General features: G+C 69.1%; 53 protein-coding genes, 1 tRNA gene and 1 pseudogene. 32 read left to right on the top strand and 23 right to left on the bottom strand.

The window, feature by feature from the left end:
• The first annotated feature begins 174 nt into the window (after positions 1 to 174).
• Together ggt and DDF67_RS06925 are read left to right on the top strand one after the other, a co-directional pair.
• On the top strand, positions 175 to 1,947 hold the full coding sequence (gene ggt, locus DDF67_RS06920; protein WP_109100175.1) for a gamma-glutamyltransferase: 1,773 nt from the start codon (positions 175 to 177) through the stop codon (positions 1,945 to 1,947).
• Positions 1,948 to 3,100: 1,153 nt separating this feature from the next.
• Entirely contained in the window at positions 3,101 to 3,703 is a 603-nt protein-coding gene (locus DDF67_RS06925) for a hypothetical protein (RefSeq protein ID WP_109100176.1), read from the top strand.
• Between the two features lie 85 nt (positions 3,704 to 3,788).
• Here DDF67_RS06925 and gatA read toward each other — a convergent pair whose 3' ends face one another.
• Both gatA and gatC read right to left on the bottom strand, forming a co-directional pair.
• Positions 3,789 to 5,261 carry an Asp-tRNA(Asn)/Glu-tRNA(Gln) amidotransferase subunit GatA gene (gene gatA / locus DDF67_RS06930; RefSeq protein ID WP_109100177.1) on the bottom strand — a complete coding sequence of 491 codons (1,473 nt, stop codon included), beginning with the start codon at positions 5,259 to 5,261 and terminating at the stop codon, positions 3,789 to 3,791.
• Positions 5,261 to 5,548, bottom strand: coding sequence for an Asp-tRNA(Asn)/Glu-tRNA(Gln) amidotransferase subunit GatC (gene gatC, locus DDF67_RS06935; RefSeq protein WP_109100178.1), 288 nt, complete (start codon positions 5,546 to 5,548; stop codon positions 5,261 to 5,263). The genes gatA and gatC overlap by 1 nt, the downstream gene beginning before the upstream one ends.
• Before the next feature lie 151 nt (positions 5,549 to 5,699).
• Here gatC and ruvX point away from each other — a divergent pair, with 151 nt between their 5' ends.
• The 4 genes from ruvX to DDF67_RS06955 all read left to right on the top strand — a co-directional run bounded on the left by ruvX (position 5,700) and on the right by DDF67_RS06955 (position 9,464).
• A complete protein-coding gene (gene ruvX / locus DDF67_RS06940; protein WP_109100179.1) occupies positions 5,700 to 6,182 on the top strand; it encodes a Holliday junction resolvase RuvX in 483 nt (160 codons plus the stop codon).
• Between the two features lie 45 nt (positions 6,183 to 6,227).
• Positions 6,228 to 7,223 (top strand): aspartate carbamoyltransferase catalytic subunit, encoded by a 996-nt coding sequence (locus tag DDF67_RS06945; protein ID WP_109100180.1) that lies wholly within the window; start codon positions 6,228 to 6,230, stop codon positions 7,221 to 7,223.
• Positions 7,220 to 8,521: a dihydroorotase gene (gene pyrC, locus DDF67_RS06950; protein ID WP_109100181.1), complete on the top strand. Its 1,302-nt coding sequence runs from the start codon at positions 7,220 to 7,222 to the stop codon at positions 8,519 to 8,521. The genes DDF67_RS06945 and pyrC overlap by 4 nt, the downstream gene beginning before the upstream one ends.
• 61 nt (positions 8,522 to 8,582) lie before the next feature.
• The gene (locus DDF67_RS06955; protein WP_109100182.1) at positions 8,583 to 9,464 is read left to right on the top strand and encodes a hypothetical protein; all 882 of its coding nucleotides are present in this window, start codon (positions 8,583 to 8,585) and stop codon (positions 9,462 to 9,464) included.
• A gap of 34 nt (positions 9,465 to 9,498) precedes the next feature.
• On the opposite strand, the gene DDF67_RS06960 is transcribed toward DDF67_RS06955, so the two are convergent.
• Positions 9,499 to 10,056 carry a hypothetical protein gene (locus DDF67_RS06960; protein WP_146197971.1) on the bottom strand — a complete coding sequence of 186 codons (558 nt, stop codon included), beginning with the start codon at positions 10,054 to 10,056 and terminating at the stop codon, positions 9,499 to 9,501.
• 154 nt (positions 10,057 to 10,210) lie between these two features.
• Here DDF67_RS06960 and plsY point away from each other — a divergent pair, with 154 nt between their 5' ends.
• The 8 genes from plsY to rnr all read left to right on the top strand — a co-directional run bounded on the left by plsY (position 10,211) and on the right by rnr (position 18,642).
• Complete coding sequence (gene plsY / locus DDF67_RS06965; RefSeq protein ID WP_109100184.1) at positions 10,211 to 10,858, top strand: glycerol-3-phosphate 1-O-acyltransferase PlsY; 648 nt, start codon at positions 10,211 to 10,213, stop codon at positions 10,856 to 10,858.
• Positions 10,858 to 11,961, top strand: coding sequence for a DNA-processing protein DprA (gene dprA / locus DDF67_RS06970; RefSeq protein WP_109100185.1), 1,104 nt, complete (start codon positions 10,858 to 10,860; stop codon positions 11,959 to 11,961). Before plsY ends, dprA begins: the two co-directional genes overlap by 1 nt.
• 18 nt (positions 11,962 to 11,979) lie before the next feature.
• Complete coding sequence (locus DDF67_RS06975; RefSeq protein WP_199229178.1) at positions 11,980 to 12,264, top strand: BrnT family toxin; 285 nt, start codon at positions 11,980 to 11,982, stop codon at positions 12,262 to 12,264.
• Positions 12,265 to 12,304: 40 nt separating this feature from the next.
• Positions 12,305 to 12,592, top strand: a complete 288-nt coding sequence (locus DDF67_RS06980; RefSeq protein WP_109100187.1) for a helix-turn-helix domain-containing protein — start codon at positions 12,305 to 12,307, stop codon at positions 12,590 to 12,592.
• 160 nt (positions 12,593 to 12,752) lie between these two features.
• Entirely contained in the window at positions 12,753 to 15,428 is a 2,676-nt protein-coding gene (topA, locus tag DDF67_RS06985; protein WP_109100188.1) for a type I DNA topoisomerase, read from the top strand.
• A 32-nt stretch (positions 15,429 to 15,460) separates the two neighbouring features.
• Complete coding sequence (locus tag DDF67_RS06990; RefSeq protein ID WP_109100189.1) at positions 15,461 to 15,835, top strand: hypothetical protein; 375 nt, start codon at positions 15,461 to 15,463, stop codon at positions 15,833 to 15,835.
• A 12-nt stretch (positions 15,836 to 15,847) separates the two neighbouring features.
• On the top strand, positions 15,848 to 16,246 hold the full coding sequence (locus tag DDF67_RS06995) for a hypothetical protein (protein WP_109100190.1): 399 nt from the start codon (positions 15,848 to 15,850) through the stop codon (positions 16,244 to 16,246).
• A 107-nt stretch (positions 16,247 to 16,353) separates the two neighbouring features.
• The gene (gene rnr / locus DDF67_RS07000) at positions 16,354 to 18,642 is read left to right on the top strand and encodes a ribonuclease R (protein ID WP_408608594.1); all 2,289 of its coding nucleotides are present in this window, start codon (positions 16,354 to 16,356) and stop codon (positions 18,640 to 18,642) included.
• Positions 18,643 to 18,780: 138 nt separating this feature from the next.
• Here the strand turns inward: rnr and DDF67_RS07005 are convergent, their stop codons facing one another.
• From DDF67_RS07005 to DDF67_RS07015, 3 genes are all read right to left on the bottom strand, one after another.
• Entirely contained in the window at positions 18,781 to 19,041 is a 261-nt protein-coding gene (locus DDF67_RS07005) for a DUF2164 domain-containing protein (RefSeq protein ID WP_233247567.1), read from the bottom strand.
• The gene (argF, locus tag DDF67_RS07010) at positions 19,020 to 19,955 is read right to left on the bottom strand and encodes an ornithine carbamoyltransferase (RefSeq protein ID WP_109100192.1); all 936 of its coding nucleotides are present in this window, start codon (positions 19,953 to 19,955) and stop codon (positions 19,020 to 19,022) included. The genes DDF67_RS07005 and argF overlap by 22 nt, the downstream gene beginning before the upstream one ends.
• A 76-nt stretch (positions 19,956 to 20,031) precedes the next feature.
• Positions 20,032 to 21,246 (bottom strand): aspartate aminotransferase family protein, encoded by a 1,215-nt coding sequence (locus DDF67_RS07015; protein ID WP_109100193.1) that lies wholly within the window; start codon positions 21,244 to 21,246, stop codon positions 20,032 to 20,034.
• A gap of 220 nt (positions 21,247 to 21,466) precedes the next feature.
• Here DDF67_RS07015 and DDF67_RS07020 point away from each other — a divergent pair, with 220 nt between their 5' ends.
• On the top strand, positions 21,467 to 21,886 hold the full coding sequence (locus DDF67_RS07020) for a YbaY family lipoprotein (protein WP_109100194.1): 420 nt from the start codon (positions 21,467 to 21,469) through the stop codon (positions 21,884 to 21,886).
• Positions 21,887 to 21,893: 7 nt separating this feature from the next.
• Here the strand turns inward: DDF67_RS07020 and DDF67_RS07025 are convergent, their stop codons facing one another.
• Positions 21,894 to 22,715, bottom strand: a complete 822-nt coding sequence (locus DDF67_RS07025) for an ABC transporter permease (RefSeq protein WP_109100195.1) — start codon at positions 22,713 to 22,715, stop codon at positions 21,894 to 21,896.
• Between the two features lie 242 nt (positions 22,716 to 22,957).
• On the opposite strand from DDF67_RS07025, the gene gcrA reads away from it, so the two are divergent.
• From gcrA to DDF67_RS07050, 5 genes are all read left to right on the top strand, one after another.
• Positions 22,958 to 23,491 (top strand): cell cycle sigma 70 cofactor GcrA, encoded by a 534-nt coding sequence (gene gcrA / locus DDF67_RS07030; protein ID WP_109100196.1) that lies wholly within the window; start codon positions 22,958 to 22,960, stop codon positions 23,489 to 23,491.
• A gap of 91 nt (positions 23,492 to 23,582) precedes the next feature.
• Positions 23,583 to 25,127, top strand: coding sequence for an exodeoxyribonuclease VII large subunit (xseA, locus tag DDF67_RS07035; protein WP_109100220.1), 1,545 nt, complete (start codon positions 23,583 to 23,585; stop codon positions 25,125 to 25,127).
• A 27-nt stretch (positions 25,128 to 25,154) separates the two neighbouring features.
• Positions 25,155 to 25,373, top strand: coding sequence for a DUF2093 domain-containing protein (locus tag DDF67_RS07040; protein WP_058347630.1), 219 nt, complete (start codon positions 25,155 to 25,157; stop codon positions 25,371 to 25,373).
• Positions 25,374 to 25,486: 113 nt separating this feature from the next.
• Positions 25,487 to 26,212: a M23 family metallopeptidase gene (locus DDF67_RS07045; protein WP_233247568.1), complete on the top strand. Its 726-nt coding sequence runs from the start codon at positions 25,487 to 25,489 to the stop codon at positions 26,210 to 26,212.
• A 106-nt stretch (positions 26,213 to 26,318) separates the two neighbouring features.
• On the top strand, positions 26,319 to 26,825 hold the full coding sequence (locus DDF67_RS07050; protein ID WP_109100197.1) for a response regulator: 507 nt from the start codon (positions 26,319 to 26,321) through the stop codon (positions 26,823 to 26,825).
• Here the strand turns inward: DDF67_RS07050 and DDF67_RS07055 are convergent.
• Positions 26,822 to 27,748 (bottom strand): lysophospholipid acyltransferase family protein, encoded by a 927-nt coding sequence (locus DDF67_RS07055; protein WP_109100198.1) that lies wholly within the window; start codon positions 27,746 to 27,748, stop codon positions 26,822 to 26,824. The two genes, DDF67_RS07050 and DDF67_RS07055, sit on opposite strands and share 4 nt — an antisense overlap.
• 163 nt (positions 27,749 to 27,911) lie before the next feature.
• Here DDF67_RS07055 and DDF67_RS07060 point away from each other — a divergent pair, with 163 nt between their 5' ends.
• Entirely contained in the window at positions 27,912 to 28,304 is a 393-nt protein-coding gene (locus DDF67_RS07060; protein WP_101719651.1) for a helix-turn-helix domain-containing protein, read from the top strand.
• A 52-nt stretch (positions 28,305 to 28,356) separates the two neighbouring features.
• On the top strand, positions 28,357 to 29,196 hold the full coding sequence (gene hisN, locus DDF67_RS07065) for a histidinol-phosphatase (protein WP_109100199.1): 840 nt from the start codon (positions 28,357 to 28,359) through the stop codon (positions 29,194 to 29,196).
• Positions 29,197 to 29,339: 143 nt separating this feature from the next.
• Here hisN and DDF67_RS07070 read toward each other — a convergent pair whose 3' ends face one another.
• From DDF67_RS07070 to DDF67_RS07090, 5 genes are all read right to left on the bottom strand, one after another.
• A complete protein-coding gene (locus DDF67_RS07070; protein WP_109100200.1) occupies positions 29,340 to 30,284 on the bottom strand; it encodes an alpha/beta fold hydrolase in 945 nt (314 codons plus the stop codon).
• Between the two features lie 3 nt (positions 30,285 to 30,287).
• Positions 30,288 to 30,596: an SCP2 sterol-binding domain-containing protein gene (locus DDF67_RS07075; RefSeq protein WP_058347624.1), complete on the bottom strand. Its 309-nt coding sequence runs from the start codon at positions 30,594 to 30,596 to the stop codon at positions 30,288 to 30,290.
• A 108-nt stretch (positions 30,597 to 30,704) separates the two neighbouring features.
• A complete protein-coding gene (locus DDF67_RS07080) occupies positions 30,705 to 31,373 on the bottom strand; it encodes a hypothetical protein (protein ID WP_109100201.1) in 669 nt (222 codons plus the stop codon).
• Positions 31,370 to 32,284 (bottom strand): class I SAM-dependent methyltransferase, encoded by a 915-nt coding sequence (locus DDF67_RS07085; RefSeq protein ID WP_109100202.1) that lies wholly within the window; start codon positions 32,282 to 32,284, stop codon positions 31,370 to 31,372. Before DDF67_RS07085 ends, DDF67_RS07080 begins: the two co-directional genes overlap by 4 nt.
• 63 nt (positions 32,285 to 32,347) lie before the next feature.
• Positions 32,348 to 33,190, bottom strand: a complete 843-nt coding sequence (locus tag DDF67_RS07090; RefSeq protein ID WP_109100203.1) for a class I SAM-dependent methyltransferase — start codon at positions 33,188 to 33,190, stop codon at positions 32,348 to 32,350.
• Between the two features lie 273 nt (positions 33,191 to 33,463).
• Here DDF67_RS07090 and DDF67_RS07095 point away from each other — a divergent pair, with 273 nt between their 5' ends.
• From DDF67_RS07095 to DDF67_RS07120, 6 genes are all read left to right on the top strand, one after another.
• On the top strand, positions 33,464 to 33,925 hold the full coding sequence (locus DDF67_RS07095; protein ID WP_109100204.1) for an Hsp20 family protein: 462 nt from the start codon (positions 33,464 to 33,466) through the stop codon (positions 33,923 to 33,925).
• Positions 33,926 to 34,100: 175 nt separating this feature from the next.
• Complete coding sequence (locus tag DDF67_RS07100) at positions 34,101 to 34,826, top strand: response regulator transcription factor (RefSeq protein WP_109100205.1); 726 nt, start codon at positions 34,101 to 34,103, stop codon at positions 34,824 to 34,826.
• Positions 34,823 to 36,415 carry a sensor histidine kinase gene (locus DDF67_RS07105; protein WP_233247569.1) on the top strand — a complete coding sequence of 531 codons (1,593 nt, stop codon included), beginning with the start codon at positions 34,823 to 34,825 and terminating at the stop codon, positions 36,413 to 36,415. The genes DDF67_RS07100 and DDF67_RS07105 overlap by 4 nt, the downstream gene beginning before the upstream one ends.
• A gap of 90 nt (positions 36,416 to 36,505) precedes the next feature.
• Positions 36,506 to 36,706: a hypothetical protein gene (locus DDF67_RS07110; RefSeq protein ID WP_058347617.1), complete on the top strand. Its 201-nt coding sequence runs from the start codon at positions 36,506 to 36,508 to the stop codon at positions 36,704 to 36,706.
• A gap of 74 nt (positions 36,707 to 36,780) precedes the next feature.
• A complete protein-coding gene (locus DDF67_RS07115) occupies positions 36,781 to 38,295 on the top strand; it encodes a dipeptidyl-peptidase 3 family protein (RefSeq protein ID WP_109100206.1) in 1,515 nt (504 codons plus the stop codon).
• 94 nt (positions 38,296 to 38,389) lie between these two features.
• Positions 38,390 to 39,328: an IS481 family transposase gene (locus tag DDF67_RS07120; RefSeq protein ID WP_109100207.1), complete on the top strand. Its 939-nt coding sequence runs from the start codon at positions 38,390 to 38,392 to the stop codon at positions 39,326 to 39,328.
• Positions 39,329 to 39,468: 140 nt separating this feature from the next.
• Here the strand turns inward: DDF67_RS07120 and DDF67_RS07125 are convergent, their stop codons facing one another.
• The 3 genes from DDF67_RS07125 to gpmA form a co-directional block, all read right to left on the bottom strand.
• Entirely contained in the window at positions 39,469 to 40,728 is a 1,260-nt protein-coding gene (locus DDF67_RS07125) for a pentapeptide repeat-containing protein (RefSeq protein ID WP_109100208.1), read from the bottom strand.
• 106 nt (positions 40,729 to 40,834) lie between these two features.
• Positions 40,835 to 42,094, bottom strand: a complete 1,260-nt coding sequence (locus DDF67_RS07130) for a pentapeptide repeat-containing protein (protein WP_109100209.1) — start codon at positions 42,092 to 42,094, stop codon at positions 40,835 to 40,837.
• 155 nt (positions 42,095 to 42,249) lie between these two features.
• Entirely contained in the window at positions 42,250 to 42,963 is a 714-nt protein-coding gene (gpmA, locus tag DDF67_RS07135) for a 2,3-diphosphoglycerate-dependent phosphoglycerate mutase (protein WP_109100210.1), read from the bottom strand.
• Between the two features lie 99 nt (positions 42,964 to 43,062).
• Between gpmA and DDF67_RS07140 the strand changes: the two genes are divergently transcribed.
• Both DDF67_RS07140 and DDF67_RS07145 read left to right on the top strand, forming a co-directional pair.
• A complete protein-coding gene (locus tag DDF67_RS07140; RefSeq protein WP_109100211.1) occupies positions 43,063 to 43,296 on the top strand; it encodes a hypothetical protein in 234 nt (77 codons plus the stop codon).
• Between the two features lie 123 nt (positions 43,297 to 43,419).
• A complete protein-coding gene (locus tag DDF67_RS07145) occupies positions 43,420 to 44,916 on the top strand; it encodes a phosphomannomutase/phosphoglucomutase (RefSeq protein ID WP_109100212.1) in 1,497 nt (498 codons plus the stop codon).
• A gap of 65 nt (positions 44,917 to 44,981) precedes the next feature.
• Here DDF67_RS07145 and DDF67_RS07150 read toward each other — a convergent pair whose 3' ends face one another.
• The 5 genes from DDF67_RS07150 to DDF67_RS07170 all read right to left on the bottom strand — a co-directional run bounded on the left by DDF67_RS07150 (position 44,982) and on the right by DDF67_RS07170 (position 48,928).
• The gene (locus DDF67_RS07150) at positions 44,982 to 45,944 is read right to left on the bottom strand and encodes a hypothetical protein (protein WP_109100213.1); all 963 of its coding nucleotides are present in this window, start codon (positions 45,942 to 45,944) and stop codon (positions 44,982 to 44,984) included.
• A 90-nt stretch (positions 45,945 to 46,034) separates the two neighbouring features.
• A complete protein-coding gene (locus tag DDF67_RS07155) occupies positions 46,035 to 46,418 on the bottom strand; it encodes a response regulator (RefSeq protein ID WP_109100214.1) in 384 nt (127 codons plus the stop codon).
• Between the two features lie 105 nt (positions 46,419 to 46,523).
• Positions 46,524 to 47,168: a uracil phosphoribosyltransferase gene (gene upp, locus DDF67_RS07160; RefSeq protein WP_109100215.1), complete on the bottom strand. Its 645-nt coding sequence runs from the start codon at positions 47,166 to 47,168 to the stop codon at positions 46,524 to 46,526.
• Positions 47,169 to 47,538: 370 nt separating this feature from the next.
• A complete protein-coding gene (wrbA, locus tag DDF67_RS07165; protein ID WP_109100216.1) occupies positions 47,539 to 48,138 on the bottom strand; it encodes an NAD(P)H:quinone oxidoreductase in 600 nt (199 codons plus the stop codon).
• A 91-nt stretch (positions 48,139 to 48,229) separates the two neighbouring features.
• Positions 48,230 to 48,928 (bottom strand): pirin family protein, encoded by a 699-nt coding sequence (locus DDF67_RS07170; RefSeq protein ID WP_101719896.1) that lies wholly within the window; start codon positions 48,926 to 48,928, stop codon positions 48,230 to 48,232.
• A gap of 125 nt (positions 48,929 to 49,053) precedes the next feature.
• Between DDF67_RS07170 and DDF67_RS07175 the strand changes: the two genes are divergently transcribed.
• Entirely contained in the window at positions 49,054 to 49,962 is a 909-nt protein-coding gene (locus tag DDF67_RS07175; protein WP_109100217.1) for a LysR family transcriptional regulator, read from the top strand.
• A 78-nt stretch (positions 49,963 to 50,040) separates the two neighbouring features.
• Positions 50,041 to 50,125 (top strand) — tRNA-Leu (locus tag DDF67_RS07180).
• Positions 50,126 to 50,258: 133 nt separating this feature from the next.
• On the opposite strand, the gene DDF67_RS07185 is transcribed toward DDF67_RS07180, so the two are convergent.
• Both DDF67_RS07185 and DDF67_RS26470 read right to left on the bottom strand, forming a co-directional pair.
• On the bottom strand, positions 50,259 to 50,621 hold the full coding sequence (locus tag DDF67_RS07185; protein WP_109100218.1) for a hypothetical protein: 363 nt from the start codon (positions 50,619 to 50,621) through the stop codon (positions 50,259 to 50,261).
• A 97-nt stretch (positions 50,622 to 50,718) separates the two neighbouring features.
• Positions 50,719 to 50,834 (bottom strand): annotated as a pseudogene (locus DDF67_RS26470) (IS481 family transposase); the annotation flags it as partial.

Raw genomic sequence — 50,834 nt, forward strand, 5'->3', positions numbered from 1 at the left:
AGCCGCGCATTCTCATGCACGTTCATCCGGGGCCTCCGGGCTAGAGTTTGGAGCTTCGCAACCCCAGCCTCTCAGCACCGCCCCGGGTGAACAACCTTCATAGCTTCGACATCTAGCCTGCCTCGCCTGCCGCCCCTAGAAGCGGACTCGCCGTTTTCGTGGGGACCTTGAGACATGCGCCGCCGCACCTTCTTCGCCGCCCTGCCCGCCGCCGCCTTCGCGGGGCAGGCCCTGGCGCAATCGCAGATCCTCACCGGCCCCAATCCGAACCGCAAGCGCCCCGACGTCCATGGCGGCGACCGGGTGGACGGCGCCACCTTCGCCTCGCGCTCGGCCGCCTGGGGGATTCACGGCGCCGCCGCCACCGCCCACCCGCTGGCGACCCAGGCCGCCATCGCCGTGCTCAAGAAGGGCGGCTCGGCGGCCGACGCAGCGGTAGCGGCCAACGCCATGCTGGGCCTGTGCGAGCCGATCGCCTGCGGCATCGGCGGCGACGCCTACGTTCTGCTCTGGGACCCCAAGACCCGCAAGGTGGTGGGCCTGAACGGCTCGGGCCGCTCGCCCAAGGGCCTGTCGCTGGAGACCGTCCGTGGCCGCGCCAAGGACGGCAAGATCCCCTCCTACGGCGCGATCAGCGTCAGCGTGCCCGGCGCCGTCGACGCCTGGCGCGCCCTGCACGAGCGTTACGGCAAGCTGAAGTGGGCCGAGCTGTTCGAACCGGCGATCGCCACGGCGCAGGAAGGCCACCCGATCACCCAGAACGTCGCCTTCTACCTGGCCGGCAGCCATCGCCGCTTCACCAATCCGGCCTCCAGCATCGAAGAGGTCGAGAACTTCAAGACGGTCTGGGCCCCGAACGGCAAGACCCCCGCCGAGGGCGAGATCTTCAGGAACCCGGCCCTGGCCCGCACCTATCGCCTGATCGCCCAGGGCGGCGGTCGGGCCTTCTACGAGGGCGAGATCGCCGAAACGATCGAGGCCTATTTCAAGCGCATCGGCGGCTGGATGACCAAGGCCGACCTGGCCGCCCACCGCTCGGTCTGGACCACCGTGCACACCACCGGCTACCGCGGCGTCGACGTCCACGCCCTGGGCGACAACACGCAGGGTCTGGCCACCTTGCAGATGCTCAACATCCTCGAGCAGTTCGACGTGGCGGGCATGGGCTTTCAGTCGGCCCAGGCGATCCACCACGCCGTCGAGGCCAAGCGTCTTGCCTATGAGGACCGCGCCCGCTTCTACGCCGACCAGGACTTCTACAAGTCGCCGATCGAGTGGCTGATCTCCAAGGACTACGCCAAGGAGCGCGCCAAGCTGATCCGTCCGGACAAGATCTGGACGCCAAGCTATCCGGGCACGGCGCCCAGCAAGGGCGACACCACCTATTTCACCACCGCCGACAAGGACGGGATGATGGTGTCGATCATCCAGTCGAACTATCGCGGCATGGGCTCGGGCCTGATGGCCGACGGCCTGGGCTTCATGTTCCAGGACCGGGGCGAGCTCTTCGCCCTGACCGACGGCCATCCCAATGTCTACGCTCCCGGCAAGCGGCCCTTCCAGACGATCATCCCGGGCTTCGCCACTCGCCAGGGCGAGCCGTGGCTGAGCTTCGGGGTCATGGGCGGTGACATGCAGCCCCAGGGCCAGACCCAGATCATCAGCAACATGGTCGACTTCGGCCTGGGCGTGCAGGAAGCCGGCGACGCGCCGCGCTGGCACCACGGCGGCTCGCCCGAACCCACCGGCATCGCCGCCGAGGACGTCGCCGCGCTCGACCTGGAAAGCGGCGTCCCGGCCGCCACCCGCAAGGCGCTGGAGGCCATCGGTTGGACCCTGAAGACCGACGCCGGCGGCTACGGCGGCTACCAGGCCATCGAACGCTGGCCGGGACGCTACGCGGCGGCGACCGAGATGCGCAAGGACGGGGTGGCGCTGGGGTATTGAGCAAGCTGCGTCGGACCTCAATGGAACCTCCCCCTCTGGGGGAGGCGATCGCGCAGCGATCGGTGGGGGGAGTTGGTGAGATCCTTCCGGCGCCTCGAAAGCTGAAAGCGCCCCCCACCGGCCTGCGGCCGCCTCCCCCACGAGGGGAGGCGCCCCCGATGCTCCCCCTGAAGGGGGAGCTGTCGCGGAGCGACTGAGGGGGAAGGGATTGCTGGCGTGGGGGAGCACTGATCTCATCAGGGACTTCCCCCTCCGGCCCTCCGGGCCACCTCCCCCTTCGGGGGGAGGATCTTGGGCGCACGGCTTCTCAGCCTCTCGCGCGATTGCGCAGAGCTTGTGGAGAGGGCGCGGGGCGTCCGGGCTTCGCCCGGATGTGTGAGTTCTAAGTACCGTTTCGACGAAGCATAGACGCCCCGCGCGATCGTTTGTCCTCAGGCCGGGGCGCGCGGGCCTCTTCCGCCCTGTGCCCCTTCCCCATGCAATGCGCCCCGTTTCTTGACGGCCAGGCGTGCATGGCGGCGCGAACCCTTGGACGGGCGGGAGCCTAGTCAGGCAAGCTCCCGATGGATGGGTTTACGTCCCCCATCCTCATTTAAGCCATCAGGCCCGGCTCACGCCGCTCCTTCAGCCCCGCTCGATCGCATCCACGTCGCCGCTTCGGGCCGGATCCTTGCGCCCTCTCCCTGCGACGGGACCCAATGATTATGCGGCGGGTTTCAGCGCGTCTGATCCAGGCGCATGAGAAAGTTGCAAGCGGTTGATCGCGTTCAGGTCTTTTCGCCGAACGCCGGGGATACGCGCTGCTCTATCCCCTTAACCAGGAACCTCCCCCTGTGGGGGAGGCGATCGCGAAGCGATCGGTGGGGGGAGTTGGTGCGGGATCGGCCAATTCCGCGGAAGCTGACAACTTCCCCCCACCGGCCTTCGGCCGCCTCCCCCACGGGGGGAGGTTCCTCGTGGTCGGCCCGGCCCCAGTAGACCCTTCCCCCTCCGGCCCTTCGGGCCACCTCCCCCTTCAGGGGGAGGATCTTGGGAAGCGGCACAAGAATTGCGGCCTGAATCCGGCAGAAACGGCGCCATTCCGGGTCGATAGGAACCACGTTCGAAACCTCCCGTTACTTATCCCGACAAGGATAAGCTGAGGAGGATCCAAATGCCTGCCTTGAACCTCGATGGTCCTGAACCCGCGATCGCCAATGCGGGCGATGGTTCTGCACTGTTTCCGCAAGCTCCGGTCTATGCGCGCACCTCGACGCGCAAGAAGAAGTCTTCGAGCAACCTGCCGCTGCTGATTGGCGCGCCGGTCGCCGTGGTCGCTGTCGGCGCCCTGGCCTGGGGGATCATGAGCAACCAGGCCCAGGCTCCGGCTTCGCAGGGCGAAAGCCTGCAGGTGGCCGAGGCCGCTCCCGTGGCCACGCCGGCTCCGGCGCCGACCCCGGCCCCGATGCCTGAACCGGCGGCCATGACGCCCGCCGCCACGCCGGCTCCCGCTCCGGCCGCGCGCACCCAGGTCGCTCGCGCCGAACCGCGCCCCGCCGCTCGCCGCGCCGCCCGTCCGGCCCCGGTGGAAAGCGCCCCGTCGGCCGAAGAGGCGTCGAGCAACGTCAGCGCCACCGTTCCGGCCCCGACGCCCGCCCCGGCGCCCGCCGCGCCTACCGCGATCGTCGCCGAACCGGCCCCTCTGGCGGTCCCGGCCCCGACGCCGGCGCCCGCTCCGGTTCCGGTCGTGCCCGTGACGCCCAACACGCCCCAGTAAAGACCGGCCAATAAGGGCCTGGAATGACGAAGGGCGGCTCCATCGCTGGAGCCGCCCTTTTTTCTGGGTTCTAGCCGAAGCTAGTTCACCACCACTTGTCGGCCTTGGCCGTGAAGCCGGCGGCCTTTTCGATGGCGCCGGCCACCGAGAACACCGTGCCCTCGTCCAGCGGCTTGCCGATGATCTGCAGACCCAGCGGCAGGCCGTTGGCGTCGAGGCCGGCCGGCAGGGACAGGCCCGGCAGGCCCGCCAGGTTGGTCGTCACCGTGAAGACGTCGTTCAGGTACATGGCGATCGGGTCGCTCGAATTCTCGCCCAGGCCGAACGCCGCCGAGGGCGCGGTCGGGGTGAGGATCGCATCGACCTTGGTCCAGGCGTTGTCGAAGTCCTCGGCGATGCGGCGGCGCACCTTCAGGGCCTTCAGGTAATAGGCGTCGTAATAGCCGGCGCTGAGTACGTAGGTGCCGATCAGGATGCGACGCTTGACCTCGTCGCCGAAGCCGCTCGCGCGGGTGTTCTCGTAGATTTCGGCGAGGTTGGCGCCCTCTTCGCGCAGGCCGTAGCGCATGCCGTCATAGCGGGCGAGGTTCGACGAGGCTTCGGCGGGCGCGACGATGTAGTAGGCCGGCAGGGCGTACTTGGTGTGCGGCAGGCTGATCTCGACGATCTCGCAGCCGGCTTCCTTCAGCCAGGCGACGCCGTCGTCCCACAGCTTCTGGATCTCGGCCGGCATGCCGTCGACGCGGTATTCCTTCGGCACGCCGATGCGCAGGCCCTTGACCGACTTGCCGACGAACTGGGTGAAGTCCGGCGTGGCGACGTCGAGGCTGGTGGAGTCCTTCTCATCGTGGCCCGACATCGAGTTCAGCAGCAGGGCCGCGTCCTCGACGGTCTTGGCGATCGGGCCGGCCTGGTCCAGCGAACTGGCGAAGGCGACGACGCCCCAGCGCGAGCAGCGGCCATAGGTCGGCTTGATGCCGACGGTGCCGGTGAAGGCGGCCGGCTGTCGGATCGAGCCGCCGGTGTCGGTGGCGGTGGCGCCCAGGCACAGGTCGGCGGCGACGGCCGCGGCGCTGCCGCCCGAGCTGCCGCCCGGGGTCAGGGCCTTGTTGCTGTCCTTGGCGCGCCAGGGATTGGTGACCGGGCCGAAGTAGCTGGTCTCGTTCGACGAGCCCATCGCGAACTGGTCGAGGTTCAGCTTGCCCAGCATCACCGCGCCGTCACGCCACAGGTTCGACGTCACGGTCGACTCATAGGCCGGGACGAAGTTTTCCAGGATCTTCGAGCAGGCCGTGGTGCGCACGCCCTTGGTGCAGAAGAGGTCCTTCACGCCCAGCGGCGCGCCGTCTAGCGGGCCGGCCTCGCCCTTGGCGCGGCGCTCGTCCGAGGCGGCGGCCATCTCCAGCGCCTGCTCCGGGGTCTCCAGGATATAGGCGTTGAGGCCGCGCGCGCCTTCGATGGCGTCGATGTGGGCGCGGGTCAGTTCGACCGAGGTGAAGTCCTTGGCGGCCAGGCCGTCGATGGCGCCCTTCAGGGTGAGCTTGGTAAGGGCGCTCATTATTCGACCACCTTGGGCACGACGAAGAAGTTGGAGACGGTCTTGGGCGCGTTGCCGGTCACGACCTGCGGTTCGCCGCCCATGGTGACGACGTCGTCGCGCAGCGGCAGGCCGGCGGCCACGACGCTGGTCAGCGGCTCGGCGCCGTCGGTGTCGACCTCGGCCAGCTGCTCGATCCACGTCATGATCCCGTTGAGCTCCTGGGCCAGAGCCTCGATGCGCTCTTCGGGTTCGGCGATGCGGGCGAGCCGGGCGACCTTGCGGACGGTCGCGGCGTCGATGGCCATGGGGCCTTCTCCAAGCAGTAGTGTTGTTTGCCCGCGTTCACGGACAGTCGAGGGGTGGGTTACCCGCCTAGCCTTGTCTTTGACAAGCCCGACGGCTCGCGCGGCGGGCTTTTCCTCGCGCGAAGCGCCGCAAAGGCGTAGAAGCCGCGCCATGCCCGTTCTCGACATCGAACAATTCGCCGCCGCCATTCCCGACTACAAGCCCGTCATCGGCCTGGATCCGGGCGAGAAGACCATCGGCGTGGCCGTGTCCGACGTGACGCTGACGGTCGCCAGCCCCCTGACAGTGATCCACAAGACCAAGTTCACCCAGGACGCCGCGGCTCTGTTCGACATCATCGACTACCGCAAGGTCGCCGGCATCGTCGTGGGCCTGCCGGTCAACATGGACGGCACCGAGGGCGTGCGCTGCCAGAGCAACCGGGCGCTCGCCCGCAACCTGCTGCGCCTGCGACCCGACCTCGTCATCACCTTCTGGGACGAACGCCTGTCGACGGCGGCGGTGACCCGCGTGCTGATCGACGAGCACGACGTCAACCGCAAGCGCCGCGGCGAGGTGGTGGACAAGATGGCGGCCGGCTGGATCCTGCAGGGCGCGCTGGAGCGGATGCGGGGGATCAGGGGGGAGCCGTAGGACTCTCCTTCCCTTCCCGCCCAAAGCCGCCTATGACGCGGGCTCATGACGGCTTCAGCCCATGATCCGAGCGCGGCGATCGAGACGATCCGCAAGCGCCTCTTCTCGTTCCCCAAGCGCCATTTCCTGTCGGCGGGCGATCTCAACGCGCCACAGGCGGCCGACCTTCTGGACCTGGCCGACGCCTTCGTGGCGTTGAACCGGCAGACGTCCAAGTCCCTCGACCTGCTCAAGGGACGGACGCTGATGAACCTGTTCTTCGAGAACAGCACCCGCACCCAGAGCTCGTTCGAGCTGGCCGGCAAGCGGCTGGGCGCCGACGTCGTCAACATGAACCCCAAGACCTCGTCGGTGGCCAAGGGCGAGACCCTGATCGACACCGCCGTGACGCTGAACGCCATGCGGCCCGACCTGCTGGTCGTGCGCCACGCCTCGTCGGGCGCGGCGTCCCTGCTCAGCCAGAAGGTCAGCGGCAGCGTCGTCAACGCCGGCGACGGCCAGCACGAGCACCCGACCCAGGCGCTGCTCGACGCCCTCTCCATCCGGCGGGCTTTCGGCCGCGTCTCGGGCCTGACCGTGGCCATCTGCGGCGACGTGCTGCACAGCCGCGTCGCCCGCTCGAACGTTGCTTTGCTGCAGATCCTGGGCGCCAGCGTGCGCCTGGTGGGCCCGCCCACCCTGATGCCGGCCCAGGCCGAGCGCTGGGGCGTGACCGTGCACCACGACATGAAGTCGGGCCTGGCCGGCGCCGACGTGGTGATGATGCTGCGCCTGCAGCTGGAGCGGATGCAGGGCGGCTTCGTGCCCTCGACCCGCGAATATTTCCGCTTCTATGGCCTTGATCGCGAGAAGCTGTCGCGCGCCGCTCCGGGGGCCAGGGTCATGCATCCGGGCCCGATGAACCGGGGCGTGGAGATCGACAGCGACGTGGCCGACGATCCGGCCGTCAGCCTGATCCAGGACCAGGTCGAGATGGGCGTCGCCGCCCGCATGGCCGTGCTCGCCGCCCTCGCCCACCGTCTCGAGGAGGAAGGCCGATGACCGCGCCCCAGCCGCTCGCCTTCGTCAACGCGCGCCTGGTCGATCCCGAGAGCGGCTATGACGGCCCCGGCGGCGTCATCGTTTCCGAAGGCGTCATTGCCGACGTGGCCAAGGGCCGCGAGTTCGGCAAGCTCAGCAAGGGCGTGCGAGTCGTCGACTGCGGCGGCGCCATGCTGGCCCCGGGCCTGATCGACCTGCGGGTCAAGACCGGCGAGCCGGGCGCGGAGACCAAGGAAACCCTGGCCAGCGCCGCCCGCGCGGCCGCGGCCGGCGGCGTCACCAGCTTCGTCGTCCAGCCCGACACCGATCCGGCGGTCGATGATCCCAGCACCGTCGACTTCCTGCTGCGCCGCGCGCGCGACATCGACGCCGCCCGCATCCTCTGCGCCGGCGCGGCCACCAAGGGCCTGCGCGGCGAGGAGATGGCCGAGATCGGCCTGATGCGCGAGGCCGGCTGCGTCTATGTCACCGACGCCGACAAGCCGATCGCCGACAGCAAGGTGTTCCAGCGCCTGCTCTCCTACGCCAAGGGCTTCGACACCATCCTGGCCCACCGCCCGCTCGACCCGTGGCTGGCCAAGGGCGGCGCGGCCACCGGCGGCGAGTTCGCCGCGCGGATGGGCCTGCCGTCGATCTCGCCGATGGCCGAGCGGATCATGCTGGAGCGCGACGTCGCCCTGCTGGAAGCCACGGGGGGGCGCCTGCTGGTCGACCAGCTGACCAGCGCCCAGGCGCTGGAGACGCTGGGCCGGGCCAAGAAGAAGGGCCTGCGGATCCACGCCAGCGTGTCGATCAACCACCTGTGCTTCAACGAGCTGGACATCGGCGACTACCGCAGCTTCGCCAAGCTGACCCCGCCCCTGCGCGGCGAGGATGATCGACAGGCCCTTATCGAGGCGCTCGCCGACGGCCTGATCGACATCGTCGTCAGCGCCCACGCCCCGGCCCCGGCCGAGGACAAGCGCCTGCCGTTCGACCAGGCAGCGCCCGGCGCCGTCGGCCTGGAAACGCTGCTGCCGGCGCTGCTGGGCCTCTATCACGACGAGCGCCTGCCGCTGATCGACCTGATCCGCGCCGTCACCCTGGCGCCGGCGTCCCTGCTTGGCCTGCAGACCGGCCGCATCGCGCCCGGCGCCCCGGCCGACCTCGTTCTGTGCGACCTGGACGCGCCGATCATCGTCGATGCGGCCCGCCTGCTGTCGAAGTCGAAGAACTCGCCGTTCGACGGCCGCAGGCTGCAGGGCCAGGTGCTGATGACGGTGGTCGACGGCCGCGTGGTGCACCGCGCCGAGGGGTGAGACGCCCCTGGATCGCGAGATCGAGACCGCATAGGTTGCCGGAAGTAACGGGGCAACACTCATGCGACTCGACCTGACACTTCTGGGCGCCGCCATCGGGGCGGCGCTCGCGACTTCTGCCGCCCAGGCCGCGTCGTTCACGCCGCCCAAGCCCAGCCCGGCGATCGAAGCCGAGCGCAAGCAGCTGGGCGACACGATCCTCAATCAGCCCGGCGTACAATTGCCCGACGACCGGGCGGAACTGGACGCCGCCCTGGCCGCGCGCGACTGGGGTCGCCTCGTCACGGCGATCAACGGCGTCCCCAGCCTCGACGCGGCTAACAGGATGGCCGACTGGGAGCGCTATCAGGTTTATCGCGGCGGCGGCTACAACGTGGTCTTCATGTACGTGCGCACATTGTCGGACATGGCCGCCTCGTACGAACGGGCCGCGCTGAAGAACCCCGACTACGCCGAAGCCGGCAAGGGCCTGCGCATGGCCGCCCTGTCGCAGCTGCTCTATCTGCAGGCGATCATCAAGGTCGATGGCGTGCGATGCGCCGACGCTACGGCGCCCGTCGCTCAGCGCGACCGGATTATGGAGGCGTCTGCGCCCTTCATGCAGGCGGGCCTAGCCCTGGAGCGCAAGGCGCTCGTCACCGCGCTGACGGCCGCCGCGCAGCAGGAGCGGTTGACCGCCAAGGTGCGCGACGCCGATCCCGACCTCTGCCGCGGCGGCCTGGAGGAGATCGGCGAGACCCTGGAAAAGTATCCCGATCGCGCCAAGGTCGCCGGCAAGGTCGCCGGCCGCCCGGGTACGACGATCGACGTGCCCGTCGATTTCTCGCGCCCGGCCCGCTACAGCGACCCCAAGACCTGGGACGCCAAGCGCGAACAGGCCCGGATCGGGCTGGAGGACATGCTGGGCGCGATGGTCGGCCTGACGCGCGCCAAGGTCCCATAGGAGGGAGCGCTTTCCCGCCGAGGGCTGAGGTCCGCTAGGACGGGCAGCCTTCGGTCGGAACCAGAGCGACGCGGGCGTGGTCCAGCTTGATCTGGCGAGCCTCGCCCATGTCGCCATAGACGCCGACCTGGGCCGTGCCCGACACGCCGACGGTCGCAGGATCGCCGGCGACGATCTCGACCAGGGCCAGGCCGCGCAGGTCGCCGATGTGGTCGCGGTCGAGGAAGGCCGCGCCGACCGAGGCCTGGCCGTCGAGGCCTCCCCGGCTGCGCGCCGGCGTCACCGACCAGCCGGCCGGGACGCGGCAGACCTTCGCGACCTTGGCGCCCGACAGCTTGAGACCGAAGGCGTCGACATAGTCGTTGGCCCCCAGCGCGATGCCCTGGATCGACAGCAGGAAGACGGTCGGGGCGGCCGGCTGGGCCTGCGGCTGCACCGGCCTGGGCGGCGCGACCTTGGCCGGGGCCGCGGGCGCAGGCTTGTCGGTCGCCCCCGGCTTGCCCACGAAGTGAGCGAGGGCCAGGGCGGCGCCGACGCCGAGCACGGCGGCGACGAGGATGGGAATCAGACGAGCGTAGCGCGGATCCTTCATGGCCCCTTCCATAGGCCAGGCCGGCGCGGCCGCCCAAGTCGAACTTCTCAAACGGAAGCATGAACCGGCGCGCGAAGCGGCTATAAGAGGCGAAAACAGGCTTGCCACCACGGTCGAGCTTGGCCATGTTTCGCTCGCGCAAAGGTAGCATTTCTTGGAAAGCCTCGCCCCCGTCGCCTATCTGACCCTCGCGATCGCCGTGATCGGGGGCTACCTGCTGGGCTCCATCCCGTTCGGCCTGATCGCCACGCGCCTGGGCGGGGCCGGCGACATCCGCAAGATCGGCTCGGGCAATATCGGCGCGACCAACGTGCTGCGCTCGGGCCGCAAGGACCTGGCGGCCATCACCCTGCTGGGCGACGGCGGCAAGGGCGCGGTCGCGGTGGGCCTGGCCCACCTGCTCAGCCACGGCAATCCGCTGGTCGTGGCCTTGGCTGGCGGCGCGGCCTTCGCCGGCCACATCTTCCCAGTCTGGCTGAAGTTCAACGGCGGCAAGGGCGTGGCCACCTTCTACGGCGTGCTGCTGGCGGCCGCCTGGCCCGTGGGCCTGCTGGCGGCGGCGACCTGGCTGGCCATGGCCGCCCTCTTCCGCATCAGCTCGCTGGCCGCCCTGACCGCCGCCGCCCTGGCCGCGCCCTTCGCCCTGGCCACTGACCGCCCCTACCCCATCCTGGGCCTGTGCCTGTTCATGGCCGTGCTGATCTACATCCGCCACAAGGACAACATCGCCCGCCTGCTGAAGGGCGAGGAGCCGAAGATCGGCAAGAAGAAGACGGCCGAAGGGCCGCCTCCCGAAGCCTGATGACGCGGGCCCTCTCGGATCAGGAACGCCTGGCCTGGCTTCGCCTGGCGCGCACCGAGACGGTCGGCCCCGTCGCCTTCGACCATCTTTTGCAGAGGTTCGGCTCGCCCGAACGCGCCCTCCAGGCCCTGCCCGACCTGGCCCGTCGGGCGGGCCGCGCAGCCCCGCTGAGGCCGCCTCCGACCGACGAGATCCAGCGCGAACTGGACGACGGCGCCAGACTGGGCGCCCGCCTGATCTGCGCCTGCGAGCCCGACTTCCCGCACCGCCTGGCCACGCTGGATCCGCCGCCGCCGGTGATCTGGGCGCTGGGCCACTACGAGCTCCTGCCGCAGGCCAGTATCGCCATCGTCGGCGCCCGCATCGCCTCGGCCGCCGGCCAGCGCTTCGCCCGGCAGCTGGCCGCGGAACTGGGCCAGCACGGCCATGTCGTGGTCTCGGGCCTGGCGCGCGGCGTCGACGGCGCGGCGCACGAGGGCTCGCTGGCCACCGGCACCGTCGCCGTGCTGGGCGGCGGCATCGCCGACATCTATCCGCCCGAGCACGCATCCCTGCACGCCCGCATCGCCGAGCGCGGCTGCATCGTCAGCGAAAGCGCCCCGCTGCGCCGCGCCCAGGCCAAGGACTTCCCCCGCCGCAACCGCATCATCTCTGGCCTGTCGCTGGGCGTGGTCGTGGTAGAAGCCGAGCTGAAGTCGGGCTCGCTGATCACCGCGCGCCTTGCCGCCGAGCAGGGCCGCGACGTCTTCGCCGTGCCCGGCTCGCCGCTGGATCCCCGCGCCAGGGGCCCCAACGACCTGATCCGCCAGGGCGCGATCCTGTGCGAGGGCGTCGAGGACGTGCTGCGCTCGCTGTCGGCCAGCCCGTCGATGCGCGAGCGCGAGCAGGCCTGGGACCCGGAGGAGGCGGCCGACGACCTGGACCACGACGCCCTGCGCGAACGCCTGGCCGCCCTGCTCTCGCCCACGCCCGTCTCGCGCGACGAACTGGTGCGCGCGACCAAGGCCCCGACCTCGGCGGTGATGGCCGCGCTAGTGGAACTGGCCCTGGCCGACCGGGCCGAACTGCTGCCGGGCGGGATGGTGGCGGGTGGATTGCCTTAGGTACTGGATATCCGTACCATGGAAATCACTTTCGACTGGGACATCGAAAAGGCGCGCATCAATTTCGCCAAGCACGGCGTGAGCTTCGAGGACGCCTGCTTCGCGATCCTGGACGAGTATCGCATCGAGGAAATCGACGACCGTTTCGAGTACGACGAAGAGCGGCTGCAGATCATCGGCCTAAGCTCGCTGGACCTCTTGTTCGTGGTGACCATCGCTCATGAAGAAAGCCACTACCGGATCATCTCGGCCCGCACCGCCACCCGGCACGAAGCGGATCGTTATTTCCGCGGCAAATCCTAACCCGCCCAAGGGAAACACCGATTGGGCGCGGCTACGGACGATGACCGACGAAGAGGTCATGGCCGCGGCCCTGTCCGATCCCGACGCCCAGCCGATGACCAAGGAGCAGCTAGCGCGCGCCAAGCGGGTCAATCTGATCAAGGGCATCCGGACCAAGCTGTTCATGACACAGGCCGAGTTCGCCGCCGCATACCAGCTTCCCCTGGCCACGGTTCGCGACTGGGAACAGGAGCGCACGACTCCCGACGCCCCTGCCCGCGCGCTGCTGAAGGCCATCGTGGCCGACCCGGAAACCGTGCGGCGGCTGATCAACGGTCAAGCGGCGTGACACCCCTCTCTCTAAAGAGAGAGGCCGACAGGCGAATGTCCGGCAATTGCGAAGGTTCGCACAGCCGCCGTTGACATTGTCATAGGCTCGCCCCCACTTTCCGGCGCTCGCCCCCTGGTTCGCCCGGAAGGCGATCCACCTCCCCTAGCCCAGAGTCGTAATGAACGTCGTCGTCGTCGAGAGCCCGGCCAAGGCCAAGACCATCAACAAGTACCTCGGGTCCGACTACACGGTTCTGGCCTCCTACGGGCACATCCGCGATCTGCCCAGCAAGGACGGCTCGGTCGAGCCCGATAACGACTTCGCCATGAGCTGGGAGGTCGACGCCAAGTCGTCCAAGCGCATTTCCGACATCGTCGATGCGCTGAAGGGGGCCGACCGCCTGATCCTCGCCACCGACCCGGATCGCGAAGGGGAAGCGATCAGCTGGCACGTGCTCGAGGTGCTGAACAAGAAGAAGGCGCTGAAGGACAAGCAGATCCAGCGCGTCACCTTCAACGCCATCACCAAGGCCGCCGTGACCGAGGCCATGAGGGCCCCGCGCGACCTCGACATGGAGCTGGTCGAGGCCTATCTCGCCCGCCGCGCCCTCGACTATCTGGTCGGCTTCACGCTCTCGCCGGTGCTGTGGCGGAAGCTTCCGGGTTCGCGCTCGGCTGGCCGCGTGCAGTCGGTGGCCCTGCGCCTGGTCGTCGACCGCGAGATCGAGATCGAGCGCTTCAAGACCCAGGAATACTGGACCGTCGACGCCGACGTCTCGGCCGGCAGCGATCCGTTCCTGGCGCGCCTGGTCAAGCACGACGGCAAGAAGCTCACCAAGTTCGACCTCGGCAACGAGACCTCGGCGCTTGCCGCCAAGGCCGCCGTGCAGGCGGCGACCTTCAAGGTCGAGGCCGTCGAGAAGAAGCCGGGCAAGCGTTCGCCCGCCCCGCCCTTCACCACCTCGACCCTGCAGCAGGAAGCCGCCCGCAAGCTGGGCTTCTCGGCCCAGCGCACCATGCAGGCCGCCCAGAAGCTGTATGAAGGCATCGACATCGGCGGCGAGACCGTCGGCCTGATCACCTACATGCGTACCGACGGCGTCTCGATCGCGCCGGAAGGCATCGCCGACGCCCGCGACGTGATCGGCAATGTCTACGGCAAGGACTACGTGCCGGACGCCCCGCGCATCTACAAGTCGAAGGCCAAGAACGCCCAGGAGGCCCACGAAGCCATCCGCCCGACCAGCATGCGCCGCAACCCCGGCTCGCTGCGCCTGGATCCGGACCTGGGGCGCCTGTACGAGCTGATCTGGAAGCGCACCATCGCCTCGCAGATGGAAAGCGCCCGCATCGAGCGCACCACCGTCGACCTGGAAAGCCACGACGGCCGCACCGGCCTGCGCGCCACCGGCCAGGTGGTGCTGTTCCCCGGCTATCTGGCCGTCTACGAGGAAGGCCGCGACGACGAGGAAGGCGAAGACAGCGCCCGCCTGCCGGCCATTGTCGAGGGCGCCGCCGCCAAGGTCATCGAGGCCCGCGCCGACCAGCACTTCACCGAACCGCCTCCGCGCTATTCCGAAGCCAGCCTCGTCAAGAAGATGGAAGAGCTGGGCATCGGCCGCCCGTCGACCTACGCCTCGGTGCTGACCGTGCTGCGCGACCGCGAATATGTGCGGATGGAAAAGCAGCGCTTCATTCCCGAAGACAAGGGCCGCCTGGTCACTGCATTCCTGGAGCAGTTCTTCCGCCGCTACGTGGAGTACGACTTCACCGCCTCGCTGGAAGAGCGCCTCGACCTGGTCTCGGACGGCCAGCTCGACTGGAAGGAATTCCTGCGCGAGTTCTGGAAGGACTTCCACGCCGCCGTCGGCGAGATCGCCGAGCTGCGCACCACCAACGTGCTCGACGCGCTGAACGACGCCCTGGGCCCGCACATCTTCCCCGACAAGGGCGACGGCTCCAACCCGCGCCTGTGCCCGACCTGCGGCTCGGGCATGCTGTCGCTGAAGACGGGCAAGTTCGGCGCCTTCATCGGCTGCTCAAACTATCCGGAATGCCGCTATACCCGCCAGCTGGGCGTGGCCGAGGGCGACGGCGAGGCCGAAAGCGCAGACAAGGAACTGGGGATCAACCCCGCCACCGGCCGCGCCGTGTGGCTGAAGAACGGTCGCTTCGGCCCCTATGTCGAGGAAGTGGCGGCGGAAGGCGAGAAGCCCAAGCGCTCGTCCCTGCCCAAGGGCTGGACGCCGGCGGCGCTGGACCTGGAGAAGGCCCTGCGCCTGCTGAGCCTGCCCCGCGAGGTCGGCATGCACCCCGACGACGGCAAGCCGATCACGGCGGGCCTGGGGCGCTTTGGTCCGTTCGTGCTGCACGACGGCACCTACGCCAACCTGGAGAACGCCGACGAGGTGTTCGACGTCGGTCTCAACCGCGCCGTCGCCATACTGGCCGACAAGCGGGCCGGAGGCGGGCGTCCGCAGCGCGCGGCCGCCGCGGCCCTGGCCGAGCTGGGCAATCACCCCGAGGACGGCAAGCCCGTGCGGGTGCTGTCGGGGCGCTTCGGCCCGTACATCAAGCACGGCGACACCAACGCCAACGTGCCCAAGGGCGCCGATCCGGCGGCCCTGACCCTGGCCGAGGCCGTGACCCTGCTGGCCGAGCGCGTCGCCAAGGGCGGCGGCAAGAAGCCGGCCAAGAAGGCCGCCGCGCCGAAGAAGGCGCCCGCCAAGGCGAAGGCCACGAAAGCCGAGGGCGACGCCGCCGAGGCCAAGCCGAAAAAGGCCGCCGCCAAGACCACGGCGGCCAAGAAGCCAGCCGCCAAGAAGGCGCCGGCCAAGGCCAAGACCGAGGCGTGACGAGCGACGGACGGGGAGAGTAGACTATCGCCATGACCACGCTCGAACGTCCTTTGCCGCTGCCGCTGGTGGTGGTCCTGCTGTCGGCGGTCAGCGTCGTGGGCTTCGTGCTGGGCCTGCGCGGCGCGCTGGACACCGGCAAGCCGGCCGACGCGGTCTCGACCGCGCCGCTGGCCGAGGTGTCGGGCGTGCCGGTCAAGGACGCGACCCCGGCCCCGGTCGAGGTCGCCCCGCCGCCTCCCCCGCCTGCACCCAAGCCGGTCGAGGAAGCGCCCGAGGAGGTCGCTCCCGAGACCCCGCCGGTGGTCCAGGCCCCGGTCGCGCCCGTGACCCCGCCGCCGGCCGAGAAGAAGCCCGAGGTTCCGTCCGCCCAGCAGACGCCGCAGCGGATCGAGGACCTCTACTAGGACGATCGTCGCGTGAGCAGCCCGGAAGACCGCAAGGCTGTTCGTTCGACCCTTGCTTGGGCGGCCAGCACGATCGTGGTCGTGCTGCTGATCTTCAACTGGCAGTTACTGCTAGGGCTCTTCTGGGTGATGACGGCGGAGCGCCGGCCAGCCCTGCTACGTGACGCCAAATGGGACCAGCCGGCCTCGGCCGTGCGGTTTGAGGCCAGGTTTCATACGGGCGCGCCCGAACCTGAGCTCCTGAAATGGCTGGGTAGGAACAGCTTCAGGGTGAACCGGAGCGAGCGCAGCGCGACGCGGGACATCGCCGGCTTTCCCTGCACGGAGGCCCTGCGCATCGATTGGGCCGCCGACCAGGCCGGGCGGCTGACCCGGCGCCAGGCGACCGTCCGACAGATCGCCTGCCTGTAGCTTCGCCGCGCCAGCCCGTTCCCCTCGGAGCTGAAACGGCTTAGAGGGAAGCAATGGCCAAACCTCGCCTCCCCAAGACCGCCTCTCCCAAGATCTCGCGCCCGAAGATGGCTTCGAAGGCTCGCCCGCCCGCGGGCCTGCCAGACAAGGAGACGCTGCTGGCGTTCCTGCGCGACGCCGGCGAGGCCGCCAAGGCCGATATCGCCCGCCACTTCGGCCTGAAGGGCGCCGATCGCCGCGCCCTGCGCGAGATGATCCGCGAGATGGAGGCGCAGGGCCAACTGGGCAAGCGCGGCCGCCGCGGCTTCGCCGAGGCCGGCGCCCTGCCTCCTGTCGGCGTGGCTGACGTGATCGAGCGTGACGCCGACGGCGACCTCTTCGTCAAGCTGACCAAGGCCGACGAGGACGTCCCGATGGTGCGCCTGGCGCCCGATCGCCGCGAGGCCGCCGCTGGCGCTCCGGGCCTGGGCGACCGCCTGCTGGTGCGGTTCGAGAAGCTGGAGAGCGGCGAGTACGAGGCCCGCCTGATCAAGCGCCTGGGCCAGAGCGCCCACAAGGTGCTGGGCGTGGTGCGCAAGCAGCGCCGCGAGATCCGCGTCGAGCCGGTCGACCGCAAGTCCAAGGAAAGCTTCGTCCTCGACGTCTCCCAGCCGGGCGTGTCCGACCTGAAGGACGGCGACCTGGTGGTCGTGCAGCAGAGCGGCCATGCCAGCCGCTACGGCCCCAAGCCGTGCCGCGTGCTCGAGACCGTGGGCAACGAGGAGGATCCGCGCGCCGCCTCGCTGATCGCCATCCATAGCCACGGCATCCCGACCGGCTTCTCCGACGAGGCCGAGCAGGAGGCCAAGGCGGCCAGGGAGCCGACGCTGGAGGGCCGCGAGGACCTGCGCGACCTGCCGTTCGTGACCATCGACCCGGTGGACGCCCGCGACCACGACGACGCCGTCTACGCCCATCCCGACGACAGCGAGAACAACAAGGGCGGCTGGGTGGTCTGGGTGGCCATCGCCGACGTCGCCGCCTATGTCCGCCCGGGCTCGGCCCTGGACCGCGACGCCCGCGACAAGGGCAACAGCGTCTACTTCCCCGACCGGGTGGAGCCGATGCTGCCCGAGACCCTGTCGAACGGCCTGTGTTCTCTGCGCGAAGGCGAGAACCGCGCCACCCTGGCCGTGCGGATGGTGTTCGACAGGAACGGCCGCAAGACCAGCCACCGCTTCGTGCGCGGCCTGATGCGCAGCGCCGCCAAGCTTTCGTACGAGCAGGCCCAGGCCGCCATCGACGGCACGCCTCCGCCTGCAGGCCAGGACCCCGACAAGGCTCCGCCCCTGCTGGACGCGATCCTGAAGCCCCTGTGGGAGGCTTTCCGCCTGATGGGCAAGGGCCGTGAGCAGCGCTCGCCGCTGGCCATTGAAAGCGACGAGCGCCGCATCGTCATCACCAAGGACGGCGAGATCGCCTCGATCACCCGCCGCGCCAGCCTCGAGGCCCACAAGCTGATCGAGGAGATGATGATCCAGGCCAACGTCTCGGCCGCCGAGAGCCTGGAGGCCAAGCGCTCGCCGCTGATCTACCGCGTGCACGACACGCCGAGCCTGGAGAAGGTGCAGAACCTCGCCGAATTCCTGCAGACCCTGGAGATCCGCTGGAACAAGGGCGAGGCCCCGCAGACCGCGCGCTTCAACAAGCTGCTGGAAGACACCCGCGAGAGCCCGCACGCGGCGATCATCAACGAGGTGGTGCTGCGCACCCAGATGCAGGCCCACTATTCCAGCGACAACATCGGCCACTTCGGCCTGAACCTGGCCAAGTACGCCCACTTCACCAGCCCGATCCGGCGCTATGCCGACCTGATCGTGCACCGCGGCCTGATCCGGGCGCTGGGCCTGGGCGACGACGGGCTGACCGACCAGGACATCGCGCGGATCAAGGACACCGCCGAGGTCATCACCCACGCCGAGCGCCGGGCCATGGCCGCCGAGCGCGACGCCACCGACCGCTACATCGCCTCGTTCCTGGCCGACCGGGTGGGCGCCACCTTCAGCGGCCGCATCACCGGCGTCACCCGCTTTGGCCTGTTCATCAAGCTGGACGAGACCGGCGCCGACGGCCTGGTGCCGATCTCCAACCTCGGCGAGGAATACTTCGTCCACGACGAGAAGCTGCACTCGCTGGTCGGCGAGCGCACCGGCAAGCGCTGGCCGCTTGGCCTCTCGGTCGAGGTGCGGCTGCGCGAGGCCACGCCGGTGACCGGCGGCCTGCTGTTCGAGATGCTGACCGACCCGCTGCCGGCCGATCCGAAACTGCCAAGACCGCGCCTGGGCGCGCGGCGGCAGGCGGCGGTCAAGCCGCGCGGCGGCCTGCCCAAGGGCGTGCGGCGGGGGAAGCGGCGGTAAGATCCTCCCCCTGAAGGGGGAGGTGTCGGCGCAGCCGACGGAGAGGGATGTATCTGCTGAATTCGGAGCGGGGTGAGAGGCCGAAGCCTCTTCCCCCTCCGGCCCTTCGGGCCACCTCCCCCTCCAGGGGGAGGATTTTTAGCCGACCGGCTTCTCGATCTCGTAGACCACGTCTTCCAGCTTCTGCAGGATCAGCGTCTGGGCGTCGCGGACGCCCTGGTTGAAGAACGCCGGGCCCAGGGTTTCGCCGATGAAGTCGAGCAGGAAGCCCGCTTCCAGCCCGCTGACCGGGCGATCGAGCTCGTCGCGCATGTAGAGCGTCAGCTTGCGCAGGGCAGCCTCGCGCACATCCTTGTCGAGCTCGATGCGGGCCATGGTCAGCCGATGGCCCCGAAGCACCAGGCCAGGACCGACTTCTGGGCGTGGATGCGGTTTTCGGCCTCGTCCCAGACCAGCGAGCGCGGGCCGTCGAGGACGGCGTCGGTGACTTCTTCGCCGCGGTGCGCGGGAAGGCAGTGCAGGAACACGCCGTCGGGCTTGGCCAGGTCCATCAGGGCGTCGTCGACCTGATAGGGCTCGAAGGCCTTCAGGCGCTCGTCATGGTCGGTGTCGCCCATCGAGACCCAGGTGTCGGCCACGACCACGTCGGCGCCGCGCACGGCTTCTTTGGGGTCCTCGCTCATGGTCACGTCGCCGTTCAGGCCGGCGGCGCGGGCCAGGTCGTGCAGGTCGGCGTGATAGACCGCCGGGCAGGCGATCCTCAGCTTGAAGCCCAGCAGCGGGGCGGCGTGGATGAAGCTGGAGCAGACGTTGTTGCCGTCGCCCACCCAGGCGATGGTCTTGCCGCCCACGTCGCCGCGATGCTCTTCGATCGTCAGCAGGTCGGCCATGATCTGGCACGGGTGGCTCTTGTCGGTCAGGCCGTTGATCACCGGCACGGTGGAGACCTGGGCGAAACGCTCGACGTCGGCGTGGACGTTGGCGCGGATCATCACCGCGTCGACCATGCGCGACAGCACCTTGGCGGTGTCCTCGATGGTCTCGCCGCGGCCCAGCTGCATGTCGGAGGCCGTGGAGATGATGGCGTCGCCGCCCAGCTGGCGCATGGCCGCGTCGAACGAGAAGCGGGTGCGGGTCGAGTTCTTCTGGAAGATCATCGACAGCACGCGGTCCTTGGCGGGCGCGTCGGCGTCGATGCGGCCCTGCGGCCAGCCCTTGCGGGCGGTCTTGCGGGCCTTGGCGTCCTCGAGGATCAGGCGCAGCGTGGCGCCGTCGAGCTTCCAGAGGTCGATGAAGTGACGGGGGGCGGTCATCTCAGGCCACCTTTCCGAAAATGGGCTGGAGTGGACGCCCCCGCCGGTGAGGCGGAGGCGTCGGGTCGGTGAGCCGTCAGGCCGCCGCTTGGGCGCGGACGACCTCGCAGGTCTTTTCGAGCTTGGCCACGGCCTCCTGGGCCTCGGCCAGCGTCAGGTTCAGCGGAGGCAGCAGGCGCACGCAGTTGTCGCCGCCGCCGGCCACCAGCAGCTGCTGGTCGCGGGCCAGGCCCATGAACTCGCGGTTGTTGGAAGCCAGCTTGATGCCGATCAGCAGGCCCTTGCCGCGGATGTCGAGCACGACGTCCGGGAAGCGGTCCTTCAAGCCGTTGAGCTGCTGGGTGAAGTAGCCGGCGACGGTCTTCACGTTGTCGAGCAGTTCGGGCGTGTTGATGGCGTCGAAGGCCGCCGTGCCGACCGCCATGGCCAGCGGGTTGCCGCCGTAGGTCGAGCCGTGGGTCCCAGGCGTCATGCCCTTGGCCCCCTCGTGGGTGGCCAGGCACGCGCCGACCGGGAAGCCGCCGCCCAGGGCCTTGGCCACGCACATGATGTCGGGCTCGGCGCCGTCGGCCCACTCGTGGGCGAAGAGCTTGCCGGTCCGGCCCATGCCGCTCTGCACTTCGTCGAAGATCAGCAGGACGCCGGCGTCGCGGGTGATCTGGCGCAGCTCGACCAGCTGGGCCTCGGTCAGGGCGCGCGCCCCGCCCTCGCCCTGCACCGGCTCGATGATGACGCCGGCCGTGGTCGGGCCGATGGCGGCCTTCAGGGCGTCGAAGTCGCCGAACGGCAGTTGCACGAAGCCCGGCAGGCGCGGGCCAAAGCCGTCCAGATAGCCGGCGTTGCCCGAGGCGTTGACCGCCGCGTACGAGCGGCCGTGGAACGAGCCGTCGAAGCCGATGATGTCGATGCGTTCCGGATTGCCGGCCACCGCGTGGTAGCGGCGGGCGGCTTTGAGGGCGCACTCGATCGCCTCGGTGCCCGAGTTGGTGAAGAACACCACGTCGGCGAAGGTGGCCGCGCACAGCTTGTCGGCCAGCACTTCCTGCTCGGGGATCGTGTAGATGTTGGAGACGTGCCAGAGCTTTTCGCCCTGGGTCTTCAGGGCGTCGACCAGCACCGGGTGGGCGTGGCCCAGGCCGCAGGTGGCGATGCCGGCCACGCAGTCCAGGTATTCTTCGCCGGTCGTCGAGAACAGGCGCGCGCCTCGGCCTCGTTCGAACGCCAGCGGGGCGCGGTTGTAGACGCCCATGATGTGGTGTTGCGAGGAGTTGGACGACGACGCAGTGCTCAATTCGGCCTCCCAAAAAGGCAAGAAGCCCCCGGGCTTTCGCGCGGGGACTGGAAGGCCCGACGTTGTCGGCGCGAAGCCCTGCCCTGTCAATGAAATCACTATGAATTTTCGCCCTGCGGGGCGTGGCGGACACACCCTGGCGGCGCGGGACCGCTAACTTGCCATCCAGGCGCGATCCGCCCTAAGCCTTGGCGTGGGGGAGATGCATGGAGGACCCACGATGAAGGCCGCCGTTTCCCTCGCCCTGCTGGCCCTGGCCGCCCTGCCCGGCTGCGCGTCGACGCCGCAAACCGCAGGCCTGGCCGCCGGTCCCGCCGCCGTCACCGGAACCGTGGCCTGGCGCGAGCGGATCATGCTGCCGCCCGATACGAAGACGATCGTGCGCCTGCAGGACGTCAGCCTGGCCGACGCGCCCGCCAAGGTGCTGGCCGAGGACGTGATCGACGGCACGCGCGCGCCGCCCGTCGCCTTCACGCTGGCCTATGATCCGGCCCAGATCGTTCCGAACCACCGCTACTCGGTGTCGGCGCGGGTGGAGGTGGACGGCCAGCTGCGCTTCATCAACGACACCCACGTCGCGGTGATCAACGACGGCCCGACCAAGGACGTCGAGGTGCTGGTCAAGGGCGTGGGGCGCTGACGCGCCCTCAGCTCTTCAGCCGATACCCGCTGCGGAACAGCGCCCAGCACCACAGGAAAAGGCCCGTGGCCAGCACGGCGGTGACCACCACGCCGATGGCGATATTGCCGTCGGCATGGCCGATGAAGCCGTAGCGGAAGCCGTCGATCAGGTAGAAGAACGGATTGAAGTGGCTGGCCGTGCGGAACGGCTCGGGCAGCTTGTCGACCAGGTAGAAGGTGCCCGACAGGAAGGTCATCGGCATGATGGCGAAGTTGGTCACCGCCGCCAGCTGGTCGAACTTCTCCGACCACAGGCCCGCCAACACGCCGGCCAGGCCCAGGATGATCGCAGCCCCGACCGCGAAATAGAGGATCGCCCACAGGTGCGAGACCTGCAGGCCAGCGCCGGGCAGCACGCCGATGACGGCGGCCGTCACCGCGCCCACGACCACCCCGCGCGTCGCAGCCCCCAGACCGAAAGCGGCCACCTGCTCCAGCGGGGTCAGGGGCGGCGTCAGGAAGTCCGACGTCAGGCCCATCATCTTGGCCTGGATCAGCGACGAGGACGAGTTGGCGAAGGCGTTGTTGAGCACCGCCATCATGATCAGGCCCGGCGCCACGAAATGGCCGAAGGTCACGCCCTCGACCGCCGGGCGGCTGGCGCCGACCGCGACCACGAACACCAGCATATAGAGCAGCGTGGTGACCACCGGGGCGGCCACGGTCTGCATGCCCACCTTCCAGAACCGGCGGATCTCGCGCTGATAAAGGGTGAGGAACCCGCTCCAGTTCCAGCCGTGATAGTCGCGCGGCTGCGGCGGAACGACGCTGTCTGCCATGTCTCTCATTGGCCCGATCCTGGAAATTCCTTCGCCATGTGCGCCCGGCGAGGGTCGGACGCAAGCGTCCCGCTCCGAGAATCAATATATAGTTTCTGTGGACAGACTACCTGGCGCCTATTGTGCGTCTTAACGCATTCTTTACACTATGTGGTAGGGCAGACGCCGGCGGGGCGATCTGTACACCAGATGTAGGGCGATGGCGAGGTGGGGTTTCTCGTCATAGCCCTGATTTTAGGCGGAGATGGGCCATGAGCTGGACTGACGAGCGGGTCACCACCCTGAAGAAGCTTTGGCTGGACGGCCTCTCGGCCAGCCAGATCGCCAAACAACTCGGCGGGGTCACCCGCAACGCCGTGATCGGCAAGGTCCATCGCCTGGGCCTGTCGGGTCGCGCCGCGCCGTCGCAACCGGCCCGTCCGGCCTTCAAGGCTCCGCGTCCGGCCCGTCCGGCCGCCACCGCGATGCCGGCCGCGCCGCGCCGCGTTGTCGCCAGCGAACCGGTCGCCCCGGCGCCGGCGCCGGTCGCTGCTCACCAGCAGCCGTCGGTCCCGGTGATGCGCAACGAGGCTCCGGGCTCGGCCACCGTGCTGACCCTGGGCGCCCACATGTGCAAGTGGCCGATCGGCGACCCGTCGTCGGACAGCTTCACCTTCTGCGGCCGCCGCTCGTCGGAAGGCCCCTACTGCGTCGAGCACGCCCGGGTGGCCTACCAGCCGCAGCAGTCGACCAAGAAGAAGGGCGGCGCCACCGAGCTCGCCCGTTCGCTGCGCCGCTACATCTAGCGCCAGCCACCGATAAGAAGAGAGGCGTCGACAAGGCGCTCTCGCCATGCAGCCCTCCCCGTTCCGCGGGGAGGGCTTTATGCTGTCGCCGATGACCGACCTCGCCCCCGATTCCAACGCACCCGCCTATTCCGTCTCGGAACTGGCCTTCGCGCTGAAGCGCACGCTGGAAGACCGCTACGGCTTCGTCCGCCTGCGCGGCGAGCTGTCCAAGGTCACCCATCACTCCAACGGCCACGTCTACCTGACCATCAAGGACGACAAGGCCGCCATCGACGGCGTCGTCTGGAAGGGCAATGTGCGGGGCCTGGGCGTTCGGCCCGAGCACGGGCTCGAGGTCATCGTCACCGGCAAGATCACCACCTATCCGGCCGGCTCGCGCTACCAGATCGTCATCGACAGCATGGAGGCCGCCGGCGTCGGCGCCCTGCTCGCCCAGCTGGAGCGGCTGAAGGCCAAGCTGGCCGGCGAGGGCCTGTTCGCGCCCGAGCGCAAGCGGCCCCTGCCCTCTATGCCGGCCGTGGTCGGCGTCATCACCAGCCCCACCGGCGCGGTGATCCGCGACATACTGCACCGCATCCGCGACCGCTGGCCCTGCCGGGTCATCGTCTGGCCGGTGGTGGTGCAGGGCGACGCGGCCGCCGGCCAGGTGGCCGGCGCGATCAGGGGCTTCAACGCCCTGCAACCCGGCGGCCCGGTTCCGCGCCCCGACATACTGATCGTCGCCCGCGGCGGCGGCTCGGTCGAAGACCTCTGGGCCTTCAACGACGAGGCCCTGGCCCGCACGGTGGCCGAAGGGACCATCCCGCTGATCTCGGCCGTCGGCCACGAGACCGACACCACCCTGATCGACTTCGTCTCCGACCGCCGCGCCCCCACCCCGACGGCGGCCGCCGAGATGGCCACGCCCGTGCTGGCCGAGCTGAGGGGCCTTGTCTCCGACTACGACCGCCGCCTGTCGCGCTGCGCCGGCCGGGTGGTCGAGGAGCGCCGCACGCGTCTTCAAGCAGCGGCGCGTGGGCTGCCCCGGCCCAACGACCTGCTGGCCCTGGCCCAACAGCGGTTCGACATCGCCGCCGGCAGGCTGGACGCGGCGCTGGAGCGCAACACCTCGGTCCATGCCCAGGACCTGCTGAAGGTCACCGCGCGACTGTCGCCCGAGGCCCTGGCCCGCCAGCGCCAGGCCAAGGCCGAGCGTCTCTCCGACCTGGCGCGTCGCCTGGACCTGGCCGCCCGCCGCGCGCCGCAGCGCGCCGCCCAGCACGCCCGCCTGCCGGCCCTGTGGGACCGCCTCAACGCCGTGGCCCGCCGCCGCCTCGACCGCGAAGCCGATCGCCTCTCGGGCCTGGACAAGCTGCGCCAGTCGCTGAACCCGGAACGGCCGCTGGAACTGGGCTTCGCCCTCGTGCGCAAGATGGACGGAACCCTGGCCCGCTCGGCCGCGGACCTTGCCGCCGGCGAGCGCGTGAACCTGAAGTTCAAGCACGGCGAGCGCGACGCGATCATCGACGGCGAAGGCTCGACGCCGCCGCCTCCCCCACCCGCGCCCACCCCCGCGCCGGTCGCGGCGGCTGTCCCCAAGCCCGCGCCGCGCCCGAAGCCTGCGCCCCCGTCCTCGCAGGGCGACCTGTTCTAGACCCGCCGATTGGCGTAGAAGAGACCCATGAACGCTTACGATCGCGACCTCGGAAAATCCGGCCTGGCCGTCCTGCACTATGGCGACGGCGACTTCGCCGTGCTCCAGCCCGGCCAGTACGTCGTGTGCGCCGTCACCGGCGCGAAGATCCCGCTGGAAGCCCTGCGCTACTGGAGCCCCGAGCTGCAGGAGGCCTACGCCACGCCGAAGGAAGCGCTGAAGCGCTGGCAGGAGACCAAGGCCTGAACCGCAGGTCGCTTCTCGCCGCCCTGACCTGCGGCGTCGCTCCCCTCGCCTTCCCCGCCGCAGCCGCGGCGCCGGGACTGGTTCTGAACGGCCGCCTCGAACAGGGCGGCTACGTGGTCGGCCGCACCGCGCCCCGCGCCGAGGTGCTTGTCGACGGCGTTCCCACCGCCCAGGCCTCGACCGACGGCTGGTTCATCGTCGGCTTCGACCGTGACGCCCCGCCGACCGCCGAGATCACCGTCCAGACGCCGGACGGCTCGGCCAGCCACCGCGTGGCGATCGCGCCGGGAACCTTCAACATCCAGCGTATCGACGGCCTGCCGTCCGCGCAGGTCTCGCCCGAAGACCCTATCCTTCTGGCCCGCATCGCCGCCGAGGGCGCGCGCAAGGCCGCAGGCTTCGCCAGCCGGATCGACGGCGACTTCTTCCGCACGGGCTTCATCTGGCCGGTGAAGGCCACGCGCCGCTCGTCCAGCTTCGGCGGCCAGCGGATCCTCAACGGCGAGCCTAAGCGCCCGCACTACGGCGTCGACCTGGCCGCGCCCGTGGGAACGCCGGTGGTCGCCCCGGCGGCCGGGATTGTCGCCTTCGCCGAAACCGGCCTGCACTTCGAGGGCGGGCTGATCCTGATCGATCACGGCCAGGGCCTGATCAGCGCCTATCTGCATCTTTCGCGCGTGGACGTGACGGCGGGGCAGCGCGTGGCCCAGGGCCAGCAGATCGGCGCGGTCGGCAAGGAGGGCCGCGCCACCGGCCCGCACCTGTGCTGGCGGCTGAAATGGCGCGATCGCAACCTCGACCCCAGCCTATGGGTTGCTGACGCAGGAATGCGACAGTGACGAGATCAAACTTGACCATTTCGGGACACCACCTATCGACAGGCCGTCGTGGTTATGGTTATCCCCAGCCCCGCTCTTGAAATTCGCGTATGAGGCGTAATCCCGCATGTCCGCGGTGCTCGACAAGCTCCGTTTCCTCCTGGTGGACGACAACCACCACATGCGGGCGATCGTCAGCACGATCCTGAAAGGGGTCGGCGTGCGCCACGTGCATGAGGCGATCGACGGGGCCGAGGGCCTGCAGATTCTGAAGGATCGCCAGATCGACATCGCCATCGTCGACTTCAAGATGTCGCCGCTGGATGGGGTGCAGTTCACCCAGCTGGTGCGCAACTCGCCCGACAGCACCGACCCGTTCCTGCCGATCATCATGCTGACGGGCTTTGCCGAACGGCACCGGGTGTTCGAGGCTCGCGACGCCGGCGTCACCGAGATCGTCGTCAAGCCGGTCACGGCCCGCTCGCTGCTCGACCGCATCGACATGGTGATCTTCAAGCCGCGGCCGTTCATCCGCAGCGGCGACTATTTCGGCCCCTGCCGCCGCCGCCGCCAGGACCCGCACCATGGCGGCCCGTTCCGCCGCGCCACCGACAAGGGCGCGATCGAGCTCTAGTCCTTCTCTGCCAGCAGCGCCGCATAGACCTCATTGGGCCAGCGGCGGTGGACCCAGAACCACTCTTCGGGGCGCTCGCGGATGCGGTCTTCCATGAAGGCGTTGATCATCCGCACGCCGGTCTCGATGTCGGCCGTGCGGTCGCCGGTGCTGGGCGGGACGATCGGGTCGTGGACCACGGCGCGGAAATGCGCGCCCTTGGTGCGCTGCACCGACATCGGCTGCAGCACCGTGCCGAAGCGGATCGCCAGGCGCGTAGGTCCCGGCGCGGTGCGCGAGTCGTGGCCGAAGAACGGGGCGGCCACCCCGCCGTTGAACTTCTGGTCGTTCATCAGCGCCACCGACTCGCCGCGCTTCATGGCGTCGAGCAGCTCCCGCGCGCCGTCGCCGCCCTTTGGGGCGAACAGGCGCACGCCGTAGCGGAACCGGCTCTTCTTGATGCGCTCGTCGATGTAGGGGTTGTTGGCCGCGCGGTAGGTCATCTGGCAGGTCACGCCGGAATCGACGATCGCCGCCGGCATCACCTCCCAGTTCGACAGGTGGCCCGAAACGAACACCACAGGCTCGCTGTCGCGGGCGATCTGGGCCAGGCGCTCGGCGTTCACCACCTCGACCCGGCCGGTCGAGGGCAGAAGCTTGTCCATCAGCGGGAACTCGCCGAACGTCCTTCCCAGGCCGTCCCACTGCCGGCGCAGCATGTCGGCGCGCCAGGCGGCGTCCTTTTCCGGGAAGGCCAGGCGCAGGTTGCGGTCGGCCACCTTGTGGGCCCCGCTCAGCGGACCGAACGTGCGTCCGAACCAGCCGCCCAAAGCCGAGGCCGCGTCCACGCCCAACAGCCGGAACAGGCCCATGAACAGGTCGTAGCCGAACGCCTCCAGGCGCCAGAGGAAGTCTTGGGTGGGGGAAACACGGTCGTTGGACATCGGCCCTTACTAGCTCGACTTGGCCGGCGGCGGAACTGTGGCGCCGCTGCCTTCGGCTCGCCTGGGGCGAGCGAGCTTCGCTTGGCGCGCGACTTGCGGCTGTCAGGGCAGACCGTTCCGTTTCGGGACGGGGGAAAGCCATCGGGGGTCAAGGGTCCACATCATGGGCAACGACATCGACACTCACCTGGGCAAGCGCCTTCGCCGCCGTCGCCGGCTGCTCGGCCTGACCCAGCAGCAACTGGCCGGCGCGGTCGGCGTGCGCTTCCAGCAGATCCAGAAGTACGAATGCGGCGCCAACCGCATCTCGGCCGCCCGCCTGTGGCAGCTGTCCGAAGCGCTGGAAGTGCCGGTCGGCTACTTCTACGACGGCCTGTCGGCGGTCGCCCGCGACACCGCGCCGACGGCCAGCAACGACTCCGAGGGCGGCGAGATGTTCGCCCGCAAGGAGACCATCGACCTGATCCGCGCCTACTACCTGCTGGGCGAGCGTCCGCGCCGCCGGCTGCTGGACCTGGCCAAGTCGCTGAACGGCGTCGAGCAGCTCGAAGCCTGAGCCGCTTTCGTGGAGTAGCGTCCTGGGCCAAGGCGGGCTAAAGCCTGCGCCCATGACGCTCTCCGCCGATCGCCTTGCCGCCCTCGACGCCTTCATCGTCGAGCTCAACAGCGCTTCCGCAGGAGCGATCCTGCCGCTGTTCCGGTCCGACCACGGGCTGGAGGACAAGGCCGCCGGCAAGAACCTGCCGCGCGACACCCATGCGGCGTTCGATCCGGTCACCGAGGCCGATCGCGGCGCCGAAGCGGCCATCCGCAAGCTGATCGCCGAACGCTTTCCCGAGCACGGCGTGATCGGCGAGGAATACGGCGAGGACCGCCCGGACGCCGAGTTCGTCTGGGTGCTCGATCCCGTCGACGGCACGCGCGCCTTCATCTCGGGCCTGCCGCTGTGGACCACCCTGATCGGACTGCGCCACCAGGGCCGTCCCGTTCTGGGCTCGATCGGCCAGCCCTATGTCGGCGAACTCTATGTCGGCTCGGCCGCTCTCGGCTCGCGCCTGATCGCACGCGGGACAGAAAAGGCCCTGCGCGTGCGTGCATGCGCCGTGCTGACCGACGCCATCATCGCCACCACCGATCCCGAAGCCTGCTTCGACGGCGCCGAACTGGGCGCCTGGCGCCAGGTGCGCGCGGCCGCCAAGCTGGCCCGCCTGGGCTGCGACGCCTACGCCTACGCCATGGTCGCGGCCGGCACGATGGACATGGTCATCGAAGCGGGCCTCAAGAGCTGGGACGTCGAGGCCGCCATCCCCCTGATCGAAGGCGCCGGCGGCGTCGTCACCGACTGGCGCGGCGCGCCCATCGGCCAGCACGGCGGCCAGATGGCCATCGCCGGCGACCAGCGCGTGCTGGACGAGGCGCTGGTGGCGCTGAAGCGGTCGGCGAAATAGAGATTCAAGATCCTCCTCCCCTCCTGGGGGAGGTGTCGGCGAAGCCGACGGAGGGGGTGTGGCTGATGAGCCCGCCACCGCCTCGGAAGCTGAAAACGTCCCCCCTCCGGCCCTCCGGGCCACCTCCCCCAGAAGGGGACGATCTAGAGGCCGGACACCGTCTCGTCGAAGGCCGCCCAGAAGCGCGCGCGGCGGTCGTCGGTCTCGATCAGGATTTCGTGGAAGGCGTCCTCGATCTCGACGTAGCGGCCCTTGGGGATGCGGGCGGCGATAGCCTTCTGGGCCGAGGTCAGGACGCGGGTGTCGATCCCTGCCCCGACGATCGTCACCGGGATGGTTATGGCCTCGACGCCTTTGGAGCGGACCAGCCACTCGCAGGCCTCGAAGGCGAAATCGGTCCAGCCCCAGGTGATGCCGCCCAGCGCGATATCGGGACAGGCGCGGATCTGGGCCTGGTGACGGGCATAGCGGGCTGCGTCGTGGGTCAGGGCGTCCTGGGGAAAGACGTGCTTGAACGGATCACCGACGTCGCCCAGCACGTAGCCGCCGCGCAAGGGCGTGCGGGCCGCCAGCCAGGCCAATGCCCGGGCCATGCCGGCCGGCTTGCCCCCGGTGTTGAGGCCCAGCATCGGCGCCGACAGCACGCAGGCGGCGAAACGGGTCTCGCCATGGGCCAGCACGAGACTGGTCAGGCAACCGCCCATCGAGTGCCCCAGGGCGATCCAAGGCCCCGGCAGCCGGCTCTCGAAGGCCGCCAGCAGCGCCTGGTAGTCGCCGACGAAGTCGTGGAAGCCGGCCGCGTGGCCCTTGAGCCGATCGGGCAAGGCACGGTGCGAGAGCCCCTGCCCTCGCCAGTCGTGCACGAGGACGACGAAGTCCCGCGCCAGCAGGTCGGAGACGACCTCGTAGTACTTCTCGATCGGTTCGCTGCGACCGGGGCTGACGACTACCGAGCCGCGCGCTTTTCCTTGAGGAGAAAATAGAGCGGCGCGGAGGGTCGCCCCGTCCGCGCCGGAAAACCATTCGGCCTGGCCGTGGTCGGGAACCGGCGCCTCGGGTATCGAGACCAGCGGCGCAGGTTCCCCCATGGCTTAGCGGAGCTTCGAGAACAGCGCCGCCATCTTGGACTGCAGCGCCATCGCCGCGCCCATGTCCGACAGCTTCAGCTTGCCGGTCATGACGGCCATGGTCGGGTCGAGCGAGCCGGCGCCGATGGCCAGGAAGTCTTCCTTCGACAGGGTCATGGTGAGGTCGGCGGGGCCGTCCTCGTTGGTGACCGAACCACCGTCGATCAGGATGACGCCTTCGCCCTTCAGGTCGAACTTCAGGCTCTTGCCCAGACCGCTGTCGTCACCAACGGCGGTTTTGATCTTGTCGGTGATTTCCTGCAACGTGGCCATAAACGCTGTCTCCCTCTTTCTGCGCTTGAGCGTTCTGCGCGTGAAAACTTGGTGGGCACCCTGGCCGGAGCCGGGCCGCAAGTAAACACCGTTCAGACGCTCTCCACGCTATTTTTTGCTCTGGATGAAGCCTACGCGCGCAGGGGTTCCCGACAGGCGGACGCGGGTGGCTCCCTTGAAGTCGGCCAGGCGCAGGATCGGGGTCTTGCCTTGCAGCGGCAGCGGCTGGGCCTTGCCGTCGGCGCCCAGCACCACGCCGCTCGCAACTCCCGGGAAGCCGAAGCCGGTCATCTTCGGAGCCAGCATGGCCATGGGCCCGGCGGCCTTGCCGATGGCGCCGTTGGTCGAGTCGAGCACCGTCTTCAGCTCGGCGACCTCGTACTCTGCGGCCGGCTTGAGGACGGGTTCGATGATCAGGGTCGAGCCGAACTTGGCGTCGGCCGAGGCCTCGAACTCGATCTTGGCCCCGCCCTGCAACTGGGCCAGCGTCGGCAGGCGCTCGAAGCGGCCGTCGCCCCCGATAGGCAGCGGCGTGCGCGCGCCGCCGGCTTCGATCAGGGTCGCCTTCAGACCGGCGGCCGGCTTGCCGTCACGGCTCAGCGCGTAGGCCACCCGGGTGCGCGAACGCTCCTGGGCCGGCACCTTCAGGAAGTTCTCCAGATAGGCGAACACCTTGTCGGCCGGGGCGGTCTTGTTGCCCTGGGCCAGGGCCGCCGTACCGGCGACCAGGGTCAGTGCGGCGGCGACCAGCGCCCGGCGCGCGATGCGACGGCTCATTTCGGTTTCACGAACTTGAGGGTCATGCGGTCGCTCTCCCCTATGGCGTCGTACTTGGCGTGGTCGAAGTCGGGCTCGGCCGGATCGCCGCGCGGCGCCGACAGGCGCGTGGGCGGCAGGGTCCAGACGCCGAACGGATGGTCCTTGGTGTCCTTGGGATTGGCGTTGATCTCGCTGGAGCCGGCCAGGACGAACCCGGCTTCCTTGGCCAACTGCTCGACATAGGCCTGCTGGACGTAGCCGTCGGCGGCCAGCACGTCCTGCACGCGGCCGGGCTCGCCCCGATGCTCCTCTACGCCCAGGATGCCGCCGGGCTTCAGGGCCGCCAGGGCGTCCTTGAAGGCCTTCTCGGCAATGCCGCCAGCCATCCAGTTGTGCAGGTTGCGCAGGAACAGCACGCGATCGGCGCTTGCGGCCGGCGCTACAGGACCGCTGCCGCGGCCGAAGGTGGTGATGTCGACCTTGCCGTAGATCTTCGGCTTGGCCTCCAGCTTGCGGCGGAAGGCGGCGACGATCTCGGCGGCGGCGGGGTCAGCCGGGTCGGCCTCCAGCACCGCCTCGTAGAGCTTGCCGCCCGTGGAGGCCAGGAACGGCGCCAGGATGTCGGTGTACCAGCCCGCGCCGGGCCAGAACTCGACCACCGTCTGGCCGGGCCTGATCTCCCAGAACTCCAGGCTCTGCACCGGATGGCGCCAGGCGTCGCGGGCCTTGTCGGCGCTGGTGCGCCAGTCGCCGGCCGCCGCGCCGGCCAGGGTGGACGCCCCGCCCTTGGCCGCTGCGGCTGGCTTGGGCGCCTCGGCCTTGGCGGCCGGTTCGTCCTTCTTGCGGCCGCAGCCGACCAGCCCGCTCGCACCGGCAGCGCCGGCGGCGAGCAGCAGGCCGCGACGCGACCACGAAAACGCTGGGTCCATAGATCCCCCTGTACGCATGGATCCCAGCCTAGACCGCGACCTTGTTCAAATGGCGACGTCGCCTCACGCCGGCTTCTTGAAGCGCAGGGTCATGCGGTCGCTTTCGCCGATCGCGTCGTACTTGGCGCGGTCGAAGTTCGGGTCGGCCGGCTGGCCGCCCGGCGCCGACTGGCGGGTGGGCGGCAGGGTCCAGACGCCGAAGGGGTGGTCCTTGGTGTCCTTGGGGTTGGCGTTGATCTCGGACTTGGCGTCCAGCTTGAAGCCGGCCTTCTCGGCGATGGCCACGACGGTCGAGGTGGCCATGTAGCCGCCGGCGCCGGGGCTCTTCTCGTCGGCGGGCTCGGCGCGGTGCTCCTCGATCGCCAGCACGCCGCCCGGCTTCAGCACGGCGAAGAAGTCGGCGAAGATCTTGTCGACCTCGCCTGGACGCCCCGTCCAGTTGTGGACGTTGCGGGCCGTCAGCACCAGGTCGGCCGAGCCCGGCGCGCCCAGCGGCGCGGCGACGGGGCCGAAGTCGACGAACCTGACCTTGCCGTACTTGGCCTCGTCGGCGAAGCGGGCCTCGAAGGCCGCGCGGCCCTTGCGGGCGCCTTCCGACAGCTTCGGATTGGCCAGGTCGGCGACGCCGGCGACATAGGTCCCCTTGGTGGCCTTGGCGTAGGGCGCGAGGATCTCGGTCCAGTAGCCGCCGCCGGGCGACACCTCGATCACGGTCTGACCGGGCTTGAGCCCCCAGAACTCCAGGCTTTCATAGGGATGGCGCGCCCCATCACGAGCGACGCTGGCGGGCGTGCGGTCGGGCGAGGCGACGGCGGCCTTGAGGGCGGCGTCGGCGGCCAGGGCGCCGGTGGCCGGCGCAAGCGCCGCGAGGGCGGCGAGGATGAGGAAGTGGCGGCGGGCGGGCATGGTCTGTCTCCGTCGTCGTCGAGGTGACGGACCTTAACCTTGGGTGGCGCTCGATCAAGCGATTCCGGCGCGCCGAGCCCGCTCGTCAGCCCTGGCCGCAACGATGCTGCATTCAAAAACGCCGCACCCCTTGAAGTCGAAAAACGACCTCCCAACTATTCAACCGAAGGCGCTGGATAGCCGGGCCTTCCGGATCGCAGACGAGGCCGATGACGGGTCGTCGAAGGTTCGAACACTGACTGCAACCTTGCTTGAAGAGAAGGTTCTACACTTATGCGCACTATCGATCTGTCGCCCCTGTACCGTTCGCTCGTCGGCTTCGACCGCCTGGCCGCGCAACTCGACGCCGCCGCCAAGACCGAAGCCGCCTCCGGCTACCCGCCCTACAACATCGAGCGCACCGACGAGAATTCGTACCGCATCGAGATCGCCGTCGCCGGCTTCAAGCCCGACGAGCTGTCGATCGAGGCCAAGGAAGGCCTGCTGACCGTCTCGGGCCGCAAGGCGGCCAACGACGAGGCCAAGCGCTACCTGCATCGCGGCCTCGCCGAGCGCAATTTCGACCGCCGCTTCCAGCTGGCCGACTACGTGGTGGTGACCGACGCCGCTCTGGCCGACGGCCTGCTGACCATCTCGCTCAAGCGCGAGCTGCCCGAAGCGCTGAAGCCCCGCACCATCCCGATCAACGCCGGCGCCGACAGCTCCAGCCTGATCGAAGGTGAAAAGGCCGCCTAAGGGCGACGAACGCTTTTTCTCTCTCTGACTTCCCCTCCGACTTTCGGGCGGCGCGATCTCGCGCCGCCCTTTTTTACGCCTGCACCGGATCTGCACGGCGCGGTCCGCAATCCCTGCACGCCCAGCGCCTATGCCCGCCGTTGACCCACGGCGTCGCAAGCGGAACATCTGCGCCATGACTCAACCGATCCTGATCGTCGACGACGAGCCGCACATCCGCGAGCTGCTGGCCTTCGCCCTGGGCAAGGCCGGCTACGTCACGGTCGAGGCCGCCGACGGCGAGGCGGCGCTTGAGGCGATCGCCGCCCACAGGCCGGCCCTGGTGGTGCTGGACATCAATATGCCGCGCCTGAACGGTCTGGACGTCTGCCGCAGGATCCGCGCCGAGGGCCAGCTGCCGGTTCTGCTGCTGTCGTCGCGCGACGACGAGATCGACCGGGTGCTCGGCATCGAGCTGGGCGCCGACGACTACGTGGTCAAGCCGTTCAGCCCCCGCGAGGTGACCGCCCGGGTCAGCGCCATCCTGCGCCGCGCCGGGTCCGCCGCGCCCGCAGAGGAGCCCAAGCTGGTCAGCCACGGTCGCCTCAGCCTGGAGGCCGACGCCTGGCGCGCGGCCTGGGGGACCGACGAGGCGTCCCTGACCGTTACCGAGTTCGGCATTCTCTGGACCCTGGCCAGCGCCCCGCGCCGGGTGTTCACCCGCGACGCCATCATCGACAGGCTGCGCGGCCCAGGCTTCGCACTGACCGACCGCACCATCGACAGCCACGTGCGCAACCTGCGCGCCAAGTTCGCCAGGCTGGGCGGCGTCGACGTGGTCGAGACCCGCCCGGGGATCGGCTACCGCCTGGGTCCTTGCCAGGGCTCGGGCCAGGGCTTGGACGAAGGCGCCAGGACGTGATCGCTGCGCTCCCGGCATTCAAGGACGCGATCAAGCGCCGTTGGCCAGCGCTGCGCCTGCGCAGCATCTTGCTGGCGGTGCTGCTGTTCGCCGCCAGCATGCCGGCGATCGGCGGCATTTTCCTGCGCAGCTACGAGAACACCCTGGTGCGACAGACCGAGGCCGAGCTGACCGCCCAGGGCGCGGCCCTGGCCGCGACGGCGGCGGCCCTGTGGCCCGGCGCTCCAGCGACCAGCGCCTTGCCCGAGCCCGATCCCGAGGCCCCCGACTACTACCGCCCCGAAAAGCCGAGCATCGACCTGTCGGCCGCCCGGATCCTGCCCGAACGCCCCTCGCCCGCGACCAGCGCCGCGTCCCCGTCGGGCGATGCGACGGCCGCCGCCGCGCGGCTGGACCACATCTTCGCCGACACCACCCGCAGCACCCTGGCCGCCATCGTTCTGACCGACAGCCAGGGCCGGGTGGTGCGGGGCCTGGGATCCGGCGGCGACCTGTCGGCCCTGCCCGAGGTGCGCGAGGCCCTGGCCGGCCGGCCCGACACCGTGCTGCGCCGGATCGGCCAGTATCGCCAGCGCTCGGTCTGGGAGCTGTTCAGCCGGGCCTCGGCCGTGCGCCTGCACCACGCCCGCCCGGTAGTGGTCGACGGCCGGACGGTCGGGGTGCTGCTGCTGTCGCGCTCGCCGCGCGGCCTGTTCAAGGGCCTGCACGAGGATCGCGGCAAGCTGCTGCTGGGCGCGGGGATCATCCTGCTGGTGCTGTTTGGCCTGGCGGGCCTGGTCTCGCGCGGGGTCACCCGCCCGATCGAGCAGCTCAGCGCCGCCACCCGGGCCATGGCCACCGGCCGCGGCGAGCCGCCCGAAACGCCGAAGACGGCCGCCGTAGAGATCCAGGCGCTCTATGACGACTTCCGGGCCATGTCCGAAGCCATCGACAAGCGCTCGCGCTACCTGCGCGACTTCGCCGCCGCCCTGAGCCACGAGTTCAAGACGCCCTTGGCCGGCGTGCGCGGCGCCATCGAGCTGCTGCAGGACCACTACCCGACCATGAGCCAGGCCGAGCGCGAACGCTTCCTGGCCAACATCGCCGCCGACAACGCCCGGCTTTCATCGCTGGTTGGACGGCTGCTGGAGCTGGCCCGCGCCGACATGGCCACGCCCGAGGCCGGGGTCGCCGCCGCGCCCGCCGCGGCCGCCAGGACCGTGGCCGCCGCCCTCTCCACCTCCGTCTTCAGCGTGACCGCCGACCTTCCGGCCGAACTGCCGCCCGTCGCCGCGCCGCTGGCGATGATCGAGACCGTGCTGACGGTGCTGGTCGAGAACAGCCGCCAGGCCGGCGCCGGCAAGGTCGTCATCAGCGGCCATGATCGCGGCCAGGCCGTCGTGCTGGTGGTCGCCGACGATGGTCCCGGCGTGCCGCCCGCCGACGCCGGCCGATTGTTCGAGCCCTTCTTCACTACGCGCCGGGCCGAGGGCGGCACGGGTCTTGGCCTGTCGATCGCCCGGTCGCTGGCCCGCGCCCACGGGGGCGAGGTGGCCTATGTCGCCGACCCGGATGGGGCGCGCTTCACCCTGGCGCTGCCGCCGGCCTGATCGTCTGCACGAAATCTCCATGTCGGTTCCATCAGGGCGCCGCACGCTGTCCGTAAGGTTCGATCTCGCCATCCAGTCCAGGAGATCGCCATGCTGACCGCCGCCCCGCCCGCCTCCGACTGCCAGGTGGAGCTCGACATCGCCGCCGGCCGCTGCACCTGGAGCGTCTCTCGCCCCGACGGCATGCGGCTGTCGGGCGAGGCCGCCGACCCGGCCTTCGCCCGCAGCCAGAGCCATCTGGCGGCGGTGATGCTGGACGCCTTCGCCTCCCTGAAACGCCGCCGGTTCTGAAGCTGCGCCGCCTCGTCTTCGCCCCAAGGCGGGTGTAAGCGACGTCCCATCGCTTCATCCGCAAGGCCCTCTACATGCGCGTGCTTCTTCCCCTCGCCCTGGCGCTCGGCGTCTCGGCCGCCGCACTTTCCGCCCCCTTGGCCGCCGTCGCCGCGCCGCCGGAGAACTACGCGACCATCCGCATGAAGACCGACACCGCCTTCCTCAGCGCCGAGGAGCGCAAGGTGGTGAACCTGCTGATCCAGGCCGCCGACCAGATGACGGCCATCTACGCCAAGCAGATGGTCGCCCAGGGCGGCCCCGACGGCCCGGGCCACGGCTTCTATCCGGCCGGCCTGACCAAGGATCAGCTGGAAGCCTACCTGGCCGCCCATCCCGACCAGAAGGCCGCGCTGATGGACACCTATACGGTGGTCCGCCGAGAGGGGGATAAGCTGGTCGCCGTGCCCTACTCGGCCGCCTACAAGCCCGAGCTGACCAAGGCCGCCGCCCTGCTGGACGAAGCCGCCAGGATCACCACCAACGCCAGCCTCAGGAAATTCCTGACCCTGCGCGCCCAGTCGTTCCGCACCAACGACTACTTCCAGTCGGAAATGGCCTGGATGGACCTGGAGGGCACGCCCATCGAGGTGGCGATTGGCCCGTACGAGACCTACACCGACGAACTGATGGGCCAGAAGGCCGCCTTCGAGGCCTTCGTCACCCTGAAGAACCCGGCCGAGAGCAAGGCGCTCGACAAGTACAAGGCCTATCTGCGCGACATGGAGGCCAACCTGCCGGTGGCCGACGCCTACAAGAACTTCAAGCGCGGCGGGGCCTCGCCGATCGCCGTGGCCGAGCAGATCCGCGGCGGCGGCGACAATCTGCACGGCCCGCAGACCGTGGCCTTCAACCTGCCCAACGACGAGCGCGTGCGCGAGGCCAAGGGCGCCAAGAAGGTGATCCTGTCGAACGTTCTGGCCGCCAAGTACGAGGGCATACTGCAGCCGATCGCCAACCGCGTGCTGGTCGCCGATCAGGCCGCCCTGGTCAGCCAGAAGTACATGACGCTGGAGACCCTGTTCCACGAGCTGTCGCACAGCCTGGGCCCGGGCTCGATCGTCGTCGACGGCCGCGCCACAACCGTCTCGGCCGAGATGAAGGATATCGGCGGCACCGCCGAGGAGGCCAAGGCCGACGTCATGGGCGCCTGGAACATCCTGTTCATGATGGACAAGGGCGAGATTCCAGCCGCCGAGCGTCCGCAACTGTTCGCCACCTATCTGGCCGGCATCTTCCGCGCCGCCCGCTGGGGCGACGAGGAGGCCCACGGCCGGGGCGCGGCCCTGCAGTACGGCTATCTCAAGGCCAAGGGCGCCTTCGCCTACGACCCGGCCCTCAAGCGCTTCCGCGTCGACGACGCCAGGATGGCGGCCGGCATGCGCGACCTGGTGGCCGAGATCGTCAAGCTGCAGGGCGACGGCGACTATGCCGGCATGGTCGCCTTCTTCGACCGCTACGCGCACCTGGATGACGAGGCCCGCGGCGTGATCGCGACGCTGAAGGATATCCCGGTGGATATCGCGCCGGTCTATCCGGAGAAGGTGTGAGGCCTAGCTGTCGAAGCTATGAAGGTTGTTCACCCGGGGCGGTGCTGAGAGGTTGGGGTTGCGAAGCTCCAAACCCTAGCGCCGGAGGCCCCGGATGAACGTGCATGAGAATGCGCGGCTGACCCCAGTTGGTCGAGCCCTGATGGTTGATCGGATCGAGCAAGGCTGGTCAGTGGCCAGGGCGGCGGAGGCCTTCGGGGTTTCCCGGCGCACGGCCGGCAAGTGGCTGGCTCGGCATCGGCGGGGCGGCGAGCGAAGGCTTCACGACCGCAGCTCGGCGCCGCGCCGATGTCCGCGCAGGATCCCTGCCGGCGTGGTCGACCAAATCCAAGCGCTGCGCCGCCAGCGCATGACCGGTCCAGCCATCGCCCAGGCCCTGGGGCTGGCCCGCTCGACGGTGGGGCTGATCCTGCGCCGGCTGGGCCTGGGCAAGCTGTCGGCCTTGGACCCGAAAATCCCGATCGTCCGCTACGAGCGCGCCGCGCCAGGCGAGATGATCCACTTGGACATCAAGAAGCTGGGCAAATTCAACGTCGAAGGCCACCGCGTCACCGGCGATCGGCGGCTGGGGCGCTCCAGGAGGGCCGGCTGGGACTTCCTGCACGTCTGCGTCGATGACGCCTCGCGCCTGGCCTACACCGAGATCCTGCCCTCCGAAGGCCAAGCCGACACGACCGCCTTCCTGGAGAGGGCCATCGCCTGGCTCGCCCGCCACGGCGTCGCCGTCCAGAGGGTGATGACCGACAACGGTTCGGCCTACCGCTCGAAGCTCTTCGCCAGCGCCCTCCAGGCCGCCGGGGCCCGGCACGTGCGTACCCGGCCCTACACGCCCAGAACTAACGGCAAGGCCGAGCGCTTCATCCAGACGTCCTTGCGCGAATGGGCCTATGGCCGTCCCTACGCCTGCTCGGACGATCGCGCCAAGGCCATCAAGCCTTGGACAGACAGCTACAACCTCGACCGCCCACACTCAGGCATAAAAGGCCTCACGCCCTGGCAGCGGGCGAACAACCTTCTTGGAAACGACACCTAGCGGCTTCTTCTGGCTGCGGGAAAGACGTTGGCCGAAGGCTCCTTCGGTCCCCGCTTTCGCGGGGATTTTACGGATGGGGGGCAGGACCCTAGCCGGGCCTCTGCCCTCTGACCGGGAACACTCCTTCCCTCAGAAAGATCCTAGGCCCCGAACTCCAGGCCCTGGGCCTGGCCGACGTCGCAGTCGCGGAAGCTGGCCTTGGCGATGCGGGCGCCGGTGAAGTCGGCCCCGCGCAGGTCCGCGCCGTCGAGGACGGTTTCGGAAAGGTCTGCGGTCTGCAGCATGGCGTAGCGCAGGCGGGCGGCGGCCAGGTTGCCGAGCGTCTTGCGCTCGGGCCCCAGCGGCAGCGGCGACAGGAACGCCTGGCGCAGATCGGCCTTGGTCAGGTTCGCGCCGGTCAGTTTGGCCCCGCGAAGGTCCGCGCCGCGCAGGTTGGCCGCGCGCAGGTCGGCGTTCTGCAGGTTGGCTCCCTGCAGTTGCGCGCCCGACAGGTCCATGCCGACGAAGCAGGCGCCCTTGGCGCTCATGGCCGTCAGGCGCAGGCCCTTCAGGCGGTCGCCGATCGGACGCAGGTCCTCGCCGTCGAGACGGGCGGCCGCGCCTTCCTTGCCGCCGGTCTGGCACCATTGCTGATTGGCCAGGCACCGGGCGTAGAGCTCGCGGGCCTTGTTCACCGCCTCGACCGTCGAGGTCGTCAGCGCCCCGGTCATGTGCGCGCCGTTGACCCGGGCGGTCGAGGTGTCGACCCCCGACATCACCGCGCCCTGCAGGTTGGCGCCTTCCAGGTTGGCGCCCTTGACGTCGGCGTTGTCGAGGATGGCCCCGACCAGATTGGCTTCCTTCAGGTTGGCGCCCGACAGCTTGGCCCCGCGCAGGGAGCAGTCGGAGAAGTCGGCCTTGAAGGCCGAGACGCCGGTGAACTGCGAGCCGTCCAGGGTCGCGCCCGAGAAGTTGACCTCGTCGACCTCGCCGTTGCGGGTCTCGTGCTTGACGGTGTCCAGGCCCTTGCGTGGATGCGGAATGGCGATCTGGCCCTCGCGGAAGTCGGCCTGGGTCAGGTCGGCCTGCGAAAGGTTGGCGCCGCGCAGGCAGGCCCCGCGCAGGTCGGCGCGCTGCAGGCTGGCCTGGCGCAGGTCGGCCTTGCGCAGGTCGCAGCCGAACAGGCTGGCGCGATCCAGCTTGGTGCGCACCATGCGGCAGCCGTCGAGGATCGAGGCTGATAGGTCGGCGTCGGTCAGGTTGCGGAACGACAGGTCCAGGCCCGACAGGTTCATGAACCGAAGCGAGGCGCGCTTGCCCCCCTGCTTGCCGGTCACGAACTTCTCGTGGGCCGTGACGAGCATGTCGAGTTCGGCCTGACTGAGCTTGCGGCGTCCCGCGATGCTCTGTGCGGCGTTCATTGCGGGACCCCCTCCCGTCTTACTGGAAAAGCACTTGCGGACAATCGGATAACAGGAATCGACGAGCGAACGGTTAAGGTCGCTGAATTCTTCTCAAAACGGGTAGCTAGATGAGGTCTTCGAGCCCTCGGGCGCCCAGCCGGACCGTGCCGGTGATGTCGACGTCCTTGAGGTTGGCGCTCGTGAAGTTGGCTCTGGAAAGGTCGGCGCCCGCCAGGCATGCGCCGCGCAGGTCGGCCCTGGCCAGATCGGCGTTGGTCAGGAGCACGCCGGTCAGGTCGGCCGGCAGCAGCCGGTCCTTGCCGATCAGCAGCGGCCCCAGCTGGGCGTCGCGCAGGTCGGAGCCGGAAAGCTTGGCGCCCTTCAGCCGCGCGCCCCGCAGGTCGGCCCGGCGCAGGTTGCAGGCCCGAAGGTCGGCGCCTTCGAGCTGCGCGCCCTGCATCTGCACGCCTTCCATGTCGAGGCCGTAGAACACCGCCCCCTTGGCCGACAAGGCCGTCAGGTTGAAGCCGCGGATGCTCTTGAGATTGCGCAGGTCAGCCTTGTCGAAGACCGACGGCTTGCCCTCGCCCCCGCCGGTTTCACACCAGCGGGCGTGGTCGGCGATCATCTGCTCGTAGGGCATGTCGGAGACGTCGACGCCCGAGGCCTTGTCGGTCAGGGCCCCTTCCATGCTGGCGCCCGTGACGTTCCAGGACATGGTCTTGACGCCCACCAGCACGGTGTTGCGCAGATCGGCCCCAGCGAGGTTTGCGCCCGAAAGGTCGGCCCCGGCCATGTTGGCGCCGTTGAAATTGGCCTGCTTGAGATTGGCGCGGACCAGCTTGGCGTCCTTCAGGATCGCGTCGCTGAAGTCGGCCTTGGTGGCGACGATGCCCGACAGCCGCGAGCGCTCGAGGTTGGCGCCCGAAAGGTTGGCTCCCATGGCGTAAGCCTCGCGCTGCACCGGCTCGATGATGCGGTAGCCCTTCTCGCGGTCGGCGGCGGCGATCTGGCCCTCGCGCAGGTCGGCCTCGAACATGTCGGCGCCGGTCAGGTTGGCGCCGCGCAGGCTGGAGCCGCGCAGGTCGGCGCGACGCAGCGAGGAATCGGTAAGGTCGGCCCCCTGCATGTCGGCGCCGTAGAGATTGGCGTTGTCGAGCTTGCAGCGGCGCAGGTCGGAGCCCACCAGCAGCGCGCCGGTGAAGTCGGCGTCGCACAGATTGCGCCCGGCCAGGACCAGGCCCGACAGGTCGCAGAAGGCGAACACGGCGCGCGCGCCGCCGAGCCTAGCCGACCACAGGCGGTCGTGCTTGGCGCAGATCACGTCGACTTCTTGTTGCGTCAGGCGCCGGTGTTCCTGGCCCGCCGCTGCCGGGGTGTTCATGCAAGCTCGCGTCGTTTCCCCGAAGGGTAGACCAACTTGATGCGCCCATCAGCATTAACGTCGTGTTTCCAGGCACTTCCTGCGCGTAGCGACTGCCTGAGACGACGTAGGGTTCCTTTCGCCCGCGGACGAAAGGAACCCCGAAGTCTCTGCGATCAGCCGATCGCCGGCAGCTTCTCGGCGCGGGCCTCGTCGAGGTAGCGGGCGCCCACCGGCTTCAGGTCGGCGTCCAGCTCGATGACCAGCGGGTTGCCGGTGGGAATCTCGACCTTGACGATCTGGTCGTCGGGCACCGCAAACAGGTGCTTGACGATGGCGCGCAGCGAATTGCCGTGGGCGGCCACTAGGATGTTCTCGCCGGCCTTCAGCTTGGGCGCGATGGCCTCTTCCCAGTACGGCAGCACCCGCACCAGGGTGGTGGCCAGGCTTTCGGTCGACGGCAGGCTCGCGCCCTTGTAGCGGCGGTCGCTGGCGAAGTCGTACTCGCCGCCCGGGGCAAGCTCCGGAGGCGGAACATCGTAGGAGCGACGCCAGATGGTGACCTGCTCCTCGCCGTGCTTCTCGGCGGTCTCGGCCTTGTTGAGGCCGGTCAGGCCGCCGTAGTGGCGCTCGTTCAGGCGCCAGTCCTTGGTGACCGGCACGAAGCTCTGCGCGGCCGCGTCGAGGGCCAGGTTGCAGGTGCGGATGGCGCGGGTCTGGACCGACGTGAAGGCCTCGTCGATGTCGAGCCCGGCGGCCTTGATCAGCTCGCCGCCCTTGCGGGCCTGGGCCTCGCCTTCGGCGGTCAGGTCGACGTCGACCCAGCCGGTGAAGCGGTTTTCGAGGTTCCACTGGCTCTGGCCGTGGCGAAGCAGGACGAGGACGGGCATCTGCGCTCCTTGAGTGAGGTCATGGCGGGCTAAGGCGCGCGGGACGCCGCGTCAAGCATCGCCCCTATCCAGCCACAAGGGGCGTGGTATAGGCGGACCATGCCCGATCGCATCTTCTTGCCTCTCTGCGCGTTGGTCGCGCTGGCGTTGGTCGCCTTGTCCCTGGTCTGGCCCCAGGGCTACGGTGATCGATCGCCTGACCCGTTCGGCTCGACGCCGATCCAGCAGACTCCGGAGATGAAGGCTCTGATCGAGAAGGAAAAGGCCGCCGCTCGCCGCAGCGAGCAGCGACGCGCGCAAGAAGCCGCCGCTACTGGCGACCCAGCGCAATAGTCGCTTCTTCTCGCGTCATTATCGATCAATCGTCACATTGATCGATCATCGTCATACGAAGAGGGTGGAAGCAAACCACTCCGACAGCTAAACGCATCCCATCACTCATTGAAGCGAGCTCCAATGTTCTCGACTCCCCGCGCCGATTTGGTTCCGAATACCGCCGCTTACGAAAACGAGCCGCTGGTCAAGGCGACGGGCTTCCGCGAATACGATGCACGCTGGCTGTTCGGCCCCGAGATCAACTTGCTGGGCATCCAGGCGCTGGGCCTCGGCCTGGGCACCTACATCCATGAACTGGGCCAGTCGAAGATCGTCGTCGGCCACGACTTCCGTTCCTATTCGTCGTCGATCAAGAACGCCCTGATCCTGGGCCTGCTGAGCGCCGGCTGCGAAGTGCACGACATCGGCCTGGCCCTGTCGCCCACCGCCTATTTCGCCCAGTTCGACCTCGACATTCCGTGCGTGGCCATGGTCACCGCCAGCCACAACGAGAACGGCTGGACCGGCGTGAAGATGGGCGCCCAGCGCCCCCTCACCTTCGGCCCCGACGAAATGGGCAAGCTGAAGGACATCGTGCTGGGCGCCAAGTTCGTCGAGCGCGACGGCGGCAAGCTGATCCGCGTCGAAGGCCAGGCCGAGCGCTACATCGCCAACGTCGCCACCCGCGCCAAGGTCACCCGCCCGCTGAAGGTGCTGGCCGCCTGCGGCAACGGCACGGCCGGCGCCTTCGCCGTCGACGCCCTGCAGCGCATGGGCGTGTCCGACGTGATCGGCATGGATACGGACCTCGACTACACCTTCCCGAAGTACAATCCGAACCCGGAAGACCTGGAGATGCTGCACGAGATGGCCAAGGCCGTCCGTGAGCACGGCGCGGACCTGGCCTTCGGCTTCGACGGCGACGGCGACCGGTGCGGCGTGGTCGACGACGAGGGCGAGGAGATCTTCGCCGACAAGATCGGCCTGATGCTGGCCCGCGACCTGGCCCCGCTGCATCCCGGCGCGACCTTCGTCGTCGACGTCAAGTCGACCGGCCTCTACGCCACCGACCCGATCCTGAAAGAGCACGGCTGCAAGGTCATCTACTGGAAGACCGGCCACAGCTACATCAAGCGCAAGAGCGCCGAGACGGGCGCCCTGGCCGGCTTCGAAAAGAGCGGCCACTTCTTCATGAACGACCCGCTGGGCTATGGCTACGACTGCGGCCTGACCGCCGCGGCCGCCGTGCTGGCCATGCTCGACCGCAATCCGGGCAAGAAGCTCTCGGACCTCCGCAAGGCCCTGCCGGTGGCCTTCACCTCTCTGACCATGAGCCCGCACTGCGACGACGAGAAGAAGTACGGCGTCGTCGCCGAGGTGGTGAAGGAATACGAAGACCTGTTCGCCGCCGGCGGCTCGATCCTGGGCCGCAAGATCACCGAGGTGATCACCGTCAACGGCGTGCGCGTGCATCTGGAAGACGGCTCGTGGGTGCTGGTCCGCGCCTCGTCGAACAAGCCCGAAGTGGTGGTCGTGGTCGAGAGCACCCAGTCCGAAGACGACATGAAGGCCCTCTTCCACCAGGAAGTGAAGCCGCGCCTGGGCGCCCGCGTGGGCAAGTACAACCAGGAAATCTGATCGGGCTCCCCCCCCTGAAGAACGAAAGGCCGGGGAGCGATCCCCGGCCTTTTTGTCTGGCGGCCTCAGCCGAGGCGCTCAATGCGCACGGCCACGTCCATCTGCTCGGCGCCAAGCTGCTCCATGACCTTTCCCTCGCGCTCCAGCGGGACCAGATCCTGGCGCAGCGAGATTCGCGCGCCGCCGGCGGCCTCGAGCTTTCCCGCGGCGACGTCGAGCGCGCTCAGGCACCGTTCGGTTGATTGCGCGAACTCCTCATTGATTGCGTAGCTGCGCTCCACCAGGGTAAGCAACTGGCTGTCCTTCGGCTCGCCGGCGAGTGCGGCCAGGTCCATGCGCCTGGCCTGCGCCGTAAGCGCGCGCGTCTGCGCGACCATGCGTCGGCCGTTGACCCCGATCAGCCGCAGCCGCTTTACGGTCGAGACCTCGTCCCTGGCGTTTCCTGCGTAGGCGATAATGGCCGCCATGCCGTCCAGGACCTCGGCCTGGGCCAGCATCAGCTGTCGCTCGGCCGAGTCGGCCGGCAGCAGAGCCGCCCGGGAGCGGGCGCCCAGGGCCTGCCCCTCCATCAACCGCACGCTGCCGGCCTGGACGAGCGCGGCGGCGTTCTTCAGGCTCCCCTGATCGCCCTTCCGCAGCGCGACCAGCATCTGGCGAAGGTCGCGCGCCAGCTTGGCGATGTCGGAGGCGAAAGCGGCCGCGTCGCGCGCGGTCTGGTCGACGAGCTTGTCGTCATCGCTGTCTCCGGGCCAGGCCGGCATGGCCGACAGCGTCCGGGCCGCCGCAGAAGCCTCCGCCTCGGCCTGCGCCAGAGCCGCTTCGAAACGCTCCATCGAGGCGCGGTCCGTCGTCGACAGCAGGGCGCGAAGATCGACGCTGGCGAACGCCGCCGAAGCCCGATCCATCTCGGCGGAAATCGCCTGGGTGCGCGCTGCGATCGCCGCGTTCTCGCCCTGCGACGCGGACTGGGCGGCCGCCGCGACGCCGGGCGCGGCCTGAACGACGCCCAGCGCCAGCACAACGGCCACCGCCGTCAGAGTTTTCCGAAACACCTACGCCCCCGCGCAACAAGACTTCGGCGCAGCTATGGCGTGTCACGCGCCGCCCCGCAACCGGGCTCAGCCGCCGGCGGCGAGCACCTCGCCGATCTTGTCGACCAAGGCCTTGCCGGTGAAGGGCTTCATCACATAGCCGGCCGCGCCCAGCTGGAGGGCCTGGACGATGCGGTCCAGACGCCCCTCCCCCGTCAGCATCAGCACGGGAATGTCCTCCGCGCCCTGGGCCGACTTCAGGCTGCGCAGGGCGTCGAGGCCCGAAAGGCCCGGCATGCGCACGTCCAGCAGGATCAGCGAGGGCGGTGCGGCGGCCACCGCCGACAGCAGCTCCTCCACCGTCTCGAACGAGCGCGCGCCATAGCCGCCGCGACCGAGCTGGATCTCGACCAGCTCGCGCGTCAGGGCGTCGTCGTCGGCGACATAGATCTGAGGCGGCGTAACCAGCATGCGTACTCGAACAAGGTTAACGCTGCTGCTTACCGCGCTCGCGGAGTCGCGCAAGTGCTCAAGCGCACACTCGGCCCCGATCCGGGGCCTAAGCGCACCGCCAGATCACCGCGTGCCGAAAGTGCGGTCGCCGGCGTCGCCGAGACCCGGAACGATGTAGCCGTGGTCGTTGAGCTGCGGATCCACCGCCGCCGTCCAGATCTCGACGTCGGGATGGGCCGCGCGCAGCGTCTCCACGCCCGGGACCGAGGCCAGCAGGCAGACGAAGCGCAGGTCGCGCACGCCGCGCTTCTTCAGCAGGTCGATGGCGGCGACGGCGGTGTGGCCGGTGGCCAGCATCGGGTCGACGACGATGACCAGGCGGTCGGCGATGTCTTCCGGCGTCTTGAAGTAATATTCGACCGCTTCCAGCGTCTCGGGATCGCGATAGAGGCCGATGTGGGCGACGCGAGCGGCCGGCACGAGATCGAGCATCCCTTCGGCCATGCCCAGGCCGGCGCGCAGGATCGGGGCGAAGACCAGCTTCTTGCCGGCGATGACCTTGGCCCTGGTCGGGGCCACGGGGGTCTGGATCTCGACCTCGTCCATCGAGAGCTGACGCGTGACCTCGTAGCAGATCAGGGTCGCGGTCTCGCGCATCAGGGCGCGGAAGGTCTTGGTCGAGGTTTCCTTGTCCCGCATCAGGGTCAGCTTGTGCTGCACCAGCGGGTGGTCGACGACGGTCACGCCCGGAAGGGATTGGGTCGACATGGGCGGCGGTATCCTGGTCTTGAAACGGCTTTACCGTTCAAGTGCCGCCTTCCGGCCTTCAGGCCAAGCGCTAATCAGCCGCCAAGGCCGACGATTGTCCTGAAGGCCCAGACGGTGCAGCCGATGCAGACCAGGAGCGTCATGAAGTCGGCCATTCCCGACCTCCGCTTCGCTACCTTGTCCTTCTTAGCCACGCCCGCCTCGCTGTCCCCTGCGTATGGGCATCTTCACGCATCAGGCTGAACACGACGCTGACAAACGCGGTTAAGCGTCCGTTTTTCAAAAGAAAAGCCGCGCCGCGCTTCCTGGGGGAGGATGAAGCGCGACGCGGCTGGGACCGGGTCGTTGGGGGAGGAACCCGGTCGGGTTCTTAGCCGTGCAGCTTGATGGCCGCGGCGGCGATCAGTTCGCCCTGGTGGCGGGCGCCGTCCAGGTCGATCTGGGTCGGCTGGCGGCTGCCGTCGCCGCCGGCGACGGTGGTGGCGCCGTAGGGCGCGCCGCCGACGATCTCGTCGTTGCTCATCTGGCCCTGGTGGCTATAGGGCAGGCCGATGATCGTCATGCCGAAGTGCAGCAGGTTGGTGATGATCGAGAACAGGGTGGTTTCCTGGCCGCCGTGCTGGGTGGCGGTCGAGACGAAGGCGCCGCCGACCTTGCCGTTCAGCGCGCCGCGGGCCCACAGGCCGCCGGCCTGGTCGAGGAATGCGGCCATCTGCGAGCTCATGCGGCCGAAACGCGTGCCGGTGCCGACGATGATGGCGTCGTAGTCGGCCAGTTCGGCGACGGTGGCGATCGGCGCCTCTTGGTCGAGCTTGAAGTGGGCGCCCTTGGCGATTTCTTCCGGCACGGTTTCCGGAACGCGCTTGATGTCGACGGTCGCGCCGGCGCTGCGGGCGCCTTCGGCCACGGCCTTGGCCATGGTCTCGATGTGACCGTACGACGAGTAGTAGAGAACCAGAACCTTGGCCATGAGAGTCTCCTAGAGAAAGTCTTCTTGAGGTTGGGGAGGAAAAGACGCGGCCTGAGCAGCCGCGTCTTGAAGGAATTCAGCGACGCTTTGTTTACGCCGCGTCGACCAGCACCAGCTCGGCGTCGGCCAGGGCCTTCACGCGGATGGTGTTCTCGTTGGCGATCGCCGCGCCGTCGCGGGTGTCGACCTTGACGCCGTTGACTTCGATCGATCCCGTCGAAGGCACCAGATAGGCGTGGCGGCCGGCGCCAAGCTCATACTCGGTTTCCTCGCCGGCCTTCAGCGTCGCGCCAAGGACGCGGGCGTCGGTGCGGATCGGCAGGGCGTCGTTATCGTCCTTGAAGCCGCTGGCCAGGGCCACGAACTTGCCGGAACGGTCGCCCTTCGGGAAAGGCTTGGCGCCCCAGGCGGGCGGTTCGCCGCCGCGGTCCGGAATGATCCAGATCTGGAAGATCTTGGTCACGCCCGGCTCGAGGTTGTACTCCGAGTGGCGGATGCCGGTGCCGGCGCTCATCACCTGCACGTCGCCCGCTTCGGTGCGGCCCTTGTTGCCCAGGCTGTCCTGGTGGGTGATCGCCCCCTCGCGGACATAGGTGATGATCTCCATGTCGTTGTGCGGGTGCGGCGGGAAGCCGGTGCCGGCGGCGATGGTGTCGTCGTTCCAGACCCGCAGGGCGCCCCAGTGGACGCGCTTGGGATCATGGTAGCCGGCGAACGAGAAGTGGTGCTTGGCGTCGAGCCAACCGTGATTGGCGCCGCCCAGGCTGTCGAACTTGCGAACTTCGATCATGTCGATCTCCTGGAGTGTCTTGTGTGGCTGGCCGTGTTGGCCTCTCCGTTGACGAGGAAGATGGAGACAGATCGCTTGATCCGAAATAGAAATGGTCGAAAGAAACCATTTCCAAAAATGACACCATGAAACTTCCCGACTTCGAGGCCTGGGCCGTGTTCGCCAAGGTGGCCGAGACCGGCTCGTTCGCCCGCGCCGCCAAGGACCTGGGCCTGTCGAACGCCACGGTGTCCAAGGCGGTTTCGCGCCTGGAGCAGCGGCTGGGCGCCACCCTCTTCCACCGCACCTCGCGCCGGCTGTCGCTGACCGACAGCGGCCAGAGCTCCCTGGAGGCCGCCAGCCGCCTGCTGGCGGACGGCGAGACGCTGGAGCTGGAAGCCTCGGCCCAATCGGCGGTTCCCAAGGGTCTGGTGCGGATGGCTGCGCCGATGTCGTTCGGCATCGGCTATCTGGGACCCGCCCTCTCGGATTTCTTCGCCCTCTATCCGGAGGTGTCGGTCGAGCTGTCGCTGTCGGACCAGCTGATCGACATAGTCGAGGACGGCTTCGACCTGGCCTTGCGGATCTCGGCGCTTGAGGATTCGAGCCTGCTGGCCCGACGGCTGTGCCCGGTGCGGGTGATGCTGGTCGGCTCGCCGGCCTATTTCGACAAGCATGGCCGGCCCGAGCATCCCAAGGATCTCGCCCGCCACCGCGCCCTCTTCTACACCGGCGGCCGCTCGCGCGACGCCTGGCGGTTCGAGCACAAGACCCAGGGCCAGTACGCCATCAGCGTGCCTGCGCCGCTGCGGGCCAACAACGCCGACGTCTTCCGCGCCCTGCTGCTGGACGGCCAGGCCCTGGCCATGCAGCCCGATTTCATGGTCTGGAAGGACGTGGCCGACGGCCTGCTGGAGCAGGTGCTGGCCGACTGGACCCCGCCGGCCATCGCCATGCACCTGGTCACCCCGCCCAATCCGATCCGCCCCGCCCGCGTGCGCGTCCTGATGGAGTTCCTGGCCGAACGGCTGGCCAAGGCGCCGTGGCTGGGGTGAGGTGAAAGGGCTCTGGAACTTCCCGGCGACCACTGCTAGGTAGTCGCCTCTTCGCTTCGGGCCGCGGCCCGGCGAGATGCGGGCGTGGTGAAACTGGTAGACGCGCCGGACTCAAAATCCGGTTCCGAAAGGAGTGTCGGTTCGACCCCGACCGCCCGCACCAACTCTTCCTGGCAAAGATTTTCACCGTCGGACGACGGGCCGGCGACAGCTCAGGCCTTGGCCGTCCTTGAACGGTCTGGACGGCGGAACGACGGATCCTGGGCGCAAGGCCCAGGAAAGCGAAGCACCCGCCCCTATGCGCTCTTCAGCCAGACCTTGACCCACCAGTCGGGGCGCTCGTCCTCGGTCATCTCGGTGGTCCAGGCCAGCACGTCTGGATGGGTGATCCAGAAGCCGTAGGGCGGCGCGTGGCCGTCGTTCTCGAAGCTCAGGTCGTGCTCGCGGTCCTGCGGGACGCCGGCGTTGGGCATGACCCAGTCATCCGCCGGCGGCGGCTCGATGGCGTCGACGAAATGCAGGGCCGCCTGCAAAAGCCCGCTCGCCGAGTCGCTGGTCGCCACCTCGCGAGTCGCCGGATGCCGCTTGAGAAAGGCGACGCCGGCCTCGTTGGTCAGGACGATGGGCTTTAGAGCGGAAAGCGGCGTGGGCGTGGTCATGGCCGCAAGCTAGGCGAGGCCGCCGGCCGACGCCAGGATTCGCGCGAGACGCCGCACGCACGCGCCAGGACACGAGCCCCGCCCAGCGAGGCCCGCGCTAGCTGTCGTTTCCAAGAAGGTTGTTCACGCGCTGCCAAGGGGTGAGGCCTTTGATGCCGGAGTGTGGACGCACGAGGTTGTAGGCGTCGGTCCAGGGCTTGATGGCCTTGGCCC

The sequence above is a fragment of the Caulobacter endophyticus genome, assembly GCF_003116815.1.
Classification (GTDB): domain Bacteria; phylum Pseudomonadota; class Alphaproteobacteria; order Caulobacterales; family Caulobacteraceae; genus Caulobacter; species Caulobacter endophyticus.

What these genes read in the sequence shown, in the direction of transcription:
- ggt (WP_109100175.1), top strand. Translation starts at nt 175, where the DNA reads ATGCGCCGCCGCACCTTCTTCGCCGCCCTGCCCGCCGCCGCCTTCGCG.
- DDF67_RS06925 (WP_109100176.1), top strand. Translation starts at nt 3,101, where the DNA reads ATGCCTGCCTTGAACCTCGATGGTCCTGAACCCGCGATCGCCAATGCG.
- gatA (WP_109100177.1), bottom strand. Translation starts at nt 5,261, where the DNA reads ATGAGCGCCCTTACCAAGCTCACCCTGAAGGGCGCCATCGACGGCCTG.
- gatC (WP_109100178.1), bottom strand. Translation starts at nt 5,548, where the DNA reads ATGGCCATCGACGCCGCGACCGTCCGCAAGGTCGCCCGGCTCGCCCGC.
- ruvX (WP_109100179.1), top strand. Translation starts at nt 5,700, where the DNA reads ATGCCCGTTCTCGACATCGAACAATTCGCCGCCGCCATTCCCGACTAC.
- DDF67_RS06945 (WP_109100180.1), top strand. Translation starts at nt 6,228, where the DNA reads ATGACGGCTTCAGCCCATGATCCGAGCGCGGCGATCGAGACGATCCGC.
- pyrC (WP_109100181.1), top strand. Translation starts at nt 7,220, where the DNA reads ATGACCGCGCCCCAGCCGCTCGCCTTCGTCAACGCGCGCCTGGTCGAT.
- DDF67_RS06955 (WP_109100182.1), top strand. Translation starts at nt 8,583, where the DNA reads ATGCGACTCGACCTGACACTTCTGGGCGCCGCCATCGGGGCGGCGCTC.
- DDF67_RS06960 (WP_146197971.1), bottom strand. Translation starts at nt 10,056, where the DNA reads ATGAAGGATCCGCGCTACGCTCGTCTGATTCCCATCCTCGTCGCCGCC.
- dprA (WP_109100185.1), top strand. Translation starts at nt 10,858, where the DNA reads ATGACGCGGGCCCTCTCGGATCAGGAACGCCTGGCCTGGCTTCGCCTG.
- DDF67_RS06975 (WP_199229178.1), top strand. Translation starts at nt 11,980, where the DNA reads ATGGAAATCACTTTCGACTGGGACATCGAAAAGGCGCGCATCAATTTC.
- DDF67_RS06980 (WP_109100187.1), top strand. Translation starts at nt 12,305, where the DNA reads ATGACCGACGAAGAGGTCATGGCCGCGGCCCTGTCCGATCCCGACGCC.
- topA (WP_109100188.1), top strand. Translation starts at nt 12,753, where the DNA reads ATGAACGTCGTCGTCGTCGAGAGCCCGGCCAAGGCCAAGACCATCAAC.
- DDF67_RS06990 (WP_109100189.1), top strand. Translation starts at nt 15,461, where the DNA reads ATGACCACGCTCGAACGTCCTTTGCCGCTGCCGCTGGTGGTGGTCCTG.
- rnr (WP_408608594.1), top strand. Translation starts at nt 16,354, where the DNA reads ATGGCTTCGAAGGCTCGCCCGCCCGCGGGCCTGCCAGACAAGGAGACG.
- argF (WP_109100192.1), bottom strand. Translation starts at nt 19,955, where the DNA reads ATGACCGCCCCCCGTCACTTCATCGACCTCTGGAAGCTCGACGGCGCC.
- DDF67_RS07020 (WP_109100194.1), top strand. Translation starts at nt 21,467, where the DNA reads ATGAAGGCCGCCGTTTCCCTCGCCCTGCTGGCCCTGGCCGCCCTGCCC.
- DDF67_RS07025 (WP_109100195.1), bottom strand. Translation starts at nt 22,715, where the DNA reads ATGAGAGACATGGCAGACAGCGTCGTTCCGCCGCAGCCGCGCGACTAT.
- gcrA (WP_109100196.1), top strand. Translation starts at nt 22,958, where the DNA reads ATGAGCTGGACTGACGAGCGGGTCACCACCCTGAAGAAGCTTTGGCTG.
- xseA (WP_109100220.1), top strand. Translation starts at nt 23,583, where the DNA reads ATGACCGACCTCGCCCCCGATTCCAACGCACCCGCCTATTCCGTCTCG.
- DDF67_RS07040 (WP_058347630.1), top strand. Translation starts at nt 25,155, where the DNA reads ATGAACGCTTACGATCGCGACCTCGGAAAATCCGGCCTGGCCGTCCTG.
- DDF67_RS07050 (WP_109100197.1), top strand. Translation starts at nt 26,319, where the DNA reads ATGTCCGCGGTGCTCGACAAGCTCCGTTTCCTCCTGGTGGACGACAAC.
- DDF67_RS07055 (WP_109100198.1), bottom strand. Translation starts at nt 27,748, where the DNA reads ATGTCCAACGACCGTGTTTCCCCCACCCAAGACTTCCTCTGGCGCCTG.
- DDF67_RS07060 (WP_101719651.1), top strand. Translation starts at nt 27,912, where the DNA reads ATGGGCAACGACATCGACACTCACCTGGGCAAGCGCCTTCGCCGCCGT.
- hisN (WP_109100199.1), top strand. Translation starts at nt 28,357, where the DNA reads ATGACGCTCTCCGCCGATCGCCTTGCCGCCCTCGACGCCTTCATCGTC.
- DDF67_RS07070 (WP_109100200.1), bottom strand. Translation starts at nt 30,284, where the DNA reads ATGGGGGAACCTGCGCCGCTGGTCTCGATACCCGAGGCGCCGGTTCCC.
- DDF67_RS07075 (WP_058347624.1), bottom strand. Translation starts at nt 30,596, where the DNA reads ATGGCCACGTTGCAGGAAATCACCGACAAGATCAAAACCGCCGTTGGT.
- DDF67_RS07080 (WP_109100201.1), bottom strand. Translation starts at nt 31,373, where the DNA reads ATGAGCCGTCGCATCGCGCGCCGGGCGCTGGTCGCCGCCGCACTGACC.
- DDF67_RS07085 (WP_109100202.1), bottom strand. Translation starts at nt 32,284, where the DNA reads ATGGACCCAGCGTTTTCGTGGTCGCGTCGCGGCCTGCTGCTCGCCGCC.
- DDF67_RS07090 (WP_109100203.1), bottom strand. Translation starts at nt 33,190, where the DNA reads ATGCCCGCCCGCCGCCACTTCCTCATCCTCGCCGCCCTCGCGGCGCTT.
- DDF67_RS07095 (WP_109100204.1), top strand. Translation starts at nt 33,464, where the DNA reads ATGCGCACTATCGATCTGTCGCCCCTGTACCGTTCGCTCGTCGGCTTC.
- DDF67_RS07100 (WP_109100205.1), top strand. Translation starts at nt 34,101, where the DNA reads ATGACTCAACCGATCCTGATCGTCGACGACGAGCCGCACATCCGCGAG.
- DDF67_RS07110 (WP_058347617.1), top strand. Translation starts at nt 36,506, where the DNA reads ATGCTGACCGCCGCCCCGCCCGCCTCCGACTGCCAGGTGGAGCTCGAC.
- DDF67_RS07115 (WP_109100206.1), top strand. Translation starts at nt 36,781, where the DNA reads ATGCGCGTGCTTCTTCCCCTCGCCCTGGCGCTCGGCGTCTCGGCCGCC.
- DDF67_RS07120 (WP_109100207.1), top strand. Translation starts at nt 38,390, where the DNA reads ATGAACGTGCATGAGAATGCGCGGCTGACCCCAGTTGGTCGAGCCCTG.
- DDF67_RS07125 (WP_109100208.1), bottom strand. Translation starts at nt 40,728, where the DNA reads ATGAACGCCGCACAGAGCATCGCGGGACGCCGCAAGCTCAGTCAGGCC.
- DDF67_RS07130 (WP_109100209.1), bottom strand. Translation starts at nt 42,094, where the DNA reads ATGAACACCCCGGCAGCGGCGGGCCAGGAACACCGGCGCCTGACGCAA.
- gpmA (WP_109100210.1), bottom strand. Translation starts at nt 42,963, where the DNA reads ATGCCCGTCCTCGTCCTGCTTCGCCACGGCCAGAGCCAGTGGAACCTC.
- DDF67_RS07140 (WP_109100211.1), top strand. Translation starts at nt 43,063, where the DNA reads ATGCCCGATCGCATCTTCTTGCCTCTCTGCGCGTTGGTCGCGCTGGCG.
- DDF67_RS07145 (WP_109100212.1), top strand. Translation starts at nt 43,420, where the DNA reads ATGTTCTCGACTCCCCGCGCCGATTTGGTTCCGAATACCGCCGCTTAC.
- DDF67_RS07155 (WP_109100214.1), bottom strand. Translation starts at nt 46,418, where the DNA reads ATGCTGGTTACGCCGCCTCAGATCTATGTCGCCGACGACGACGCCCTG.
- upp (WP_109100215.1), bottom strand. Translation starts at nt 47,168, where the DNA reads ATGTCGACCCAATCCCTTCCGGGCGTGACCGTCGTCGACCACCCGCTG.
- wrbA (WP_109100216.1), bottom strand. Translation starts at nt 48,138, where the DNA reads ATGGCCAAGGTTCTGGTTCTCTACTACTCGTCGTACGGTCACATCGAG.
- DDF67_RS07170 (WP_101719896.1), bottom strand. Translation starts at nt 48,928, where the DNA reads ATGATCGAAGTTCGCAAGTTCGACAGCCTGGGCGGCGCCAATCACGGT.
- DDF67_RS07175 (WP_109100217.1), top strand. Translation starts at nt 49,054, where the DNA reads ATGAAACTTCCCGACTTCGAGGCCTGGGCCGTGTTCGCCAAGGTGGCC.
- DDF67_RS07185 (WP_109100218.1), bottom strand. Translation starts at nt 50,621, where the DNA reads ATGACCACGCCCACGCCGCTTTCCGCTCTAAAGCCCATCGTCCTGACC.